The organism is Arenivirga flava, assembly GCF_030161575.1.
GTDB lineage: Bacteria > Actinomycetota > Actinomycetes > Actinomycetales > Microbacteriaceae > Arenivirga > Arenivirga flava.
Map to the genome: position 1 here is coordinate 337,465 of NZ_BSUL01000001.1, position 57,671 is coordinate 395,135.

The window sequence follows — 57,671 nt, forward strand, 5'->3', positions numbered from 1 at the left end:
CCCGCCGGCGCTCGTCGGCGCAGGGCCCAGTCAACGAACAGAGGAGACACGCATCAGCGATCCGCGCACCAATGACCGCATCAGGGTCCCCGAGGTCCGCCTCGTCGGCCCCGGCGGCGAGCAGGTCGGCATCGTCCGCATCGAGGACGCGCTGCGCCTTGCTCAGGAGGCCGACCTGGATCTGGTGGAGGTCGCCCCGAACTCCCGCCCGCCCGTGGTGAAGATCATGGACTACGGCAAGTTCAAGTACGAGGCGGCGCAGAAGGCCAAGGAGGCCCGACGCAACCAGGCGAACACGATCCTCAAGGAGGTCCGTTTCCGCCTCAAGATCGACAAGCACGACTACGAGACGAAGATGAAGCGCGCCGTCGGCTTCCTCAAGGAGGGCGACAAGGTCAAGGCGATGATCCTGTTCCGCGGCCGCGAGCAGTCGCGTCCCGACCAGGGTGTGCGCCTCCTCCAGCGCTTCGCGGAGGACGTCGCCGAGTTCGGCTCGGTCGAGTCCACCCCCACCATCGACGGCCGCAACATGACCATGGTCATCGCGCCGCACAAGAACAAGTCCGAGGCCAAGGCCGAGCAGAACGCGCAGCGCGCGGCGAGCAAGGCCGAGTCGAAGGGCGCAGCGGAGGCTCCGGCCGCCGCAGCCGCCGAACAGTAAGAGAAAGAGAAACTGATGCCCAAGCAGAAGACCCACTCCGGGGCCAAGAAGCGCTTCAAGCTCACCGGCAGCGGCAAGGTCATGAAGCAGCAGGCCGGTATGCGCCACAACCTCGAGGTCAAGGCCTCGAAGCGCAAGGCCCGTCTCAACCAGGACCAGGTCCTCGCCGCCGGCGACGCCAAGGTCGCCAAGAAGCTCCTCGGTCACTGACCGACCCTGAACGGTAAGGAAGTAACGACATGGCACGCGTCAAGCGGGCAGTAAACGCACACAAGAAGCGCCGGACCATCCTCGAGCGGGCCGAGGGCTACCGCGGTCAGCGGTCGCGCCTCTACCGCAAGGCCAAGGAGCAGGTCACCCACTCCCTCGTCTACGCGTACCGCGACCGTCACGCGAAGAAGGGCGAGTTCCGTCGCCTGTGGATCCAGCGCATCAACGCGGCGAGCCGCGCCAACGGCCTGACCTACAACCGCCTCATCCAGGGCCTCGGCCTGGCCGGCGTCGAGGTCGACCGTCGCATCCTCGCCGAGCTGGCCGTCAACGAGCCGGCGACCTTCGCCGCCCTCGTCGAGACCGCCAAGAAGGCCCTGCCGGCCGACACCTCGGCTCCGAAGGCCGACGCCGCGGCCTGACGTCGTCCGTGGCCATCCGGCCACGATGCCCGAACGGGGCGCCCGCAGCAGCGGGCGCCCCGTTCGCCGTTCCGCGCCCGAGCCTCAGGCGGAGACGATGCCGTCACTCCTCCAGCGCGCTCGCTGCGCGGCCGAGGGCAGCAGCGCCTCATCGTCGATGACGAGACCGAGGTAGGCCACCAGCGCCTCGGCCGGCTCGATCGCGTCGGGGTCGTGCAGCCACTGCAGCTGCACGCCGTCCCAGAGCCCGATGAGCAGCGCCGCCGCGGTCGCCGGGTCGACGCCGGGTCGCAGCGCCCCCGCTGCGCCGAGCGCCGCGAACTCCGCCGCGTACTCCTCCCTGAGGCTCGCGAAGCGCTGCGCGAAGTAGTCGCGCGCGGGATGCTCCGCGGTCGCCGACTCCGCGGTGAGCACGCTGTAGAGCTGGATCAGCCGTGGGACGCCCTCGTTCGCGACCGCCTGCCCGACCACGGTCTGCGGGAAGCTCGGCAGGGCTCCGGGAGCGCGCTCGAAACGGTGCTCGTCGCGGTGCGTCATCGTGGCGTGCAGCAGCTCGACCTTACTGGGGAAGTGATGCTGCAGCGTCGAGAGGCTGATACCCGCGGCTTCGGCGATCTGCCGCAGCGACGCCGCCCGCCAGCCGCGCTCGGCGAACACCTCCGTGGCCGCCTCCAGGATCGCGAGACGCCGCTCCGCGGTCTTGGCGTAGGGACCGCGGGCGCGCGCTGCGACCTGGCCGCCTGCATCCGTGGTGGTCATCTCGCTCCGATCCGGGCCGATCCGTCCTGCCCGTGACACCGCTGCGCTGCGGTGGCCGCCAGCGTACCCCGAATGCGGGTCGTTCGACCGGTTTTGCTGCTAGCGTGACCAGACCGCAGCGCCGCGGCCCCCGGACGGGTCACGCAGCGCGCCGCACGACGAAGTGAGGACCGATGAACGCCCTGTCGAGACGACAACTCCTGACCCTCGGGGTCGGCGCCACCGCGGCGACGATCCTGGCTGGGTGCTCAACACCGGGTACGACCTCGGTGAACACGCAGCCGACGCTGCCGCCCGCGGACGGCCCGATCCGGCTCACCTACTGGTCCTGGCTGAAGGATCTGCAGAAGGTCGCCGACGTCTGGAACGCCCAGAACCCGGATGTGCAGGTCGAGGTCTCGTGGATCCAGGGCGGCAACGCCGGCGGCTACCAGAAGCTGTACTCGGCGCTCGCCGCCGGCAGCGGTCCTGACCTCGCCCAGGTGGAGATGCGCAGCCTGCCCGAGTTCATGCTCGTCAACGGCGTCACCGACCTGTCGCGCTACGGCGTGCAGCAGTACCGCGACCGCTACGACGAGACGCTCTGGAACCAGGTCAGCTTCACGGGCGGCGTTTACGCCATCCCGCAGGACTCCGGCCCCGTCGGCATGTACTACCGTCCCGATCTCTTCGAGGCCCGAGGGCTCGACATCCCCGCCACGCGCGAGGAATGGTTCGCCGCGGGGGAGGTGTTCCGCGACGAGGGCTCCGCGCTCATCGATGTCTTCCCGATCTCGGACACCTCCGGCTTCGCGGGCTACGCCGGTCAGGCCGGCGCCACCTGGTTCCGGGCGGATGAGGACGGCTGGGTCATCGACATGGCCGACGAGGCCACGCTCGAGGTCGCGCGCTTCTTCGACCGCGCGATCGACGAGCGCATCGTCGGCACCAGTTACAACCCGTACACCCCCGCCTGGTTCGCCGCGGCGGCGCGCGACGAGGTCGCCTCGCTCGTGAGCGCCAGCTGGGGCGACGCGCTCATGACCGGCATCAGCGGAGCCGAGGGCAAGTGGCGCGTCGCGCCGGCACCCACCTGGAGCACCGGCTTCGGCTCGACCTACCAGGGCGGTTCGACGGCGGCGGTGCTCGCCACCAGCCGGCATCCGAAGGAGGCGATGGAGTTCGCGGTGTGGATGACCACCTCGCAGGAGGGCATCGACGCGATGATCGCGAACTCCGGCATCGGATGGTCGCCCGCCCGCGACATCATCGGCACGGCCCGGGAGGGCGGCAGCGAGTTCTTCGGCGGCCAGTCGTACAACACCGAGGTGTTCCAGCCGGCGACCCAGCAGCAGAACCCGGACTGGTCCTGGTGGCCGGTCACGCAGCAGACCTTCAACATCCTCGCCGACGGCTTCCGCCGCAAGACGAGCGGAGGCACCCTCGTCGACGCCATCGCCACCACCGAGGCGCAGGTCATCGAGGTCTTCCGCAACAAGGGCCTCACCATCCGGAAGGCGGACCGATGACCACCACCGCACCCCGTGCATCCGCTCGTCCCGAGGCCCGCCGCAGACCGCGCTCCACCGCGGTCTCGCGCGCCCCGTGGATCCTGCTGGCGCCGTTCCTCGCGCTCTTCGGACTCACCTTCCTGCTGCCGATCGTGGTGGCCATCGGCCAGAGCTTCACGAGCGTCACGCGCGAGGGTCTGTTCGGCGAGGCGGGCGTGACCAGCCAGTTCGCCTGGTTCGACAACTACCGTCAGGCGCTCGAGGACGGCAACTTCATCGCCTCCATCGGCCGGATGTTCCTGTTCGGCATCGTGCAGGTGCCCATCATGATCGTGCTCTGCACGATCCTGGCGCTGCTGCTCGAGTCCGCCGCAGCCAAGCTGCCCGGGCTCTTCCGTGCGGCGTACTTCCTGCCCTACGGCATCCCCGGCGTGATCGCCACCATCCTGTGGTCGTTCCTCTACGTGCCGGGCCTCAGCCCGATCATCGACATCGCGTCGAGCGCGTTCGGGCTGCAGCTCGACTTCCTCGGCGCCGGCACCGTGCTCTGGTCGATCGCGAACATCGTGACCTGGACCTATACGGGGTACAACATGATGATCATCATCGCCCAGCTCAAGGCGATCCCCACCGAGCTGTACGAGGCGGCGCGCGTCGACGGTGCCGGCCCCTGGCGCATCGCGCGCAGCATCCAGCTGCCGCTCATCCGGCCCGCCCTGGTGCTCACGACGGTCTTCTCGATCATCGGCACCCTGCAGCTCTTCGCCGAGGCGCAGCTGCTGCAGGTCGTCTCGCCCGCGATCGACTCGCAGTACACCCCGAACCTCTCGGCCTACACGACGGCCTTCGCCTACAACGACTACAACGTGGCCGCAGCCCAGTCGGTGCTGATCGCGCTCGTCGCGTTCGTGCTGTCCTTCGTGTTCCTGCGCCTGACGAACAGGAGCTCGAAGTGAGCACGACGACCACCAACCGCGGCGCCGGTCGCAAACCGGCCACGACGATCCTCGTCACCGGCATCCTCACCCTCGTCTCGGTGTACTTCCTGGTGCCCGTCTACTGGGTCATCATCGCCGCGACGAAGAGCACCGACGACCTGTTCGGCACCAACGGCTTCCTGCTCGCCGGCACCAACAACCTGATCGCGAACCTGCAGGCGGTGGTGAGCTACGACGGCGGCATCTTCCTGCGCTGGGCGCTCAACTCGGTGCTCTACGCCGGCGTCGGCGCCCTGCTGGCGACGTACTTCGCCGCGGCCGGCGGCTACGCGCTGGCGAAGTACCGCTTCCGCGGCAACAACACGATCTTCGGGCTGATCCTCGGCGGCGTGCTGGTGCCGGGCACGGCGACGGCGCTGCCGCTGTTCCTGCTGTTCAGCCAGCTGGGGCTCGCGAACACGTACTGGAGCGTGCTGCTGCCGTCGCTGGTGTCCCCGTTCGGCTTCTTCCTGTGCCGCATCTACGCGCAGGCGACCGTCGACGACTCGCTCGTCGAGGCGGGACGCATCGACGGAGCGGGGGAGCTGCGCATCTTCCACACGCTCGGGCTGCGCATCATGACGCCGGCGCTCGTGACGGTGTTCCTGTTCCAGCTCGTCGGCATCTGGAACAACTACTTCCTGCCGTTGGTGATGCTCTCCGACGAGCGGCTCTACCCGATCACGCTGGGCCTCAACAACTGGCGCGCCCAGACCGACCGGCTGCCCGAGTTCTACGAGCTGACCGTGGGCGGCGTGCTGCTGTCGATCATCCCCCTGGCGATCGCCATGATCGTGCTCCAGCGGTTCTGGCGCGGCGGTCTTACCGAGGGCTCCGTCAAGGCCTGACCGGGCGGACGAGCGGATGGGGGAGCGCGGCGCTCGCCGCGCCCCCGTCCGCTCGGCCGGGGACACCTTCCCGGCCCATCGGGCTCGCTATCCTGGCGCCATGCTCGACAACCCGCGCTCGCCCCGCGTCCGTGCCGTCGCCAAGCTCGCCAAGCGGAAGGCGCGCACCGAGACCGGGCTGTTCCTCGTCGAGGGGCCGCAGGCGGTCGTGGAGGCGCTGCGCCACCGGCCCGAGCGCGTGATCGACATCTTCGCCACGCCCGCGGCGATCGAGCGACACCACGACCTGACGGTCGCCGCCCGCGCCGCGCGCATGGACGTCGAGGAGGTCAGCGAGATGGTGCTCGCCGTGATGGCGGACACCGTCACGCCGCAGGGCGTCATCGCCGTCTTCGCGCAGTTCTCGACGCCGCTCGAGGACCTGCTCGCCGCGGGTCCCCGCCTCGTCGCGGTGCTGGAGGAGGTGCAGGACCCCGGTAACGCCGGCACGATCATCCGAGCAGCGGACGCCGCAGGTGCCGACGGCGTCGTGCTCGCCGGGCACAGCGTCGACCCGTACAACCCGAAGGTCGTCCGTTCCACCACGGGCTCGCTCTTCCACCTGCCGGTCGTGGTCGGCGGGGAGCTGCCCGAGGTGCTCGGCGCGCTTCGCGGTGCCGGGCTGCAGGTGCTGGCCGCCGATGTCAAGGGCGGCGATCTGCTCGAGGCCCGTGAATCGGGCGCACTCGCCGCACCCACGGCGTGGTTGTTCGGCAACGAGGCGCGAGGGCTGCGCGACGATCTGCTCGAGCTCGCCGACCGCGCCCTCGTGGTGCCGATCTACGGCCGAGCCGAGTCGATGAACCTCGCCACGGCGGCGAGTGTCTGCCTCTACGAGAGCGCCTTCGCGCAGCGACTCGACTGAGGTCCGCTCGACTCCGAGCACCCCGCCGGTGACGAGCCGTACCCGGCGGATGACGGCTGGGTTACAGTTCGGGCCCCGTGTTGGAGCCAGCGGGTGTCCTCTGCCAGGGTGAGGGAATGCCCGACAGCGCCACCACCTCCGCGGAACCCCTGGTCACGATCACCGGGGTCAACAAGCACTTCGGCCCGCTGCACGTCCTCAAAGACATCAGCACGACCGTCGCCCGCGGCGAGGTCGTGGTCGTCATCGGCCCCTCCGGTTCCGGCAAGTCGACGCTCTGCCGCGCGATCAACCGCCTCGAGACCATCGACGACGGCGAGATCACGATCGACGGCAAGCGCCTGCCCGAGGAGGGCGCCGCGCTCGCGAAGCTGCGCGCCGACGTGGGCATGGTGTTCCAGTCGTTCAACCTCTTCGCGCACAAGACCGTGCTCGAGAACGTGACGCTCGGCCCCATCAAGGTGCGCGGTCTGTCCAAGAAGGACGCCGAGGCGAAGGCGATGGCCCTGCTCGAGCGAGTCGGCGTCGCGAACCAGGCGCAGAAGCTGCCGGCGCAGCTCTCCGGCGGTCAGCAGCAGCGCGTCGCGATCGCTCGCAGCCTCGCGATGGACCCGAAGCTGATCCTGCTCGACGAGCCGACCAGCGCGCTCGACCCCGAGATGATCAACGAGGTGCTCGACGTGATGGTCGAGCTCGCTAAGGAGGGGATGACGATGGTCGTCGTCACCCACGAGATGGGCTTCGCCCGCAAGGCGGCGAACCGTGTCGTCTTCATGGCCGACGGCGAGATCGTCGAGGAGGCCGAGCCGGAGATCTTCTTCACGGCGCCGAAGTCGGATCGGGCGAAGGACTTCCTCGCCAAGATCCTGACCCACTGAACCCGTTCGAATGCACCACCTGACACAGCGATACGGAACCTAGGAGACAGCTCATGCGCAAGCGCACCCTCAGCACGCTGGCCGGCACGGCCGGCCTCATCCTCGCTCTCACAGCCTGTTCCGGCGACGGCGGCGCGGAGCCGCCCGTCGAGGAGGTCGACGCAAGCGACTTCGCCGAGGGCTCGACGATGGCGTCGCTCGCGGAAGCGGGAACCATCCGCATCGGCACGAAGTTCGACCAGCCGCTCTTCGGACTCGATGACGGCACCGGCAACCCGCAGGGCTTCGACGTCGAGATCGGCAAGATCATCGCCGGGGAGCTCGGCATCGAGCCGGGCGACATCGAGTGGGTGCTGACCGAGTCGGTCAACCGCGAGCCGTTCATCGAGAACGGCGAGGTCGACATCGTCATCGCCACCTACACGATCAACGACACGCGCAAGGAGGTCGTCTCCTTCGCCGGTCCGTACTACGAGGCGGGTCAGGCGCTGCTCGTGCCGGAGGGCAACCCCGAAGGCATCACCGGTCCCGAGGACCTCGAGGGCAAGCCTGTCTGCACCGTCGGCGGCTCCACGTCGGAGCAGAACATCCTCGAGTACGGCGCCGACGTCACGGCACTCAACGGCTACGCCGACTGCCTCGATCCGTTGCGCAACGGGCAGGTCGTCGCGCTGACCACCGACAATGTGATCCTCTCGGGATACGTCGACCAGAACCCGGGCGAGTTCCAGCTGGTCGCCGACGAGGACGACAACCCGGTGCTCTTCACCGAGGAGCCCTACGGCATCGGACTGGCTCTCGACGACACGGACTTCCGCGAGTGGATCAACGACGTGCTCGAGGCATCGTACGAGGACGGGCGCTGGGATGCCGCCTGGGAGGCCACGGCCGGCGCCGTCCTGCCGCTGCCCGAGGCCCCGGCGGTCGACCGATACTGACCGATGTCCGGATCGGGGGCGCCGTCACGGCGCCCCCGGTCCCGGGTAGCCCCCGCTACCTGCCACCGCTAGAGACTGGAGCACCGTGGACGTCGTCCTCGCGAACTTCCCCGCATACATCGATGCGTTCCTGACGACACTGCGACTGCTCGTCGTGGCGGGCCTCGCCGCGTTCATCATCGGCACCGTCGTCGCCGCGATGCGGGTCTCACCGGTCGCGGCATTGCGCGCTGTCTCCGCGACATACACCGAGCTGATCAGGAACACCCCGCTCACCTTGGTGCTGTTCTTCTGCGCCGCCGTCGTACCGAACCTGTTCGGCACGTTCGGCATGAGTCTGAACCCCTACTACCTCGCAGCCGCGACCGTCGCGTTGGCGATCTACACCTCGCCGTTCGTCGCCGAAGCGCTCCGGTCGGGCATCAACGGCGTGCCGGTTGGTCAGGCAGAGGCCGCCAGGTCGGTCGGGCTCGGTTTCGGACAGACGCTGACCACGGTCGTGCTGCCGCAGGCATTCCGCATGGTCGTGCCGCCGCTCATCAATGTCGTCATCGCCCTGACCAAGAACACCTCCGTCGCCGCGGGCTTCGGTGTGGGCGAGCTGTTCCTGCTGGGACGACGCCTCGCCAACGCGAACGGCAACGCCGTCATCCCGATTCTCCTCGGCGTCGTGACGTTCTACCTCATCATCACGATCCCGCTCGGCCTGATCGCGAACCGCATCGAGAAGAAGGTGGCGGTGCTCCGATGACCTCCGTGCTGTATGACGCCCCGGGCCCGAAGGCCCGTCGACTCTCCCGCATCATCTCGGTGCTCACCGCCCTCGTCGTAATCGCCGCCCTCGCCGGGCTGATCTGGACGCTCGCCGCACCGCGGACCACCGTGAGCGGAGCGGAGCTGCCCGGGTACTTCGATGCGACCCGATGGAACATCTTCGACCGGGAGGCCGTCTGGATCGCCATCGGCCGAGGCGTCTGGGGGACCCTCTCGGCCGCTGGCGTCGCCGCTGTACTCGCGCTCGCATTCGGCGTGGTGCTCTCGCTCCTGCGTGCATCGGAGTTGCCGGCGGTGCGTATCCCCACCACCATCGTGCTGGAGTTCATCCGCGGAGTGCCGGTCCTGCTGATGATGCTGTTCATCCTGCTCGTAGCGGGCAGCGGGGCCTATTGGGCGGTCGTCGGGGCGCTGGCTCTGTACAATGGCGCGATCATCGGCGAGGCGCTGCGCGCCGGCATCCGCTCGCTGCCTCGCGGCCAGCGCGAAGCCGGGCTTTCGCTCGGATTGAGCGGTTTGCGGACTCGCTTCCTCATCGAATTCCCGCAGGCGTTCCGCCAGATGCTGCCGATCATCATCGCGCAGCTCGTCGTGCTGCTGAAGGACACCTCGCTCGGCTACGTCGTCGCGTACCCGGAGATCCTGTTCATCGTCGGCGGCAACATGCCCGACTCCTACGGCAGCCGTTACCAGTTCACGTTCTTCGTGGTCACGATCGCCATCTACCTCGCCATTAACCTCGCTGTATCCGCCCTTGCGCGATTCATGTCGCGCCGGCGCATTCCACTGGGCTGAGGCTTTCGCTTACAGAATTCACAGGCCGAAAAGAACGCTTGCGCGACCTAAATTCCGGGCGTAACTTGCAACTCCAGTAAGTGTCGACGGGTGAGGGGTGTTCGGTATGACTAACTCAGTTTCTATCTCGGGTTTCACCACCAAGGCGAAAATCGCGTTGCTTGCAATCCTCGTGCTTGGCGGATCAGTTCCGGTGATAACGGGTCCAGCCTCGCCGGCTGCTGCGGCTTCGGAATGCAGGTCGAGTAAGGTTTCGAATCAAGAAAAGGCAGAATCGATCTGTGACGCCAACATGTTCGGAGTTCAGCACAGAGTCGTGATTCAATGCCGCAGCGGTAGCACCGTGAGAACGGTTTATGGGGCGTGGAGGGGGTCAACGTCGGTGTCGGATGCAAAGTGCGTATTCCCCGCAACGCTTGTCTCCCACCGAAGCGTCTGGCAGCAGACGCAGGGTTGACGTAGAGGGCGGGCCGGGCCGAGTCCGGCCCGCTCTGCTCTCCGGACCTAAGCGTTTCGAGCGGAGGAGGTCAGATAGAGTCTCTCCTCGTGTCCGAGCCCAATCCCATCACCGAGGACGCTGTCGGCGCCGCGGTCGAGGAGGCCGTCGCGGCCATCGCCGCGGCCGGCGACTCCACGGCCCTCAAAGCGGTCCGCACGGCCCACCTCGGCGAGTCCTCGCCCCTCGCCCGTCTGAACGGCGCCATGCGCCAGGTCGCCCCGGAGCAGAAGGCCGCCGCCGGCAAGCTCGTCGGCCAGGCCCGCGGCCGCGTGAACCAGGCCTTCGCCGCGCGCGAGGCCGAGATCGTCGCCGCCGAGGAGCAGGCAGCGCTGCTGGCGGAGACCGTGGATGTGACCGCCGTGGCGCGCCGTCGCCGGGTGGGCGCCCGCCATCCGATCTCCCTCGTGCAGGAGCAGATCGCCGACGTCTTCGTCGGCATGGGCTGGGAGGTCGCGGAGGGCCCCGAGCTCGAGAACGAGTGGTTCAACTTCGACGCCCTCAACTTCCCGCCGGACCACCCCGCGCGGGCGATGCAGGACACCTTCTTCGTCGACCCGGTCGACCGCCACCTCGTGATGCGCACCCACACGTCGCCGGTGCAGCTGCGCGCGCTGCTGAGTCGTGAGCTGCCGGTCTACGTCGTCGCTCCCGGGCGCGTCTACCGGTCCGACGAGTTCGACGCCACGCACCTGCCCGCGTTCCACCAGATCGAGGGCATCGCCATCGACAAGGGCCTCACGATGGCGCACCTGCGCGGCACGCTCGACCACTTCGTCAAGGTGCTGTTCGGCGAGGAAGCGAAGGTGCGCCTGCGCCCCAACTACTTCCCGTTCACCGAGCCGAGCGCCGAGCTCGACCTGTGGCACCCGACCTTCAAGGGCGGTGCTCGCTGGATCGAGTGGGGCGGCTGCGGCATGGTCAACCCCAACGTGCTGCGGGCCGCGGGCATTGACCCGGACGAGTACCAGGGCTTCGCCTTCGGCATGGGGGTCGAGCGCGCCCTGATGTTCCGCAACGGGGTGCAGGACATGCGCGACATGGTCGAGGGCGATGTGCGCTTCAGCGAGCAGTTCGGGATGGTGGTCTGATGCGCGTACCGCTCAGCTGGCTCCGCGAGTGGGCCGAGGTGCCCGCCGACACGACCCCCGAGGCGGTGCACGAGGCGTTCGTCTCGGTCGGCTTCGAGGAGGAGGACGTGCACGGCTTCGGCCTGACCGGCCCGATCCTGGTCGGCCGCGTGGTCGACTTCGTCGAGGAGCCGCAGTCGAACGGCAAGACGATCCGCTGGTGCCAGGTGGATGTCGGCGAGGCCGAGCCGCGCGGCATCGTGTGCGGCGCCGGCAACTTCCACCCCGGCGACAAGGTCGTGGTCACCCTGCCCGGCGCGGTGCTGCCCGGCCCGTTCCCGATCGCGGCCCGGAAGACGTACGGCCACGTCTCCGACGGCATGATCGCCTCGGCCAAGGAGCTCGGCCTCGGGCAGGAGCACGCCGGCATCCTACGGCTCGTCGAGCTGGGTCTCGATCCCGAGCCGGGTACCGACGCGATCGCCCTGCTCGGCCTGGACGACGTCGCCGTCGAGGTCAACGTCACGCCGGACCGCGGCTACGCCTTCTCGGTGCGCGGCCTCGCCCGCGAGTACGCCCACGCCACCGGCACGCCGTTCACCGACCCGGCCGCCGAGCCGGGCGAGCGCGGCCGGGCCGCTGCTCCCACCGGCTTCGACGTCGTCCTGCGCGACGACGCCCCGATCCGCGGTCGCGACGGCGCCGTGCGCTTCGTGGCGCGGGCGGTCGAGGGGCTCGATGCGAGCCGGCCGACCCCCGCATCGATCACCGCCCGGCTGAGCCTGGCGGGCATCCGCTCGATCTCGCTGGCCGTCGATGTGACCAACTACGTGATGCTCGAGCTCGGCCAGCCGATCCACGGCTACGACCTCGACGCGCTCACCGGCGGCATCTTGGTGCGTCGCGCGGCGGCGGGGAGACCCTCGAGACCCTCGACGGCCAGGTCCGGACGCTGCACGTCGAGGACCTGCTCATCACGGACGGCTCGGGCCCCATCGGCCTCGCCGGCGTCATGGGCGGCGCGAGCACCGAGATCTCGGCCGGCACCACCCGCGTGCTGGTCGAGGCCGCGGTCTTCGACCCCGTCTCCATCGCTCGCACCGCGCGCCGGCACAAGCTGCCCAGCGAGGCGTCCAAGCGCTTCGAGCGCGGCGTCGACCCGCACGTCGCGGAGGCGGCCGCGCAGCGCGTCGTCGACCTGCTGGTCGAGCACGGCTGCGCGCACGCCGTCGAGCTCGGCGCCGTCGTCGGCGAGGCGGCGCCGCGCGAGGCGATCGCGTTCCCGCACGGTTTCACCGACCGCCTCGTCGGCGTCGTCTACGCGCAGGAGCGCGTGCGGGCGATCCTCGAGGAGATCGGATGCGCGGTCGAGTCGACCGCGGACGCCCTGCTGGTCACGCCGCCGAGCTGGCGCCCCGACCTCGCGGTGCCGGTCGATCTGGCGGAGGAGGTCGCCCGCATCGACGGCTACGACCGGATCCCCTCCATCCTCCCGACTGCGCCGTCAGGCCGCGGTCTCACCCGCGAGCAGCTGCTGCGCCGCCGCAGCGCCGACGCGCTGGCGGCTGCCGGGCTCGTCGAGGTGCTGAGCTTCCCGTTCCAGACGGCCTCCGAGGTCGCGCTGTTCGACGGCGACGCCCCGACGGTCAAGCTGGCGAACCCGCTCGACGGCCAGGCGCCGCTGCTGCGCCGCAGCCTGCTGCCCGGCCTGATGGGCGCCGCGCATCGCAACCTCGCGCGCGGCACCACCGACCTGGCGCTCTTCGAGATCGGCAACGTCTTCCTGCCCGGCGACGGCGACGGCATCGACGCGCTGCCGGTGGGAGCGGCCAAGCCCAGCGCCGAGCAGTTCGCGGCCATCGAGCAGGGGCTGCCCGAGCAGCCGCGGCGCCTCGCGCTGCTGCTGACCGGTGCGATCACGCCGAAGCAGCCCGGACAGGAGGCGCTCGTCGCCGGCCTGGGCGATGCCCTCGCCGCCATCGACGCGCTCTCCGTCGCCGTCGGCGCATCGTTCGAGATCCGCCAGGCGCAGCGCGAGGGCTTCCACCCCGGCCGCACCGCCGAGCTGCTGCTGGGCGGCGAGGTCGTGGGCGTCGCCGGCGAGCTGCTGCCCGCCCTCGCCGAGGCGGCGCACCTGCCCAAGCGCGTCGCGGTGGCCGAGGTCGACCTCGACGCGGTCATCCGCCTCGCTCCCGCCGTCGTGCAGGCGGCGTCGCTGTCCACGCAGACGGCTGCGACGCAGGACCTCTCGCTGGTGGTGCCCGTCGAGCTGCCGGCGGGCGAGCTCATCGCGACGGTCGTGGAGGGCGCGGGCGAACTGCTCGAGCTCGCGCGCCTGGTCGACGACTACCGCGGGCAGGGCGTCGCCGAGGGCGAGAAGTCGCTCACGCTGGCGCTGCGATTCCGCGCCGAGGACCGCACCCTGACGGCGGCCGAGGCCAGCGGGGCCAAGGACGCCGGTGCCGCTCTCGCCGCCGAGCGGCACGGAGCGAGCCAGCGCGAGTGATCGCGGTGCGGACGAAGTTTCGCGAATCTTGAGCCTCCTGCCGGTCCCGCCTTGAGGCGGGACCGGCAGAGTGTTCACCAGCGGAGGGAACCCGAACCCGACGCTGACGGAGGGAACCCGAACCCCTCCACGAGCATCGGACCGGAACCACCCCGACGGGCGCCCTCCCGTCCCGGTCCGCTCGACAGCATGACGAGAGCCCCCTCCCGGCAGGAACCCGAACCCCGCCGGCGAGGGGGCTATGCTGTTCCCCATGGGTATCGAGATCACCGCGCGTCGCGCGCAGCGACGTCGTCGGGCGTCGCCTCGTCCCTGAGCGCTCCCAGCGTTCGCGAGGTGCCGCCGGTGAAGTCTCCCGCCCCTCTCGAACAGTAAGTTGGACCCATGCCCTTCTCCGTCGCCATCGCGGGCGCGAGCGGTTACGCCGGCGGTGAGCTGCTGCGGTTGCTCGCCGGCCACCCCGAGCTCGACGTGCGCACCGTCACCGCCCACAGCAACGCGGGACAGCCGCTCGTCGCCGTGCAGCCCCACCTCCGCTCCTACGGATCGATGATCCTGCAGCCGACCACCCCCGAGGTGCTCGCCGGTCACGACGTGGTCTTCCTGGCACTGCCGCACGGCGCGTCCGGCGAGATCGCCGCCGCCCTGCCCGAGGGCACGCTCGTCGTCGACTGCGGCGCGGACCACCGCCTCGAGGACCCCGCCGACTGGGCGGCCTTCTACCCCGGCGAGCATCACGGGTCGTGGACCTACGGCGTGCCCGAGCTGCCCCGCGCGGGCACGAGCGTCCGCGAGCAGCTCGCCGGCACCAGGCGCATCGCGGCGCCCGGCTGCAACGCGAGCGCGGTCTCCCTGGCTCTCGCGCCGGGCGTGAGCGCGGGCCTCATCGAGACCGACGACCTCGTCGCCGTGCTCGCGGTCGGTCCGTCCGGGGCCGGCAAGAGCACCAGGGTCGACCTCTCCGCGAGCGAGATGCTCGGCAGCGCGCATCCGTACGCCGTCGGCGGCACGCACCGGCACATCCCCGAGATCGCGCAGAACCTGCGGCATGCGGGAGCGGATGCGGTGCGCCTGTCGTTCACGCCGATCCTGGTGCCGATGGCCCGCGGCATCCTCGCCACCTGCACCGCCCGCATCCGCCCCGGGGTCACGGCCGTCGACATCCGCGATGCGTGGGAGCGGGCGTACGACGGCGAGGCCTTCGTGCAGCTGCTGCCCGAAGGCGTCTTCCCGCGCACCGCCGACACGGTCGGGGCCAACACCGCGCTCGTCGGCGTCGGCGTCGACGAGGCCGCGGGCCGCGTCGTCGCCATCGTCGCCATCGACAACCTCGTCAAGGGCACCGCCGGCGCCGCCATCCAATCCACCAACGTCGCCCTCGGCCTGCCCGAGGGCCTCGGCCTCCCGCTGAACGGAGTCGCCCCGTGACCGTCACCGCGCCCCAGGGCTTCCTCGCCGCCGGCGTGACCGCCGGCCTCAAGTCGAGCGGCGCCGCCGATCTCGCCCTCGTGGTCAACGAGGGCCCCTCGACGGCCGCCGCCGCGGTCTTCACCGCGAACCGCGCGAAGGCCAACCCCATCCTCTGGTCGCAGGAGGCCATGAAGGGCGGCGCTGCCAGGGCCATCGTGCTCAACTCGGGCGGCGCGAACTGCTTCACCGGTGCGCAGGGCTTCCAGACGACGCACGCCACGGCCGAGCACGTCGCCGCGCTGCTCGGCATCGGCGCCGGCGAGGTGCAGGTCTGCTCCACCGGGCTCATCGGCGAGCAGCTCGATCTGGCCAAGCTCACCGAGGGCTCGACCGCGGCGCATGCCGCGCTGAGCGCCGATGGGGGAGCGGATGCGGCCCGCGCCATCATGACCACGGACACCGTGCCGAAGACGGCCGTGCACGAGGGCGACGGATGGACGATCGGCGGCATGGCCAAGGGCGCCGGCATGCTCGCCCCCGGCCTCGCCACGATGCTCGTGGTGATCACCACGGATGCGGACCTCCCGTCCGCCGATCTCGACGCCGCGCTGCGCGCCTCCACGCGGGTGACCTTCGACCGGCTCGACTCGGACGGCTGCATGTCGACCAACGACCAGGTGACCCTGCTCGCGAGCGGAGCCTCCGGCATCCGTCCCGACCTCGCCGACTTCACCGACGCGCTCACGGCGGTATGCGCCGACCTGGCGACGCAGCTGCAGGCCGACGCCGAGGGCGCGAGCCACGACATCACCATCGAGGTCGTCGGCGCCGCAACCGAGGACGAGGCCGTCGAGGTGGGCCGCTCGGTCGCCCGCAACAACCTCTTCAAGGCCGCCGTCTTCGGCAACGACCCCAACTGGGGCCGCGTGCTCGCGGCCATCGGCACCACCTCGGCCGCGTTCGACCCGTACGCGGTCGACGTCAGCATGAACGGGGTGCGCGTGTGCCACGCGGGCGAGCCCGACCGGCCGCGCGACGAGGTCGACCTGACTCCGCGCGCCACCCACCTGCTCATCGAGCTGCACGCCGGCGCCGCGCAGGCGACGGTGTGGACCAACGACCTCACGCACGACTACGTGCACGAGAACAGCGCCTACTCGAGCTGAGACGATGACGGAACAGCAGCAGTCCCTGGCCGACTTCGACCCGGCGCTCAAGGCGGCCACGCTCATCGAGTCGCTGCCCTGGCTCAAGGCCTTCCGCGACCGCATCGTGGTGATCAAGTTCGGCGGCAACGCCATGGTGAGCGAGGAGCTGCAGCGCGCCTTCGCCGAGGACATGGTCTACCTGCGCCTCGCCGGGCTCAAGCCGGTCGTCGTGCACGGCGGCGGCCCGCAGATCTCGTCGATGCTCGACCGGCTCGGCATCGAGAGCGAGTTCCGCGGCGGCTACCGGGTGACCACGCCCGAGGCGATGGACGTCGTGCGCATGGTGCTGACCGGCCAGATCAGCCGGCAGCTCGTGACGCTCATCAACGAGCACGGACCGATGGCCGCCGCCATCAGCGGCGAGGACGCCGGGCTCTTCCGCAGCCGCCGCAAGGGCGTCGTCATCGACGGCGAGTCCGTCGACCTCGGCCTGGTCGGCGACGTCGTCGGTGTGGACCCGGAGGCGGTGCTCACGCAGATCGAGGCGGGGCGCATCCCCGTCGTCTCGTCGATCGCGCCGGACGTCGACGCCCCCGGCCAATCGCTGAACGTCAACGCGGACTCCGCCGCCGCGGCGCTCGCGGCCGCGCTCGGCGCCGAGAAGCTCGTGATCCTCACCGATGTCGCCGGTCTCTACTCGGATTGGCCGAATCGCGACTCGCTCGTCTCGCACATCGACGTCGAGCAGCTCACCGCCCTGCTGCCGAGCCTCGAGTCGGGCATGATCCCCAAGATGACCGCGTGCCTGGACGCCGTGAACGCCGGCGTCGCGAAGGCCGCGATCATCGACGGTCGACGACCCCACTCGATCCTGCTGGAGATCTTCACCCGAAGCGGGATCGGCACCGAGGTGGTGCCCCTGGCGACCGTCGACCCCAACGAACCCACGGATGTGACCGCATGACCCGCACGACCGACTCCACGACCAGCATCGACACGACCGCGTGGCGGCAGCGCTACGCCGACGCGATGATGCGCTCCTTCGCGCCCCCGCTCACCATGCTCGAGCGCGGCGAGGGCTGCTGGGTGCAGGACGTCGACGGCAAGCGCTACCTCGACTTCCTCGCCGGCATCGCGGTGAACGCGCTCGGCTACGCGCACCCGGTCTGGGTGGAGGCGATCAGCCGCCAGGCGGCGACGCTCGCCCACGTCTCGAACTACTTCACGACGCCGCAGCAGCTCGGCCTCGCCGAGCGGCTCCTGCAGATCAGCGGCGCCGGCGACGCCGGGCGCGTCATCTTCGGCAACTCCGGGGCCGAGGCCAACGAGGCGGCGCTCAAGCTCGCGCTGCTGCACCGTCACGCCACCGGCAAGGCCCGCATCCTCGCGCTCAACGCCGGCTTCCACGGCCGCACGACGGGCACGATGGCGCTCACCGGCAAGCCGGCGCAGCGCGAGCCCTTCGGCGAGCTCATCCAGGGCATCGACCACCTCGACTCCACGCTCGAGGCGCTCGAGGCGGGCTTCGGCGACGACGTCGCCGCGCTCATCCTCGAGCCCATCAAGGGCGAGGCCGGCGTGCGACCGCTGCCCGAGGGCTACCTGCGCCGGGCGCGCGAGCTGGCCACCGAGCACGGCGCGCTGCTCATCGTCGACGAGATCCAGACCGGCATCGGCCGCACCGGGGCGTGGTTCGGCTTCCAGCACGACGGCATCGTGCCCGACGCCATCACGGTCGCCAAGGGCCTCGGCGGCGGCGTGCCGATCGGCGCGCTGATCGCCTTCGAGTCCGCTGCCGACCTGCTGCAGGCCGGCATGCACGGCAGCACCTTCGGCGGCAACCCGCTCGCGACCGGCACGGCCCTCGCCGTGCTCGCCGAGATCGAGCGCTCCGGCCTCATCGCGAACGCCGCGGCGCGCGGGCAGCAGCTGATCGAGCGCATCGCCGGCATCGGGTCGCCGCTCGTCGAGGAGGTGCGCGGGCGGGGACTGCTGCTCGGCATCGCCCTGACGGCACCCATCGCCACCGAGCTGCGCGCCACGGCCCAGCACCTGGGTCTCATCGTCAACGCGGCCAACGAGTCGACCATCCGCATCGCTCCGCCGCTCATCGTCGGCGACGCCGAGATCGACGAGTTCATCGCCCTCTTCACCGACGCCCTGGAGGCTCACGCATGACCCGGCACTTCCTGCGCGACGACGATCTGAGCCCGGCCGAGCAGGCCGAGGTGCTCGATCTCGCCCTCGCGCTCAAGGCCGACCGCTTCTCCGCCAAGCCGCTCGCCGGCCCGCAGACCGTCGCGGTGGTCTTCGACAAGACCTCCACCCGCACCCGCGTCTCCTTCGCGACCGGCATCGCCGACCTCGGCGGCGTGCCGCTCATCATCGGCGGCGGCGAGAGCCAGCTCGGTGCGAAGGAGTCGATCGCCGACACCGCGCGCGTGCTCGAGCGGATGGTCGCGGCCGTCGTGTGGCGCACCTTCGCCCAGGCAGGCCTCGAGGAGATGGCGGAGGGTACGACGGTGCCCGTCGTCAACGCGCTCAGCGACGACTTCCATCCGTGCCAGCTGCTCGCCGACCTGCTGACCATCCGCGAGCACAAGGGCGCCCTCGCCGGCCTCGCGCTGGCCTACGTCGGCGACGGGGCCAACAACATGGCCCACTCGTACCTGCTCGCCGGGGCCACGGCCGGTCTGCACGTGCGCGTCGGCGCCCCGGAGGGGTACCTGCCCGATCCCGCGATCGTTCGGCGCGCATCGGAGATCGCCGCGGGCACCGGGGGATCGGTGACGGTCACCACCGATCCGGCCGCGGCCGCCGCCGGTGCGGACGTCGTGACGACCGACACCTGGGTCTCCATGGGCCAGGAGGACGAGAAGGCCGTCCGACAGGCCGTCTTCGCCGACTACATCGTCGACGCCGCGCTCATGGCCCGCGCCGCGGATGACGCGATCTTCCTGCACTGCCTGCCCGCGTACCGCGGGTACGAGGTCGCCGCCGAGGTCATCGACGGCCCGAAGAGCGTCATCTGGGACGAGGCGGAGAACCGCCTCCACGCGCAGAAGGCGCTGCTCGTCTGGCTTCTGGAGCGGAGCGCCGCGTGACCGCCGTCGCGCGGGTGCGGGGCTCGGCCTCGCGCCTGCGCGCGTCGCGCATCATCGGCGTCGACGTCGCCCGCGGGCTCGCGGTGCTGGGCATGCTGGCCTCGCACATGCTCATCACGACGCCCTTCGACTGGGCCGAGCCCGGCACCTGGACCGAGGTCGTCGATGGGCGCTCGTCGATCCTCTTCGCGGTCCTCGCCGGCGTCTCGCTCGCGATCCTCTCCGGGGGACGGCGCCCGCACGATCAGCTCGGCCGGGCGCGGATGCGCATCGCCGTGCGCGCCATGGCGATCTTCGCGCTGGGCTCGGTGCTCACCTCGCTGGGCACGCCCATCGCCGTGATCCTCGAGTACTACGCCGTCCTGTTCCTGCTCGCGCTGCCGGTGCTGCGCGCGCGGCCTTCGACCCTGTTCATCGCGGCGGGGGTCTGGATGCTCGTCATGCCGTGGGTGCGGCAGTCGCTCTGGTCCGGCCTGCTCGGCTCGGGCGCCGACCAGCTGCCGTTCCTCGACCTGCTGATCACCGGCTACTACCCGGCGCTCGTGTGGTTCGGCTACACGCTGCTCGGTCTCGGGATCGGCCGCCTCGCGCTGGGCGAGCGGCGCGTGCAGCTCCTGCTGCTCGCCGTCGGCGCGGCGCTCGCCGCGGTCGGCTACACCGCCGGCGCGCTGGCCGGCTCGCTGCTCGAGCGGGACCCCGCGATCGCCGGCAGCCTGCAGTCGCTGTTCGCCGAGCCGTTCGAGCTGCTCAGCGCCGGCCCGCACAGCGACTCGACCTTCGAGGCGATCGGGTCGAGCGGGTTCGCGCTCGCCGTCCTCGCCCTGTGCCTGCTCGCGACCGGGCCGCTGCGCGTGATGCTCGCGCCCGTCGCCGCCACCGGGGCGCTCGCCCTCACGGCGTACACCGCGCACATCGTCGTGCTCTGGGTCCTCGGCGTGGAGTTCTGGCTCGTCCACCGCGGGCCCGGCCAGTACCTCGCCTACGCCGTGCCGATCGTCGCCTTCTGCACGCTGTGGTGGCTGCTGCTCGGCAAGGGGCCGCTCGAGCGACCCCTGACGTGGATCAGCAACCGCGTCGCCGACCTCGGGCGCGTGCCGACGCAGCGCCCCGCCGAACCCCGAAGCTAGGATCGTCCACCGATGACTACCAACCGCGCGTCCGAGGCCGGAGCCCTCTGGGGAGGCCGTTTCAGCGACGGCCCCGCCCCCGAGCTCGCCCGGCTCAGCAAGTCCACCCACTTCGACTGGCAGCTCGCCCCCTACGACCTCGCCGGGTCGAAGGCGCACGCCACGGCGCTCGCCGCAGCCGGGTACCTGACGACCGACGAGCTCGCGGACATGCACGCCGCCCTCGACGAGCTCGGCCGCCGCGTCGCCGCGGGCGGCTTCACGGCGGCGGAGTCGGATGAGGACGTGCACTCCGCCCTCGAGCGTGGCCTCATCGAGATCGCCGGCGCCGGGCTCGGCGGCAAGCTGCGCGCCGGCCGCAGCCGCAACGATCAGATCGCCACGCTCATCCGCCTCTACCTGCTCGACCACGCGCGCGTGATCGGCGCCGATGTCGCCGAGCTCGTGCGGGTGCTGGCCGCGCGCGCCGCGGAGCACCCCGAGGCGCCGATGCCGGGCCGCACCCACCTGCAGCACGCCCAGCCGGTGCTGCTCGCGCATCACCTCCTCGCGCACGCCTGGCCCCTCGTCCGCGACCTCGAGCGCCTCGCCGACTGGTCCACGCGCGCCCAGGTCTCGCCCTACGGCTCCGGAGCCCTCGCCGGCAGCACGCTCGGCCTCGACGCCGAGCTCGTCGCCCGCGAGCTCGGCCTGGCCGGCGCGGTCGAGAACTCGATCGACGGCACAGCCAGCCGCGACGTCACGGCCGAGTTCGCGTTCATCGCGAGCATGATCGCCGTCAACGTCTCGCGCCTGGCGGAGGAGGTCATCCTCTGGTCGACGGCCGAGTTCGGCTTCGTCACGCTGCACGACGCCTGGTCGACGGGCTCGTCGATCATGCCGCAGAAGAAGAACCCCGACATCGCCGAGCTGGCCCGCGGCAAGTCCGGGCGCGTCATCGGCAACCTCGCCGGTCTGCTCGCCACCCTCAAGGGCCTCCCGCTCGCGTACAACCGCGACCTGCAGGAGGACAAGGAGCCGGTGTTCGACTCGGTGGAGACGCTCGAGGTGCTGCTGCCGGCCTTCACCGGCATGATCGCCACGCTGACCTTCGAGACCGAGCGGATGGCCGAGCTCGCCCCCGCGGGCTTCTCGCTGGCCACCGACGTGGCCGAGTGGCTCGTCAAGGAGCACGTGGCCTTCCGTGACGCCCACGAGATCACCGGCGAGCTGGTCGGCTACTGCGAGCAGCGCGGCATCACGCTCGAGCAGCTCTCGGACGAGCAGCTCGCCGAGGTCTCGCCGCACCTCACGCCCGCGGTCAAGGCCGTGCTCAGCGTGCCCGGCTCCATCGCCGCGCGCGACGGCCGCGGCGGCACCTCGCCCGCCAGCGTGCAGCGCCAGCTGGCCGGCATCGCGCCTCGTCTCGAGGCGGTGCTCGCGCGGCTGGCGTGACGACCGCATCGGCGGCGGGGCTGTTCGACGGGCGCGATGCGCTGTCGGCCGCCCCGCTGCTGCTCGGTGCCGTGCTGCGGCGCACCGACGCCGACGGCGCGGTGGCCGTGCGGCTGACCGAGGTCGAGGCCTACCTGGGCTCGCAGGACCCGGGTTCGCACGCCTTCCGGGGCCGCACGCCGCGCAACGCCCCCATGTTCGGCCCGCCCGGGGCGCTCTACGTGTACCTCTCGTACGGCATCCACCGCTGCGGGAACATCGTGTTCTCGCCGGAGGGCGAGCCGTCGGCGGTGCTCCTCCGGGCCGGCGAGGTGGTCGAGGGCGTCGAGATCGCACGCCGTCGGCGCCCCGGCGTGCGAGCGGATGCGCACCTGGCGCGCGGACCCGGCAACCTCGGCACGGTCATGGGCTGGTCCCTCGACGACTCGGGGCGCATGCTCGGCGGCGAGCTGCAGCTGCTCCCGTCGGTACCGGCGCTCCGGGTGCTGCAGGGCCCGAGGACCGGCGTGGCGCTGCCGGGCGGGGAGCGGAGCATCCGTGGCGTTTCCACCTGCCGGGGGAGCCGTCCGTGTCTCCGTACCGGGCGAGCGCGTCGCGCGCATCCGCCCGCTGACCGCGGCGCGCCTCAGTGCAGCGAGATCACGGTCTTGCCGCGAGCCCGCCCCGCGCCCACGTGCTCGACCGCCGCGGCGGTCTCGGCGAGCGGTCGCACCGATTCGATCGGTACGAGCAGGCGACCGGCGCGCACGAGCGAGCCGAGGTGCTCGAGGTCCGCGGCGCGCCCGCGCGAGACCAGCGAGCGGAGCCGCTGCCTCGAGCCGATGCCGGCCAGCGACGCTCGCAGATTCCGGTCGATGCCGCCGAGCAGCGCTCCGCCGCCCTCGCCGCCGACGATTACGAGCGTCCCGCGCTCGGCGAGGATGCCGCGCAGGGCGGCGAGCGGACGGTTGCCCGCGGTGTCGATGATCGCGTCCCAGCGCTCGTCGAGCGTCGTGGGCTCCTCGGAGGCGTAGTCGATCGTCCGCTCGGCGCCCATACCGCGGGCGAAGCCCGTTTTCGGGCCGCTGCAGACGGCGGTGACCCGGGCTCCGGCGCCGGCGGCGAGCTGCACCGCGTACGCGCCGACACCGCCGGCCGCGCCGAGCACCAGCACGCGCTGTTCGGAGCGGACGCGCGCCGCATCGCGCACCGCCTCGAGCGCGGCGACGGCGGAGACGGGCAGCGCGGCGGCACGCTCGAGGTCGAGGCCGTCGGGGACGCGGGCGAGCTTGCGAGGATCCGCCAGCACCAGCTCGGCGAGCGCACCCGGAGCGGTGCCGAACACCCGGTCGCCGGTGGCGAGGCCGCTCGAGCCCGCATCCTCGACGACGCCTGCGAAGGCCAGGCCCGGGGTGCGCCGGCGCGGCGCCCTGCGTCCGGCGGCGAGTCGCACGAGCCTCGGCGTGCCGGTGACGAGGTGGTGCGTGCCGGCGTCGATGCCCGCGGCCCGCACCCGAACGAGCACGCGCCCCGGGCGGGGCTGGGGCCGCGGCACCCTCGAGAGCGCCAGGGCGTCCACGCCGTAGCGGTCCTGCACGATGGCGAGCATGCCGGTCATGGCCGGTCCTCCTGACGATCGGGTGGGTGATCGGATGCGCAGCGGACGGGGTCAGGCGATGGCGGCCCGTACGATCGCGCCGAGCGCGACGCCCCAGATGAGGCTCGCGAAGGTCCCGATGATGAAGTGCTCGCGCGCCTCCGATTCGTCCAGCTCGGAGAACCGCCCGACGCCCTTGACCGCCACCACGATCGCGATGCCCTCGGGGTAGCCGAAGACGATGACCGCCGCGATCGCGAAGCGCTCGAGGTAGCCGATGGCGATACCGCCGCGCAGCACCTCACGCGATTCGGCCTCGGCGGCAGCCTTCGCCCGCACGAGGATGCCGCCGTGGTCGCCCTCCCGGGTCGTCTTGGTCGCGAGTCGGAAGACCATCCGCACGAACGGCGCGCCGCCGATCGTGGCGGTCGCGAGCCCGATCGCGATGAGCGCCACGGCTCCCCACGTCGAGACCGGGCCGACGGGCAGCGCCAGCAGCAGCGCCGCCAGCAGGACCGCCCCTATGGAGCCGACGGTCAGGGCGAGCGAGCTCCGGCGCTGCGCCTGCACGCCGAGGATCAGCGCGGCGATCAGGCAGGCGGCGAAGAGCAGCCACACGATGGTGGCGATCACGTCGAGCGGGAAGGTGGGGGAGATCTCCGTCATCGTTCCTCCGGCGGATCGAGCTGGCGGTCGAGCATCCCGAGCAGTGTACTGAGCGCCGGTCGCGCGGCGTCGTCCCATCGCCATCCGGCGGCGCGCGCCCGCAGGCTCACGGCCTGCGGCGTCACCGCGAGCCGCTCGGCGACCTGCGCCTGGGTCGACCCGCCGTCGAGCAGGTCGGAGACCTCCCAACCGGCATCGCTGCGCCGGTCGCGCACGGCGAGCAGCAGATCGATCAGGGCTTCGACGTGCTCCGCCGTGGGCGCATCGTGGTCGGGCACGGCGCGGACGGCGAGACCGAGCGGCGAGGATTTGGCGGCGTCCACCGCGCGCCGGGCTGCGACGAATGCGTCCCCCGCGCCGCTGCGGATGCTGGAGAGCAGCGGGCGGCGCACCGAGCCGATGCCGAGGCCGACGTGCCAGCCTCCGTCGCGGAGCACCGCGAGCAGCAGCGCGAGCGCGCATTCCGGCTCCTCCGTCGCGGTCTGCACCTCGTCGCCGGCCGTGCGCTCGGGGGCGGCGGCGAGCTCGTCGCCGCCGAGCGCGCGCAGCCGCTCGATCAGGTGGTCGACGCGATCGGTGCCGTCGCGGCTGCGCCGCTGATCGATGGTGAGCACGAACATGCATCAAGCCTAAAAGCTTGATCTCGCCCGATCAAGCCCAGGAGCTTGTCCCGCGCGCGGCGGTCGCTGGATACGATGGGGCGCGTGACCAGCCCCACCCTCGCCGAGCAGCAGAACGACGCCTCCTTCGACGACATCTGGGAGGAGCTGCGCTACCGCGGGCTCGTGCACGTGTCGACCGACGAGGCCGCGCTCAAGCAGCTGCTCGCCGGGCCGCCCATCACCTACTACTGCGGCTTCGACCCGACCGCGCCCAGCCTGCACCTCGGCAACCTGGTGCAGATCCTGCTGCTGCGCCGGCTGCAGCTCGCCGGCCACAAGCCGCTGGGGCTGGTCGGCGGTTCCACCGGCCTCATCGGAGACCCGCGCCCCACGGCGGAGCGCACCCTCAACAGCACCGACACCGTCGCCGAGTGGGTCGGCCGCCTCCGCGGCCAGATCGAGCGCTTCCTGAGCTTCGAGGGCGGCAACGCCGCGCGCATGGTCAACAACCTCGACTGGACCGCGCCGCTCAGCGCCATCGACTTCCTGCGCGAGATCGGCAAGCACTTCCGTGTCGGCACGATGATCAAGAAGGACGCGGTCAGCGCGCGCCTCAACTCCGATGCCGGCATCAGCTACACCGAGTTCAGCTACCAGATCCTGCAGGGCATGGACTTCCTGGAGCTCCACCGCCGCTACGACTGCGTGCTGCAGACGGGCGGCAGCGACCAGTGGGGCAACCTCACGAGCGGCACCGACCTGGTCCGCCGCGTCGAGGGCGTGAGCGTGCACGCCATCGGCACCCCGCTCATCACGAACTCCGACGGCACGAAGTTCGGCAAGAGCGAGGGCAATGCCGTCTGGCTCGACCCCGAGATGTGCAGCCCCTACGCGATGTACCAGTTCTGGCTCAACACCGACGACGCCGACGTCGTCGCGCGCCTCAAGGTGTTCACGTTCCTCCCGCGCACGGAGATCGAGGACTACGAGCGACAGGTGGCCGAGGAGCCCTTCAAACGCGCGGCCCAGCGCCGGCTCGCGCACGAGGTCACCGGCCTGGTGCACGGAGCGGATGCGGTCCAGGCCGCCATCGACGCGTCGGCGGCGCTCTTCGGTCAGGGCGAGCTCGCGGCGCTCGACGAGCGCACGCTCGAGGCGGCTCTCGCGGAGCTGCCCCGCGCATCCGCTGCCGGCGGCGCGCCCATCGCCCAGCTGCTGGTCGACGCCGGCCTCACGAAGAGCCTCGGCGAGTCTCGCCGCGCGATCGCGCAGGGCGGCGTCTACCTCGACAACGTCAAGGTCGACGACGAGTCGGCCGTGCTCCCGACCGAGCTGCTGCACGGCCGCTTCGCCGTGCTGCGGCGCGGCAAGCGCACCCTCGCGGGCGTCGTCGTCGCCTGAGCCCGTCCGGCGCGAGCCGTTCCGACCCCTCGGGCCGGTCCGGGCGAGCTCAGGCCTCGATGAGCCGCCGCGCGGCCGTCTCGTCGATCACCAGATCGGTCACGAGGCCGGCTGCCAGCGCTCCGCGCAGGGCGGGGATCTTCGAGACGCCGGCGACGACGCAGAGCCTGCGGGGAGCCCGCCGCAGCGTCGCCACGTTGGGCCCGCTCGCGCGCTCGTTCAGACGGATGCCGGCCGAGCTGCCGTCGGCGCGGTAGAACACGGTCGCGACGTCGCCGGCCACGCCGTCCTCGGCCAGCGAGGCGTAGTCCGCGGCGTCCAGGTAGCCGCCGAGGTACACGTGACTCGGCACCTCGGCAGTAGGCGAGCCGACGCTGAAGAGCACCAGGTCGAGCGACGCCTGCATCTCGAGCATGCGTCCCACGCTGCGCTCCCGCCACATGGCGTCGCGGGTGGACGGGTCGTCGAAGAACGCGGGCACCGGGAATTGGTGCACCTGGGCACCGAAGGCCGCACCGAAGCGGCGGAGGATCTCGCTGGTGTAGTCGATGCCCGACGTGAGGTTGTTGGCGGCCCCGTTGAGCTGCACGATCGCCGTCGCGTGCATCGACTTGGGCACGAGGTGACGGCTCAGCGCGCTCATCGTGGAGCCCCAGCCGATGCCGATGCGCATGTTCGAGTCGACGTAGCGGCCGAGCAGGCGGCCCGCGGCGAGCGCGACCCGGTCCAGCCGGTCGACGTCGCTCGTGGCGTCGGGCACCGGGATCACATGCGGATGCACGTGGTACCGGCGCTGGATCTCCCGTTCCACGCGCTCCCTGCCCTCGTGCGGCGAATGGATCTGGATCTGCACGAGCCCGGTCTCGCGCGCGTAGGCGAGCAGCCGCGAGACCGAGGAGCGGGAGGACCGCAGCTCCCGAGCGATGGCCTCCATCGTGAGCTCCTGCACGTAGTAGAGGTGCGCTGCGCGGAGCGCTGTCCTGGTGCGCTCGTCGAGGTCGGTGTCCGGGGTCACGCGCTCAGCCTTGCACGTTTTCCCACTCAGCTTGCAACGATGGCCGGGAGCGGAGCACGCTGATCCGGTCGAGCCCGGCGCCCCGAGGCGGCGCGGCGCGGCGGCACGCGAATCAGCAGCACCGGAATGGACCGACGATGAGCCAGCAGAACTCCGTGAACACCCGAACCCGACCCGTCGTGAGCGCCCTCCGCGAGCGCCCCGAGGCGGACGTCCTCATCATCGGTGCCGGCATCAACGGCATCGCCACGTTCTGGGACCTCGCGCTGCAGGGCATCGACGCCGTCATCGTCGACAAGGACGACTTCGTCTCCGGAGCCAGCGCGGCGAGCTCGCACATGATCCACGGCGGCATCCGCTACCTCGAGAACGGCGAGTTCCGGCTCGTCCGCGAATCGGTCGAGGAGCGCAACGGCCTCATCCGCACCGCCCCGCACTACGTCAAGCCGCTGCACACGACCGTGCCGATCTTCTCCACCTTCTCCGGCGTGCTCAACGCGCCGTTCAAGTTCATCGGCCTCGGCTCCGGCAAGCCCAGTGAGCGCGGTGCGGCGATCATCAAGATCGGCCTCAGCTTCTACGACGCCTTCTCCGGCGGTGGCGGCGGCACCGTGCCGCGTCACGAGTTCCGCGGCCGCAAGGCGTCACTGCACCGCTTGCCCCGACTCAACCCGGGCATCAAGTACACGGCCACCTACTACGACGCCTCCATGCACGACCCCGAGCGCCTGGCGCTCGACGTCCTGCGCGACGGACTCGAAGCGCAGGAGTCCGGCCGGGCGGCGAACTACGTCGAGGCGGTCGGCTCGCAGGACGGCGCGGTCGTGCTGCGCGATGTGCTGACGGGGGAGGAGTTCCCCTTCACGGCCAAGGCGGTCGTCAACACCTCCGGCCCCTGGACCGACCTCACCAACGAGGCGCTCGGCACCCCGAGCCGCTACATGGGCGGCACCAAGGGCTCGCACATCGTGCTCGACAACCCGGAGCTGCTCGCGGCGACCGGCGGCGGCGAGATCTTCTTCGAGCACAGCGACGGGCGCATCGTGCTCATCTACCCGCTCAAGGGCAAGGTCATGGTCGGCACCACCGACCTCGAGCACGACATGCGCGAGCCGATCCGCTGCACCGACGACGAGGTGGACTACTTCTTCGAGCTCGTCTCGCATGTCTTCCCCGACATCCGGGTCGACCGCTCGCAGATCGTCTTCCGCTTCTCCGGCGTCCGGCCGCTGCCCCGCCACGACGAGGCGAGCCCCGGCTCGGTCTCGCGCGACTACGCCATCGAGCGAGGCACGCTGCAGGGTACGGACGTTCCGGCGCTCAGCCTGGTCGGCGGCAAGTGGACGACCTTCCGAGCGCTCGCCGAGCACCTCTCGGGCGAGGTGCTCGCGCTGCTCGGCCGCCGTCGCACCACCAGCACCGAGGGTCGCGAGATCGGCGGGGGCCGCGACTACCCGGTCACCGGCTCCGCCCTCACGGTCTGGCTCGGCGAGCACGCCGGCCCGGTCGGGCGCGAGCGCGCCGAGCAGCTCCTCGAGCGCTACGGCACCCGTGCCGAGCAGCTCATCGCCGAACTCGGCGACGACGCTCCTCTCGCCAACGCCGCCGACTACTCGGCGCAGGAGATCGCCTGGCTCGTCGAGCACGAGCGGGTCGGACGCCTCGACGACATCGTCCTGCGCCGTACGAGCCTCGCGTTCACCGGCAAGGTGACCACCGCGCTGCTGCGCGAGCTCGCCGAGATCAGCGCGCCCATCCTGGGCTGGGATGACGCACGAGCGGATGCGGAGCTCGCCCGAGCGGTCGACCTGATGCGCGAACGCCACGGCCTCGAGCTCGACGCACCGGTGTCGAGCCCGGCCAACTAGACCCGGCGCCGAGGGAGGCGCCGAACCGAACGCCGACGACGGCGGGCGGTGAACGATGAAAGGAGTCAACGTGGACAATCTCGGGAGTATCTTCCTGTCGGAGACGGTCGGCACGGCCATGCTGCTGCTGCTCGGTGGCGGTGTGGTGGCCAACGTCCTGCTCACGAAGTCCAAGGGCTTCAACGGCGGATGGCTGTTGATCAACTTCGGCTGGGGCCTCGCGGTCTACGCCGGTGTCATCGTCTCCTACAACTCGGGCGCGCACCTCAACCCGGCGGTCACCGTCGGCCTGTGGGCATCCGGTGCCGACGAGTTCATGCCGGGGGTGGCCGTCAACGCGCTGTCGATCCTCACCTACTTCGCGGCGCAGATGCTCGGTGCCGTCATCGGCGCCGCGCTCGTCTTCCTGGCCTACAAGAAGCACTTCGACGAGACCGAGGACGCCGGTCTGAAGCTGGCCGTGTTCTCGACCGGTCCGGGCATCAAGGCGTACGGATGGAACCTGGTCACCGAGATCATCGCCACCTTCGTCCTGGTCTTCGTCGTCATCGGCTTCGGCCGCAACGGCGAGGCCGGCGGCCTCGCCGCCCTCGGCGCCCTCCCGGTCGCCCTGCTGGTGCTCGCGATCGGCGCCTCGCTCGGCGGTCCGACCGGGTACGCCATCAACCCCGCCCGCGACCTCGGCCCGCGCATCGCGCACGCCCTGCTGCCCATCAAGGGCAAGGGCTCGAGCGACTGGTCCTACGCCTGGGTGCCCGTGGTCGGCCCCCTCGTCGGCGGCGCGCTCGCCGGCGTCGCCTCCACGGCGCTGCTGCCCCTCTGATCCCACCAGCACGACAACCTCGAAGCAAAGGAGCCTCATCCCATGGCTGACTACGTCCTCGCGATCGACCAGGGCACGACCTCGTCCCGCGCCATCATCTTCGACAAGCAGGGGTCGATCGTCTCGACCGGGCAGCTCGAGCACGAGCAGATCTTCCCCAAGGCGGGCTGGGTCGAGCACGACCCGGCGGAGATCTGGCGCAACGTGCGCGAGGTCATCGGCCAGGCGCTCTCGAAGGCCGACCTCACCCGGCACGACATCGCCTCGATCGGCATCACGAACCAGCGTGAGACCGCGGTGGTCTGGGACAGGAACACCGGCGAGCCCGTCTACAACGCGATCGTCTGGCAGGACACCCGCACCCAGGACATCGTCGACCGCATGGCCGCGGACGGGGGTGTCGAGCGCTTCAAGCCCGTGGTCGGGCTGCCGCTGGCGACCTACTTCTCGGGCACCAAGATCGTCTGGATCCTCGAGAACGTCGAGGGTGCCCGCGAGCGTGCGGAGGCCGGCGACCTGCTCTTCGGCACCACCGACACCTGGGTGCTGTGGAACCTGACGGGCGGTACCGACGGCGGTGTGCACGCCACGGACGTGACCAACGCGAGCCGCACGCTCTTCATGGACCTCGAGACGCTCGAGTGGCGCGACGACATCCTCGAGGCGTTCGGGGTGCCCCGTTCGATGCTGCCGGAGATCCGCAGCTCGTCCGAGGTCTACGGCCACGCCGAGTCGAGCAGCCTCCTGCGCGAGACGCCGATCGCCGGCATCCTCGGCGACCAGCAGGCGGCGACCTTCGGACAGGCGGCATTCGACCAGGGCGAGGCCAAGAACACCTACGGCACCGGCAACTTCCTGATCTTCAACACCGACACCGAGATCGTGCACTCGAAGAACGGGCTGCTCACGACGCTGGGCTACAAGCTCGGCGACGAGCCCGCCCACTACGCGCTCGAGGGCTCGATCGCCGTGACCGGCTCGCTCATCCAGTGGCTGCGCGACAACCTCGGCATCATCTCGTCGGCACCGGAGATCGAGAAGCTCGCGGCCACGGTCGAGGACAACGGCGGGGCCTACTTCGTGCCGGCCTTCTCGGGTCTGTTCGCCCCGTACTGGCGAGCGGATGCGCGCGGCGCGCTCGTGGGCCTGACCCGCTACGTCAACAGGGGGCACATCGCACGCGCTGCGCTGGAGGCCACCGCCTACCAGACCCGCGAGGTGCTGGATGCGGTGAACGCCGACTCCGGAGTGCCGCTCACGGAGCTCAAGGTGGACGGCGGCATGATCGCGAACGACCTCCTCATGCAGTTCCAGGCCGACATCCTCGGCGTCCCCGTCGTACGTCCGGTCGTCGCCGAGACCACCGCGCTCGGCGCCGCCTACGCCGCGGGTCTCGCCGTGGGCGTGTGGAGCGGGCTCGATGACCTGCGCGGCAACTGGCAGGAGGATCGCCGCTGGGAGCCGAAGCTCGACGAGGAGGAGCGCGAGCGCCTCCTGCGCAACTGGAAGAAGGCCGTCACGAAGACCTTCGACTGGGTCGACGAGGACGTGCGCTGATCAGACGCGGATCAGGCAGTCCAGCAGGGCCGCGCCGGGTTCACCCGGCGCGGCCCTGCTGCGTCTCCGGGCCCGACCACGCAGGGCGAGGAGACGCGACACGCCCGGGATGCGCGGTGGTTTGCGCCCCCTGAAACATCGACGTAATGTAATCCCCTGTCGCCGCAAAGGAGCCGGGGAAGCGGGAAAGCTTCTCCTCCTCAACTGGCGAATATCTCACCTCGCAGACGATGACGAACTCTTCGGAGAAACCATCAGCGAGGTGGAACACAACACAGACATCTTCGCGGCGATGGACCAGTCCATCGCCGGAACAGGTCGGGACGCGGATTCGCGGATCGGTCCGGAAGATGTAAGGTAGTGAAGTTGCCTCCGGGCGAAGGTCGTGAGACCGGAACCGGGGTGCGTCCGATCCTTGAGAACTCAACAGCGTGCACATGTCAAATGCCAAATTATCCTCGTGCCGGTCTATTTCTGGACTGGTGGAGAGATTCCTTTGGATTGATTGATTGTCAGTAGACGATCTTTTGGTCAGATCAACTCGCTTGTGACTTCGGTTGCAGGTTTTTGAATTGCCTTGGTTTTCGGATCAGGGTGTTTGAACCTTTACGGAGAGTTTGATCCTGGCTCAGGATGAACGCTGGCGGCGTGCTTAACACATGCAAGTCGAACGATGAAGCTGGAGCTTGCTCTGGTGGATTAGTGGCGAACGGGTGAGTAACACGTGAGTAACCTGCCCTTGACTCTGGGATAAGCGCTGGAAACGGCGTCTAATACCGGATACGAGCTTCCACCGCATGGTGAGTTGCTGGAAAGAATTTCGGTCAAGGATGGACTCGCGGCCTATCAGCTTGTTGGTGAGGTAACGGCTCACCAAGGCGACGACGGGTAGCCGGCCTGAGAGGGTGACCGGCCACACTGGGACTGAGACACGGCCCAGACTCCTACGGGAGGCAGCAGTGGGGAATATTGCACAATGGGCGCAAGCCTGATGCAGCAACGCCGCGTGAGGGACGAAGGCCTTCGGGTCGTAAACCTCTTTTAGCAGGGAAGAAGCGAAAGTGACGGTACCTGCAGAAAAAGCACCGGCTAACTACGTGCCAGCAGCCGCGGTAATACGTAGGGTGCGAGCGTTATCCGGAATTATTGGGCGTAAAGAGCTCGTAGGCGGTTTGTCACGTCTGCTGTGAAAACTGGAGGCTCAACCTTCAGCCTGCAGTGGGTACGGGCAGACTAGAGTGCGGTAGGGGAGATTGGAATTCCTGGTGTAGCGGTGGAATGCGCAGATATCAGGAGGAACACCGATGGCGAAGGCAGATCTCTGGGCCGTTACTGACGCTGAGGAGCGAAAGCGTGGGGAGCGAACAGGATTAGATACCCTGGTAGTCCACGCCGTAAACGGTGGGCGCTAGATGTGGGGACCATTCCACGGTTTCCGTGTCGCAGCTAACGCATTAAGCGCCCCGCCTGGGGAGTACGGCCGCAAGGCTAAAACTCAAAGGAATTGACGGGGGCCCGCACAAGCGGCGGAGCATGCGGATTAATTCGATGCAACGCGAAGAACCTTACCAAGGCTTGACATACACGAGAACGGGCCAGAAATGGTCAACTCTTTGGACACTCGTGAACAGGTGGTGCATGGTTGTCGTCAGCTCGTGTCGTGAGATGTTGGGTTAAGTCCCGCAACGAGCGCAACCCTCGTCCTATGTTGCCAGCACGTTATGGTGGGAACTCATGGGAGACTGCCGGGGTCAACTCGGAGGAAGGTGGGGATGACGTCAAATCATCATGCCCCTTATGTCTTGGGCTTCACGCATGCTACAATGGCCGGTACAAAGGGCTGCAATACCGTAAGGTGGAGCGAATCCCAAAAAGCCGGTCTCAGTTCGGATTGAGGTCTGCAACTCGACCTCATGAAGTTGGAGTCGCTAGTAATCGCAGATCAGCAACGCTGCGGTGAATACGTTCCCGGGCCTTGTACACACCGCCCGTCAAGTCATGAAAGTCGGTAACACCCGAAGCCGGTGGCCCAACCTTTTTGGAGGGAGCCGTCGAAGGTGGGATCGGTAATTAGGACTAAGTCGTAACAAGGTAGCCGTACCGGAAGGTGCGGCTGGATCACCTCCTTTCTAAGGAGCTTCTGCCAGGTCGCCTCAGGGTGGGCCTGGCCAGAGCCACGCTCGGGCCGAATGCGCTCGGGGTGGTTGCTCATGGGTGGAACGTTTGACATGGCCGGTCGCGAGATCAGTGCTGCTCAGTACATCCCTTCGGGGGTCGGAACGGTGTCGCTGGGGGAGTGGTCGGCATGCACGCTGTTGGGTCCTGAGGGACCGGACACCGGTTGATGTCGGAGGAGCCTTACGGGGTTGCTTCGGGTCGATGGTGACTGTTCCTTCGGACCCTTTGCTGGTTCGCCGTTTTGACGGTGTGCTGGTGGGGGTACCGACCGTATGTTGAGAACTACACAGTGGACGCGAGCATCTTAGATTCTTGTCGTTTGAATCACCTTGTCGAGGCTTTTGGGTCTTGCGGGTGGGAGTCGCGGCAATGAATTCTTAGATCTAATTTTTTAGATCATTGGTCTACCGTGTCGGCTTCGGCTGATGCGGTACGACGATTCTGAATACTCATGTAGTCAAGTTTCTAAGAGCAAACGGTGGATGCCTTGGCATCTGGAGCCGATGAAGGACGTAGTAATCTGCGATAAGCCTCGGGGAGCTGATAAACGAGCTGTGATCCGAGGATTTCCGAATGGGGAAACCCCGCCAGGCGTTGCTACGACCTGGTGACTCCCGCCTGAATATATAGGGCGGGTAGAGGGAACGTGGGGAAGTGAAACATCTCAGTACCCACAGGAAGAGAAAACAACCGTGATTCCGTAAGTAGTGGCGAGCGAACGCGGAAGAGGCCAAACCGATCATGTGTGATAGCCGGCAGGCGTTGCATGGTCGGGGTTGTGGGACTCCAACGTACTTCTGCCGAAGTGCACGTTGACATGCGCGATATAGACGAACGACATTGAAAGGTCGACCACAGGGGGTGCCAGTCCCGTAGTCGAAATGTTGCGCAGCGGCGTGGAGGATCCCAAGTAGCACGGGGCCCGAGAAATCCCGTGTGAATCTGTCAGGACCACCTGATAAGCCTAAATACTCCCAGATGACCGATAGCGGACAAGTACCGTGAGGGAAAGGTGAAAAGTACCCCGGGAGGGGAGTGAAATAGTACCTGAAACCGTTTGCTTACAAACCGTTGGAGCCTCCTTGTAGGGGTGACAGCGTGCCTTTTGAAGAATGAGCCTGCGAGTTAGCGATATGTGGCGAGGTTAACCCGTGTGGGGTAGCCGTAGCGAAAGCGAGTCTGAATAGGGCGATTCAGTCGCATGTCCTAGACCCGAAGCGAAGTGATCTATCCATGGCCAGGTTGAAGCGACGGTAAGACGTCGTGGAGGACCGAACCCACTTAGGTTGAAAACTGAGGGGATGAGCTGTGGATAGGGGTGAAAGGCCAATCAAACTTCGTGATAGCTGGTTCTCTCCGAAATGCATTTAGGTGCAGCGTTGCGTGTTTCTTGCCGGAGGTAGAGCTACTGGATGGCCGATGGGCCTCACCAGGTTACTGACGTCAGCCAAACTCCGAATGCCGGTAAGTGAGAGCGCAGCAGTGAGACAGTGGGGGATAAGCTTCATTGTCGAGAGGGAAACAACCCAGACTACCGACTAAGGTCCCTAAGCGTGTGCTAAGTGGGAAAGGATGTGGAGTTGCTGAGACAACCAGGAGGTTGGCTTAGAAGCAGCCACCCTTGAAAGAGTGCGTAATAGCTCACTGGTCAAGTGATTCCGCGCCGACAATGTAACGGGGCTCAAGCACACCACCGAAGTCGTAGGATTCGTATGTTAGGTAGGCCTTCGTGGTCCAGCCGTACGGATCGGTAGGAGAGCGTCGTGTGGCCAGCGAAGCGGCGGGGTAACCCAGCCGTGGAGGCCACACGAGTGAGAATGCAGGCATGAGTAGCGAAAGACGGGTGAGAAACCCGTCCTCCGAAAGACCAAGGGTTCCAGGGCCAGGTTAATCCGCCCTGGGTAAGTCGGGACCTAAGGCGAGGCCGACAGGCGTAGTCGATGGACAACGGGTTGATATTCCCGTACCGGCGAAGAACCGCCCAAGCTAATCCAGTGGTGCTAAGAGTCCTAGCTCCAGTTGTCGGAAGCCCTTCGGGGTGGATGCGCTGGTGTGAACGCTCGACCCCATGCTGGTGCGGCTAGCGTATTAACAGGTGTGACGCAGGAAGGTAGTCGGTCCAGTGCGATGGTTGTCACTGGCCAAGGCCGTAGGGCGAGAGATAGGCAAATCCGTCTCTCATATGCCTGAGAACTGAAGGGTAGTCCGCAAGGGCAAGATCCGATGATCCTATGCTGCCGAGAAAAGCATCGACGCGAGGTTCCAGCCGCCCGTACCCCAAACCGACTCAGGTGGTCAGGTAGAGAATACCAAGGAGATCGAGAGAATCGTGGTTAAGGAACTCGGCAAAATGCCCCCGTAACTTCGGGAGAAGGGGGCCTGAGGCGTGAAGGGATTTACTCCTGGAGCGTTTGATGGCCGCAGAGACCAGTGGGAAGCGACTGTTTACTAAAAACACAGGTCCGTGCGAAGACGCAAGTCGATGTATACGGACTGACGCCTGCCCGGTGCTGGAAGGTTAAGAGGAAGGGTTAGCGCAAGCGAAGCTCTGAATTTAAGCCCCAGTAAACGGCGGTGGTAACTATAACCATCCTAAGGTAGCGAAATTCCTTGTCGGGTAAGTTCCGACCTGCACGAATGGCGTAACGACTTCCCAGCTGTCTCAACCGCGAACTCGGCGAAATTGCACTACGAGTAAAGATGCTCGTTACGCGCAGCAGGACGGAAAGACCCCGTGACCTTTACTACAGCTTGGTATTGGTGTTCGGTGTGGCTTGTGTAGGATAGGTGGGAGACTTTGAAGCGGTGACGCCAGTTACCGTGGAGTCATTGTTGAAATACCACTCTGGTCACTCTGGATATCTAACTTCGAACCGTGATCCGGTTCAGGGACAGTGCCTGGTGGGTAGTTTAACTGGGGCGGTTGCCTCCCAAAAAGTAACGGAGGCGCCCAAAGGTTCCCTCAACCTGGTTGGCAATCAGGTGGCGAGTGTAAGTGCACAAGGGAGCTTGACTGTGAGACTGACAGGTCGAGCAGGGACGAAAGTCGGGACTAGTGATCCGGCAGTGGCTTGTGGAAGCGCTGTCGCTCAACGGATAAAAGGTACCTCGGGGATAACAGGCTGATCTTGCCCAAGAGTCCATATCGACGGCATGGTTTGGCACCTCGATGTCGGCTCGTCGCATCCTGGGGCTGGAGTAGGTCCCAAGGGTTGGGCTGTTCGCCCATTAAAGCGGTACGCGAGCTGGGTTTAGAACGTCGTGAGACAGTTCGGTCCCTATCCGCTGCGTGCGTTGGAATATTGAGAAGATCTATCCCTAGTACGAGAGGACCGGGATGGACGAACCTCTGGTGTGTCAGTTGTTCTGCCAAGGGCACCGCTGATTAGCTACGTTCGGAACGGATAACCGCTGAAAGCATCTAAGCGGGAAGCCGGCTTCAAGATGAGTGTTCCATGGTCCTCGAGACCGAGAGGCCCCCAGCCAGACGACTGGGTTGATAGGCCAGATGTGGAAGCACAGTAATGTGTGGAGCTGACTGGTACTAATACGCCGATGACTTGACAACATATACATCAGTATTCTGCTGAGTGTTCGCGTCCACTTTGTGGTTCTCGATAGACGGTCGAGAACTGCGACCCAGCCACCACAGGCTCGATCTGTGGGAGGTTGGCCGTATAGACTGAAATATCAATAGTGTTTCGGCGGCCATAGCGCGAGGGAAACGCCCGGTTACATTCCGAACCCGGAAGCTAAGACTCGCAGCGCCGATGGTACTGCAGGGGGACCCTGTGGGAGAGTAGGACACCGCCGGACTTCTTTTGTGAAATGGCCACCCAGCAATGGGTGGCCATTTTGCGTTTAACCGTCCGTGACAGGACGCAGAGAGGAAGCCACCGTGAGCGACGCCAACGGTTCCAACGACGCGCGCGAGGGTCGCCCCGCGCGCAAGCCCGACACCCGGCGCGACGACCAGAGCGGTCCGCGCCGCGGCGGGCCCCGTGACGGCGAGCGCCGTCCGTTCAACGGCGGCGATCGCCGCGACGGCGAGCGTCGTGAGGGTGGCTCCGGCCAGCGGCGCGACGGGGGATTCCGTCCACAGAGTGACGGCGAGCGTCGCCCCTACAACGGCGATCGCCGCGAGGGCGGGTACGGACAGCGGCGTGATGGCGATCGCGGTCCGCGCCGCGATGCCGGCTTCCGCCCTCAGCGCGACGGTGAGCGTCGCCCGTTCGACGGCGACCGTCGCGAGAGTGGGTTCCGTTCCCAGCGCGACGGTGAGCGGCGTCCATTCAACGGGAACCGTCGTGAGGGCGGTTACGGCCAGCGTCGCGACGGCGACGACCGTGGGCCCCGCCGTGATGGCGGTTTCCGCGGGCAGCACGATGGCGAGCGACGCTCGTACAACGGCGGTGAGCGTCGCGAGGGCGGCTTCCGTCCCCAGCGCGACGGCGACCGCCGACCTTATCAGGGTGGCCCTCGGGACGGCGGCTACGGTCAGCGTCGTGATGGCGACGAGCGGGGTCCCCGCCGCGACGGCGAGCGTCGCCCCTACAACGGCGACCGCCGCGAGGGCGGTTACGATCAGCGCCGCAACGATGACCGCGGACCTCGCCGCGAGGGCGGTTTCCGCCCGCAGGGCGATGGTGAGCGTCGTTCGTTCAATGGCGGGGACCGTCGCGAGGGCGGTTTCCGTCCCCAGCGCGACGGCGAGCGTCGTCCGTACAACGGGGGCGACCGTCGTGAGGGTGGCTACGGTCAGCGTCGCGAGGGCGGCTCACGTCCGCAGCGCGACGGTGAGCGTCGCCCGTTCGACGGTGGCGAGCGTCGCGAGGGTGGCTCACGCCCGCAGCGCGAAGGCGAGCGCCGGCCGTACAACGGGGGCGACCGTCGTGAGGGCGGCTACGGCCAGCGACGTGACGGCGACGAGCGCGGCGGCTACCGCCGCGACGGCGAGCGCAACGGCGCCGGGGGCCGCGGGGGAGACCCGCGACCGTACCGCGGCGGTGCCGAGCGGGAGGTCGAGGACCGCGATCCGTTCAACACCCGGTCGGTGCGCGAGCGCCACGAGGACCCCTTCGTGCCGTCGGACGTCGAGGCGCGTCACCTCGACAAGGCCGCGCGCATCGAGCTGAAGACGCTGAGCAAGGACAACGCGGACGATGTCGCGAAGCACCTGGTGCTCGCAGGTCGGCACATCGAGGAGGACCCGGAGCTGGCGCACCGCCACGCGCTCTCGGCCGCGCGTCGCGCAGGCCGCATCGCGGTCGTGCGCGAGACGCTCGCGATCACCGCGTACGCCACGGGCGACTACGCGCTGGCGCTGCGCGAGCTGCGCACCTACCGGCGCATCTCGGGCAGCAACGAGCAGCTGCCCCTGATGGTCGACAGCGAGCGGGGACTCGAGCGCCCGGACCGTGCGCTCGAGCTCGGTCGCTCCGTCGACCGCGAGACGCTGACCGTGCCCACGCGCGTCGAGCTCGCGATCGCGATGTCCGGCGCTCGCCTCGACCAGGGGCAGCCCGATCTCGCGCTGGCCGAGCTCGAGATCCCGCAGCTCGATCCCGAGCGCGCCTACAGCTGGAGCCCGGCCCTCTTCGGCGCCTACGCGACGGTGCTCGAGGAGCTCGGACGCGACGCCGACGCCGAACGCTGGGTGGCCCTCGCCGAGCGCGCCGCCCGCGCGCTGCAGGACGAGGTCGGCGACGAGACCATCGAGATCATCGATGTGCAGATCGACGACGACGAGGCCGCGCTGCTCGACGACGAGACCGGCGTGCGCATCCAGGTCCCGCAGGAGCCCGAGGTCGGGACCGACGTCGACGAGGACGAGGAGGACGATCGCGTCGAGGACGCGGACGCTCCGGTCGAGATCGTCGAGGACATCGACGGCTCGGCGGCGCCCGAGCCGGCCGACGGTTCGTCGGATGTCGTCGCGGGCGCCGTCGCGCACGCCGACCCGAGCCCGTTGAGCTTCGAGGACGACGTCCGCGCGGAGGTCGAGCAGCTGCTCGCCGAGGACAAGCAGCCCGATGCGCTGGACGCGCTCGTCGCTGCGGCGATCGCCGGGTCCGCATCCGCTGCGAACCCCGATGCGGTCGAGACGCCGGTCGAGGGGGACGCGTCGGACGCGGACGCAGAGCCCGCGCCGATCGGGAAGAAGCGCGCGGCGAAGAAGGCTGCGCCGAAGCGGACCGAGGAGGGCGAGTCGGATGGCGTGGTGGAGTCGGAGCCGCAGGGTGACTGAGCCCACGGCGACACCGCTCGACGGCGTCTCCCTGGTGCTGGCCGACCTTGACGGTGTCGTCTACAAGGGACCGGGGGCGATCCCGCACGCCGTGGACGCCCTCATCCGCTCGGGTGAGACGCACCGCGTCGCGTACATCACCAACAACGCGGCCCGTACCGCGGCGTCGGTGGCCGAGCACCTGGCGGGCTTCGGTCTGCCGGTCACCGCCGACGACGTGGTGACCTCGCCGCAGGCGGCCGTGAAGCTGCTGCTCGACATCGTGCCCGTCGGCTCGCTGATCCTGGTGGTCGGTGGGGAGGGGCTCGTGCACGAGCTCGAGCTCGCCGGCTACCGCGTGACGCGATCCGCCGAGGACCAACCGGACGCGGTGGTGCAGGGCTTCCATCCGACCGTGGGCTGGGAGCAGCTGGCCGAGGCGTCCTACGCGCTGCACACGGGCATCCCGTGGGTGGCGACGAACACCGACTGGTCGATCCCGCAGGCACGCGGCATCGCACCGGGCAACGGCACGCTCGTCGCCGCGGTGCACAGCGCGGTCGCCCGGCTGCCCGTGTTCGCCGGCAAGCCCGAGGTGCCGATCTTCGAGGCGGCCTTCGAGCGCTTCGGCACGCGGGAGGCGCTGTTCATCGGCGACCGCCTCGACACCGACATCCTGGGCGCGCGGCGGGCGGGCATCCCATCCGCTCTCGTGCTCACGGGCGTCGACCAGGCGAAGCAGGTGCTCGCCGCGCGCGAGGAGGAGCGGCCGACGTTCATCCTCGGCGACCTGCGCGAGCTGCACGAGCCGTACCCGGCGGTGCAGCGCACCATCGGCAAGGACGGCGCCCACACGGTGACCGTGCGCGGTGCGACCGTGCGCCTGGCCGGGCACGTGCTGAGCATCGTCGAGGCGGGGGAGCACCGCATCGACCTGCTGCGCGCCGGCGCCGCGGCCATCTGGGACTCGGGGCTGCAGATCTACGGCCTCGACGTGGCCGAGGGGCTCTACGCCTGAGTACGGTGACGGCATGAGCGACGAGCGAGCGGATGCGGACCGTCCGGTTCCCGAGCGGAGCGGAGCGGATGAGGGCGACGCCCTCGTCTCGCGCGTGCGGCTGATCGAGGAGCGGCCGATCGAGGAGCGCGCCGAGGCGTTCGCGCAGCTGCACGACGAGCTGCAGCGGGAGCTCGAGGGGCGGTGAGCGGGCCGGCGGCCTACTCCGCGTCCCAGAGCTCCCGGTAGAAGCGCATCCGCTCGTCGTCGAAGGGCACGCCGTAGCCGGCGACGAGCGCGCGCTCCCAGCCGGGCCCGTAGTTCCACTCCGTGCTGCGCGCCGCGACGGCGATGTCGGCCCAGCGGTCGGCGATGCCGAGGGCGCCGAGGTCGACGTGGCCGGCACCGGTGCCGTCCTCCGCGAGCAGCGTGTTGGGCGCGCAGGCGTCGCCGTGGCAGACGACGAGGCGGTCGACGGGCGGTGCCTCCGCGAAGCGCGGCGCGACATCCGGCGGTGCGAGCCGCAGCCGCTGCTCGACGGACCAGTCGTAGGGGCAGCGCTCGACGTCGAAGCTCTCGTGCAGCCGGCGCAGCTCCCGGCCGATCGCCGGGACGGCCACCTCCGGCCTGGCGAGCCAGACCGGGTCGACGGCGCTGCGTCCCGGCAGGGCCGCGGTGACCAGCCACTCGCCGCGGCCGTCGGCTCCGTGCTCGAGCACGCGGGGGACGGTGGTCGGGTGATCGTCGTCATCCGGCCCCTCCGCGCCGATGCCGTCGAGCCGGGCCGCGACGATGCGAGCGGCGACCTCGTCGGGCTCCGCGGGATGCTCGGCGGCGGCGGCGCCGCGGCGCAGCGCGAGTTCCCGGGAGGCCCAGCGCAGACGCTCCTCCTCGAGCGCGAGGGCGGGCAGCCGTGTGCCCGGGGGCTGCCACTTGAGGTAGGCGTCCTCGTCGGGCAGGCGCACGGTGACGCCGTCGAGCGCGTTGACCCAGACCGCCTCGGCCGGGCGGCCGGCCAGCAGCGCCGCGAGCGGCTCCGGGAACTCGTAGGAGGGCTCGGGCGCTCGGGCGGTGAACATGCGCTCATCCTGCCGCGCCCGTCCCCGCGGCGCCGCAGGCTCGCCCCTATCGTGGACGGATGCACTCCTCCCGACTCGACGCCGCCCTCGTCGAACGCGGCCTCGCCCGGTCGCGCAGCCACGCCGCGCAGCTGCTCGAGCGCGGCCTCGTGACCCTCGACGGGCGCCCGGTCGTCAAGGCCTCGACGAAGGTGACCCTGCTGCAGCAGGTGGGCGTGCGCGAGCTCGACGGCTACGTCGGCCGTGCGGCCTACAAGCTGCTCGCCGCCCTCGACGCGTGGAGCGATCTGCGCGTCGACGGGCGCGAGGCGCTCGACCTGGGCGCCTCGACCGGCGGCTTCACCCAGGTGCTGCTGGAGCGCGGCGCGAGCCGCGTGGTCGCGCTCGACGTGGGCCACGGGCAGCTGGCGCCGAGCATCCGCTCCGACCACCGCGTCGACGTCGTGGAGGGCTTCAACGCCCGCGACCTCAGCCGCGAGTCGCTCGGCGCAGCGGCAGGCCGCACCGTGCGGCCGCAGGTCGTCGTGGCCGACCTCTCCTTCATCTCGTTGAGCCACGTGCTGCCGCCGGCGGCCGCGACGGTCGGCGAGGGCGCCGACTGGGTGGTGCTCGTCAAGCCGCAGTTCGAGGTGGGCAGGGGCGGCGTGCGCGAGGGCATCGTGCGCGACCCCGCGCTGCGCGAGGACGCGCTGACCGCGGTGCTCTGGGCGGCCTGGGACGTCGGGCTGCGAGCGGCCGGTCTGCTGCCCTCCCCGATCCTGGGAGGGGCTGGGAACCACGAGTACCTGCTGCGTCTGCGCTCCGGAGAGGGCGCCGATCCGACAGAATGGAGGGACCGCGTGCACGAGCTGTGCGCGGCCCCGTGACGACCTCCCGCATCCGATCCTCGACCGCCGCGCGTCGCCGTGCTGCGTGATCGACGGCGACCGGACGGGCGGATGACCGACGAGAGGACGGCGCCCGTGGCGACCATCGCGCAACCCGAGCAGCCGCGTCGGATCCTGCTCGTCTCGCACACCGGCCGCCAGGATGCGATCTCGGCCGCGCTGCAGGCCATCGAGGAGCTGCGCGCAGCAGGTGTCGAGGCGGTGCTGCCGCGATCGGAGTACGAGGACCTGCGCGCTGCCGCCGGCGACATCGGACCGGTCGAGGTGCTCGACGAGCAGGTGTCGGCGCACGGGCTGGAGCTCGCCATGGTGCTCGGCGGCGACGGCACGATCCTGCGCGCGGCCGAGCTGGTCCGCGAGGCGCAGGTGCCCCTGCTGGGCGTGAACCTCGGCCACGTCGGCTTCCTCGCCGAGGCCGAGCGCGACAGCCTCGCCGAGACCATCGCCCGAGCCCTCGCCCGCGACTACCGGGTGGAGGAGCGGATGGCGGTCGACGTGCGCGTCGTCGACGGCGAGCGGGAGGTCTTCCGCACCTGGGCGCTCAACGAGGCGACCGTCGAGAAGGCGAGCCGCGAACGGATGCTCGAGCTGGTGCTGGAGGTCGACGGGCACCCGCTCTCCAACTTCGGCGCCGACGGCGTCGTCATGGCCACGCCGACGGGTTCGACGGCCTACTCCTTCTCCGCGGGCGGGCCGGTCGTCTGGCCGACCGTCGAGGCGCTGCTGTTCGTGCCGCTGAGCCCGCACGCGCTCTTCGCGCGGCCGCTCGTGGTCGGCCGCGACTCGGTGCTCGCCGTCGAGGTGCAGCGCCGCACCGACGGGCACGGCGTGCTCTGGTGCGACGGCCGCCGCACGCACGAGCTGCGCCCCGGCGCGCGCGTCGAGGTGCGCCGCTCGCCGGTGCCCGTCCGCCTCGCGCGCCTGGCGGTGGGGGAGTTCACCGACCGCCTCGTGCGCAAGTTCGACCTGCCCGTGACCGGCTGGCGCGGACCCGCGACCGAGACGGAGGAACCGCACGCATGATCGAGGAGATCTCCATCCGCGACCTGGGCGTCATCGGCGAGGCGACGTTGCCGCTCGGTCCGGGGTTCACCGCGCTGACCGGCGAGACGGGCGCCGGCAAGACCATGGTCGTCACCGCGCTGGGGCTGCTGCTCGGCGAGCGCGCCGACAGCGCCGCCATCCGGCTCGGCAGCGGGCAGGCCGTCGTCGAGGGGCAGTGGGAGGTGCCCGCGCAGGGCGCCGTCGCCGAGCGCGTGCGCGACGCCGGCGGCGACCTGGACGTCTTTGCCGACGACCGCGCCTCGCTGCTGCTCAGCCGCACCCTCTCGGCCGAGGGCGCAGCCGCGCCCACGTCGGCGGCCGCACGAGCCCGGTGAGCGTGCTCGGCGAGATCGGGCACCAGCTGGTCGTGGTGCACGGCCAGTCCGAGCAGATCCGCCTGCGCTCCGCGACCGCGCAGCGCGAGGCGCTCGACCGCTTCGCCGGAGCCGAGCTGGCCGAGCTGCTCGCGGAGTACCGCGCGGCGCACGCCCGCTGGCTGGCCGCGAGCACCGAGCTGGACGAGCTCGTCGCCGACCAGGACCGCCGCGCCCGCGAAGCCGAGGAGCTGCGCCTGGCGATCGCCGAGATCGAGGAGGCCGCCCCCAGCCCGGCGAGGACGCGGAGCTCGCCGAGCGTACCGAGCGGCTCGGCAACCTCGAGGAGCTGCGTCAGGCCGCGAACCAGGCGCACGAGCTCGTCTCCTCGCAGGGCGTCGACGAGGTGCAGGACGCGCTCAGCGCCATCGAGGGCGCCCGCCGGCAGCTCGACCGGGTCGTCGCCCACGACGCGACGCTGCAGCCGATCGCCGAGTCGCTCGGCGAGGCGAGCTACCTCGTCTCGGACATCTCCGCGCAGCTCTCCACCTACCTCGACGGCCTCGACGACGACAGCGGCCGCGAGCTCGAGACGCTGCAGGAGCGGCGTGCGCTGCTCGCGGGGCTCATCCGCAAGCACGGTCCGACCCTCGACGACGTGATCGACCGCCTGAGCACGGGCAGCGGACGCCTGCTCGAGCTGGACAACGACGGCGAGCGGATCGAGGCGCTCACCGCATCCGTCGCCGCCGACCTCGCCGAGACCGAACGGCTCGCGGGCGGCCTCACGGCGCTGCGGACCGCGGCCGCCGAGCAGCTCGCCGAGCGGGTCACCGCCGAGCTCGCGGCGCTGGCGATGCCGCAGGCGCGCCTCAGCGTCGCCGTGACCGAGCGCGAGGAGCTCGGCCGCAGCGGCCGCGACCTCGTCTCGATCCTGCTGCAGCCGCATCCTGGCAGCGAGCCCCGACCGCTCGGCAAGGGCGCCTCCGGCGGCGAGCTCTCGCGCGTGATGCTGGCGATCGAGGTCGTCATCGCCGGCAGCGACCCGGTGCCGACCTTCGTCTTCGACGAGGTCGACTCGGGCGTCGGCGGCGCCAGCGCCATCGAGATCGGCCGGCGCCTGGCGCGCCTCGCCGAGAGCGCCCAGGTCATCGTCGTGACGCACCTCGCCCAGGTCGCGGCCTTCGCGACCAATCATCTGCGCGTGGCGAAGGACAGCGACGGCGCCGTCACGGCGAGCAGCGTCGAGCAGCTGACCGGCCACGCCAGGCTCGCGGAGATGGCGCGCCTGCTCTCCGGCCTCAGCGACTCCGACAGCGCGCTCGCGCACGCGCAGGAGCTCATCGACACCGCCCGCGCCTCGGTCTGAGGCCCGCGCGCGCCGGGGACGCGCCCGTCCCGTTCGGGGAGGCACCGCATCCGCTCGCCGTGAGGGTACGATGGAGGCCCGTGGCGGATATGCAGAGCACGGACAAGATCACCAAGCACATCTTCGTGACCGGGGGCGTGGTCTCGTCGCTCGGCAAGGGCCTCACGGCGGCCAGTCTGGGCAACCTGCTCACGGCCCGCGGCCTGAAGGTCGTCATGCAGAAGCTCGATCCGTACCTCAACGTCGACCCGGGCACGATGAACCCGTTCCAGCACGGCGAGGTCTTCGTGACCGACGACGGCGCCGAGACGGACCTCGACATCGGCCACTACGAGCGCTTCCTCGGCATCAACCTTAGCCAGGCTGCCAACGTGACCACCGGTCAGATCTACTCGCAGGTGATCGCCAAGGAGCGCCGCGGCGAGTACCTCGGCGACACCGTGCAGGTGATCCCGCACATCACCGACGAGATCAAGCGGCGGATGCGCCTGCAGTCGATCCCCGAGGACGGCGAGAGCGCCCCCGACGTGATCATCACGGAGATCGGCGGCACGGTCGGCGACATCGAGAGCCAGCCCTTCATCGAATCCGCCCGCCAGGTGCGCCACGAGCTCGGCCGCAAGAACGTCTTCTTCACGCACGTCTCGCTCGTGCCGTTCATGAACGCCTCGGGCGAGCAGAAGACGAAGCCCACGCAGCACTCCGTCGCCCAGCTGCGCTCGATCGGCATCCAGCCGGACGCGCTCGTCCTGCGCAGCGACCGCCCGGTGAGCGAGTCGAACAAGCGCAAGATCGCGCTCATGTGCGACGTCGACGAGGACGGCGTGGTCAACGCCACCGACGCGGCGAGCATCTACGACATCCCGGAGATGCTGCACCGCCAGGGCCTGGACCAGTACATCATCGACGCCCTCGAGCTCGAGGCCGGCGAGGTCGACTGGACCGCCTGGAACCCGGTGCTCAAGGCGGTGCACGAGCCCGAGCAGGAGGTGACCATCGGCCTCGTCGGCAAGTACATCGACCTGCCCGACGCCTACCTGTCGGTGACCGAGGCGCTGCGCGCGGGCGGCTTCGCGCAGGCCACCAAGGTCAACATCCGCTGGATCGCCTCCGACACGGCCGAGTCCGAGGAGGGTGCGGCCAAGCACCTCGCCGACCTCGACGGCATCTGCGTGCCGGGCGGCTTCGGCGTGCGCGGCATCGAGGGCAAGCTGGGCGCCCTGAACTACGCGCGCAAGAACGGCATCCCCGTGCTCGGCCTCTGCCTGGGCCTGCAGTGCATGGTGATCGAGTTCGCCCGCAACGAGGTGGGCCTCGAGGGGGCGAGCAGCACCGAGTTCGACCCCGAGACCGAGTTCCCGGTGATCGCGACGATCGCCGAGCAGGTCGACATCATCGCGGAGGGCGACCTCGGCGGCACCATGCGGCTCGGCCTCTTCGAGGCGAAGCTCGCGAGCGGCTCGATCGTGGAGGAGCTCTACGGCTCGCCGACGATCAGCGAGCGCCACCGCCACCGCTACGAGGTCAACAACCACTACCGGCAGCAGATCGAGGCGGCGGGCATGATCGTCAGCGGCACCAACGCCGAGCACGGGCTCGTCGAGTTCGTCGAGCTGCCCCGCGAGGTGCACCCGTTCTACGTGGCGACCCAGGCGCACCCGGAGCTGCGCTCGCGGCCGAACGCCCCGCATCCGCTCTTCCGCGGCCTCGTCGCGGCCGCGATCGAGCGCCAGCGCGCCGAGCGGCTCTTCGAGGTGGAGCGTGGCTGAGCCGATCCGCGACGAGCCCTCGCCCGTCGCGGTCGGCAACTCGGACGTCGTCTTCGGCGGCAAGGTGTGGGACATCCGCCGAGACGAGTTCGTCTACGGCGACCACCTCATCATCCGCGAGTACGTCGACCACACCGGCGCCGTCGCGGTGCTCGCGATGGACGACGAGGACCGCGTGCTGCTGATCCAGCAGTACCGGCACCCGATCGGCGCCCGCGACTGGGAGATCCCGGCCGGGCTGCTCGACGTGGAGGGGGAGGACCCCCTGGCGGGCGCGCGGCGCGAGCTGGCAGAGGAGGCGGACCTGGCGGCGACCGACTGGTCGCTGCTGTCGGACTTCCAGACGACTCCGGGCGGCAGCAACGAGGCGATCCGCGTCTACCTGGCCCGCGGGCTCAGCGCGACGCCGCCCTTCGCGCGCAGCGAGGAGGAGGCCGACATCGTCACGGCCTGGGTGAGCCTCGACGAGGCCGTGGAGGGCGTGCTGGCGCACCGGCTCGCCAACGGCATCCTCGGCCACGCCGTGCTCTCGGCCTTCGCCGCGCGCGCCAAGGGCTGGGACTCGCTCGGCCCGGCGGACGCGCCCTGGACCCGGCACCCGCGCCTGCGGGGCTGATCGCGGTGCGCCGGGCCGAGCGGATGCGCGCAGCGGCATGAGCGCGCCCGCGGACGACCCGGCACCGGCCGCGCCGGCACCGGTCGCGCTCGATCCGGACGCTGAGCGCTTCCTGCGCCACCTCGCGATCGAGCGCGGGCGCAGCGCCAACACGCTCGCGGCCTACCGCCGCGACCTGCTCGCCTACGCCGCGCACCTGGACGGGCTGCCGGCCGCACGCGCGACGCCCGAGCACGTGCAGGGCTTCGTGCGCGGACTGCGGGACCGCGGGCTCGGCGCGACGAGCGCCGCCCGCATGCTCTCGGCGGTGCGCGGCCTGCACCGCTTCCTCGTGGAGGAGGGGGTCGCCGCGACCGATCCGGCGCACGACGCGAGGCCGCCGAAGCCGCCGAGCCGGCTGCCGCATCCGATCGCCCTCGAGCAGATCGAGGCGCTGATCGCGGCCTGCTCCGGCGACGACCCGGTGCGCCTGCGCGATCGCGCCGTGATCGAGCTGCTCTACGCCACGGGCGCGCGCGTCTCGGAGGCGACCGGGCTGGGCGTCGACGACCTGCTGGGGGAGGACGGCCGCGAGGCGGACGTGCTGCGGCTGCTCGGCAAGGGCGCCAAGCAGCGGTTGGTGCCGCTCGGCCGCTACGCCCGTGAGGCGGTGGGTGCGTACCTCGTGCGCGGTCGTCCGGCGCTGTCGTCGAGGGGTCGGGCGACCCCGGCGCTGTTCCTGGGTGCCCGCGGCGGCCGACTCGGCCGGCAGGGGGTCTGGGATCTGCTGCGCGGCGCCGCGGGGCGGGCGGGCCTCGACGTCGAGCTCTCGCCGCACACCCTGCGGCACAGCTTCGCGACGCACCTGCTCGAGGGAGGCGCCGACGTGCGCGTCGTGCAGGAGCTGCTCGGGCACGCCTCGGTGGCGACGACGCAGATCTACACGCTCGTCACGGCCGACGCGCTCCGCGACATGTACACGACGGCCCATCCCCGCGCCCGGTGACGTTCCCCCAGTTCGGGGGCTCAGTGCCGTGTTACGCGCTTCACGGCGACAGATGTCGGCTAACTGAGGTTCGCCCGACCGAATTGTTGCGCTCCGAGTGGGGCGGTCGACCCAGTTGTGGCGTTATATAGAGGGGTGCGGTCGTCCACGGCCGTTCGCATGGAAGCGCAGGAGACGAATCAGAGGCGTCGCGCGACCTACCGGGGAGGACGTCCCGGGGCGGCGAATCTGGAAGGGACCCAGCCAGCGCCGCCCCAGGGACTGCCACCGTCCTGCTCCTCAGCGCACCGCATCCGCTCGCGCAGCGTGGCAGTCGATCGACGGAGCACGGCGCGGGGGCTCGAGTCCAGAGCGATCCATCCGCCGACCCGATGGGCGAAGGCGGCGGCGAAACCGCCGAGCCGGGTCGATGGCGGGTGCTGCCGCCTCGGTAGACTGACGGGATGACGGAGTTCCCTGCGCCTGCGCCCCTGCGTTCCCACGGCCCGGCCAGGATCATCGCCCTGTGCAATCAGAAGGGCGGCGTGGGCAAGACCACGACCAGCATCAACCTCGGCGCCGCGCTGGCCGAGTACGGCCGCAAGGTGCTCGCGATCGATTTCGACCCGCAGGGCGCGCTCTCCGCCGGCCTCGGGGTGCAGACGCACGACGTGCCGACCATCTACGACCTGCTCTCCGGCGGCAGCAAAGACGTGCTCGGCGCGATCCAGACGACGGGCGTGCCGAACCTCGACGTCATCCCGGCCAACATCGACCTCTCCGCCGCGGAGGTGCACCTCGTCAACGAGGTCGCCCGCGAGCAGATCCTCGCGCGGGTGCTGCGCGACGTGCGCGACCGCTACGACCTCATCCTCATCGACTGCCAGCCCTCGCTGGGCCTGCTGACGGTGAACGCGCTCACCGCGGCGCACGGCGTGCTCATCCCGCTCGAGGCGGAGTACTTCGCGCTGCGCGGCGTCGCGCTGCTCGTCGAGACCATCGAGAAGGTGCAGGACCGCCTGAACCCGGCGATCACCCTCGACGGCATCCTCGTCACCATGTACGACCCCCGCACGCTGCACTCGCGCGAGGTCTACGACCGCGTGCGCGAGGCCTTCGGCGAGCGGGTGCTCGAGAGCGTGATCTCCCGCACGGTCAAGTTCCCCGACGCCACCGTGGCCGCCGCCCCCATCACGAGCTTCGCCCCGAACCACCCCGCGGCCGAGGCCTACCGCAGCATGGCGAGGGAGCTGATCGCGCGTGGCGCGGTCGCCTGAGCCCGCGGGGCTTGACACGGAGGGCGCGGTCGCCGCGCCCGGGTTCTCGGTGACGCTGGAAGGCTTCGAAGGGCCCTTCGACCTGCTGCTCACCCTCATCACCAAGCACGAGCTCGACATCACTGAGGTGTCGCTGTCGCGCGTCACGGACGAGTTCATCGGCTACCTCAAGGGGCTCGACACCGCGCAGGAGATGGATCGCGCCAGCGAGTTCCTGGTCGTGGCCGCCACGCTGCTCGACCTCAAGATCGTGGGACTGCTGCCGCAGGGCGAGCTCGTCGACGCCGAGGACGTGGCGCTGCTCGAGGCCCGCGACCTGCTCTTCGCCCGGCTGCTGCAGTACCGGGCCTTCAAGCTGGCGTCGCAGTGGTTCCGGAGCCGCTTCGAGGCGGAGACGACGCGGCACGCGCGCACCGTGCGGATGGAGGAGCGCTTCCGCGCCCGCACCCCGGAGCTCGTCTGGACCCTGAGCGCCGAGGATTTCGGTGCGCTCGCGGCGCTGGCCATGGCGCCGCGGGAGCTGCCGACGGTCGGGCTCGACCACCTGCACGCGCCGCTCGTCAGCATCCGCGAGCAGGCCGGGCACGTCGTGGCGCTGCTGCGCCGTGGCGAGCCGATGACCTTCCGCGAGCTCATCGTCGGCGCCGAGCTGCGCGGCGTGATCGTGGCCCGCTTCATCGCCGTGCTCGAGCTGTACCGGCACGCGGCGCTCGACTTCGAGCAGCTCGAGCCGCTCGGCGAGCTGACCCTGACCTGGACCGCCGAGCACTGGTCCGACGAGAACCTCGCCAGCCTGGGAGCCGACTATGACCGCTGAAGCCCCGCTCGACGACCTCGTCGAGGTGCACGGGCCGAGCCTCGCGCTGGACCGCGCCGTCGAGGCGATCCTCTTCGTCGCCGACGAGCCGCAGAGCCTCACCTCGGTCGCGACGGCGCTCTCGAAGCCGGTGGCCTCCATCCGCTCGGCCGTGCATCGCCTCGTGGCCGACTACGACGGCGTCGCCGAGGGCTCGGTGCGCCGCGGCTTCGAGCTGCGCGAGGTGGGCGGTGGATGGCGCTTCTACGCCCGCGCCGAGTACGACGAGGTCGTCGGCGACTTCGTGCTCACGCAGAACCCCACCAGGCTGTCGCAGGCTGCGCTCGAGACCCTCGCGGTGATCGCGTACCGTCAACCCATCAGCCGCGCCAGCGTGGCGCAGATCCGTGCGGTGAACGTCGACTCCGTCGTGCGCACGCTGCTCGGCCGCGGCCTCATCACCGAGGACTCCACCGACCCCGAGACCGGGGCGATCAACTACAGGACCACCGAGCAGCTGCTCGTGCACCTCGGCATCAACTCGCTCGACGAGCTGCCGCCAGTGTCGCCGCTGCTCGACGACGGAACGGCAGGATTCGATGACCAGCGCTGAGCACGACGACCGCGACGGGGAGATCGAGTTCCTCGACTCGATCGAGGAGCGCGATCGCGCCGAGGAGCCGGAGCACGACGACGACGTCGAGGGACTCGAGATCGTCGACGAGGAGGACCTGACCGACGAGGAGCGCGCCGAGTACGAGGCCTGGGAGGCCTCGCAGGGGGCTTCGTCCGACGCCGCGGCGCTGCCGACCGGCGAGCGCCTGCAGAAGGTGATGGCGGCCGCCGGCGTCGCCAGCCGGCGCGTCTGCGAGGACCTCATCGCCGCGGGTCGCGTGACCGTGAACGGGCAGCGCGTCGACGAGCCGGGTCGTCGCGTCGATCCGCTCGTCGACCGCGTCGCCGTCGACGGCGTGGCGGTGCAGCTCGACACGAGCCGCCGCTACCTCATGCTCAACAAGCCGCGCGGCGTCGTGAGCAGCCTCAAGGACGAGCACGGGCGCCCCGACCTCAGCGAGTGGACCGAGCGCTACGAGGAGCGGCTCTTCAACGTCGGCCGCCTCGACTACGAGACGAGCGGACTGCTGCTGCTGACCAACGACGGCGAGCTCGCGCAGGTGCTCTCGCACCCCTCCTTCGGCGTGCAGAAGACCTACGTGGCGAAGGTGCGCGGCGAGATGACCGCGGCCACGGTCGGCCGGTTGCTGCGCGGCGTCGAGTTGGAGGACGGCCGCATCGCCGCCGACGACGCCAGGGTGGTGGGCGTGCAGGGCGGGTCGACGATGGTGGAGATCGTGCTGCACTCCGGCCGCAACCGCATCGTGCGCCGCATGCTCGAGGAGGTCGGCCACCCGGTCATCGAGCTCGTGCGCCGGCAGTTCGGGCCGCTGAACCTCGGCACCCTCAAGCTCGGCCGCACGCGCGAGCTGACCAGCCACGAGATGAACCAGCTGCTGACCCTCGCCCGTACGCCCGAGAACGCGCGCAAGCGCCCGGCGAAGGTGCGCGGCGGCGCCGCGCAGCGCGGGGCGCCGCGTCGTGATGATCGCGGCTCCGGCGGAGGCCGTCGGGACGAGCGGCCGCGGCGCGACGGCGGGTCGCGCGGCGGCGGGCGGCAGCGATGAGCGACGCGCTGCTCGGCGCCGACCGGCGGCTCGAGGGGCCCGTGCGCATCGTGGGCACCGGGCTGCTCGGCACGAGCATCGGACTGGCGCTCTCCGAGCGCGGCGTCGACGTGAGCCTCGCGGACGCGTCGCCCGCGTCGCTCGCCCTCGCCGTCGACTACGGCGCGGGACGCCCCGCGGGGGAGCACGACGAGCCGAGGCTCGTCGTCGTCTGCGTACCGCCGGACGTGACCGCGGCGGTGGTCGCGGCGGAGCTGGCGGCGCATCCCTCCGCTCTGGTCACCGACGTGGCCAGCGTGAAGCTCGCGCCGCTCGAGCAGCTGCGTGCGCTGGGCGCCGACCTGACGCGCTACCTCGGATCGCACCCGATGGCGGGTCGCGAGCGCGGCGGCGCCATCGCGGCGCGCGCCGACCTCTTCATCGGCCGCCCCTGGGTGATCGCGGGCCACGACGGCATCGGCTACCGCGACGGCGGGCCCGTCGAGGACCTGATCCTCGACCTCGGGGCGACGCCGATCGAGATGACCGCCGAGGAGCACGACCGCTCGGTCGCGCTCGTCAGCCACGTGCCCCAGGTGGTCTCGAGCCTCATGGCTGCGCGACTGGCCGAGGCGAGCGATGCCGCGGCGGGTCTCGCCGGTCAGGGCGTGCGCGACGTGACCCGCGTCGCGGCGAGCGACCCGGCGCTGTGGGTGCAGATCCTCGGCGCCAACGCCGCACCGGTGCACGAGGCGCTCGTGGCGCTGCGCACCGACCTCGACGGCGTGATCGGCGCCCTCGAGCAGCCGACCGCACCGGGCGCGCGGCGCGCGGTGGCCGAGGCGCTGGCCGCCGGCAACGCGGGTGTGGCCCGGCTGCCCGGCAAGCACGGCACCCGTACGCAGTTCGCTGCCCTCGTCGTGATGATCGACGACCGGCCGGGCGAGCTCGGGCGCCTGCTCGTCGAGATCGGCGAGATCGGCGTGAACATGGAGGACCTGCGCCTGGAGCACTCTCCGGGCGCCCAGATCGGGCTCGCGGAGATCGCCGTGCTGCCCGAGGCGGAGCAGCGCCTGAGCGAGGAGCTCGCACGGCGCGGATGGAGGATCGCGGGAGCGTGGCAGTGAACTACGAGACGGCGGACCACGGCGTGAGCGTCGTGGCCGTGGACGGACCGGCCGGCAGCGGCAAGTCGAGCGTGAGCAAGGCGGCTGCGCGCCGCCTCGGCTTCGCCTACCTCGACACGGGCGCGGCGTACCGCGCCCTCGCCTGGCACGCGCTCGACACCGCGATCGACCTGGACAGCGCGGATGCGGTCGTGGCCTCCTTGCACGGCTTCGCCTACGCCATCAGCCTCGACCCCGCCGACTACGGCGTACGGGTCGGTGCGACGGACGTGACCGAGGCCATCCGCGAGCCCCGGATCAGCGAGGTCGTCTCGAAGATCGCCCGCGTTCCCGAGGTGCGCGGGCACCTCAACACCCTCTTCGGCGGTCTCATCGCCGGATGCGGCCGGCCGGGCATCGTGGTCGAGGGCCGGGACATCACGACGGTGGTCGCGCCGGAGGCCCCGGTGCGCATCCTGCTGACCGCCGACGAAGCGGTTAGACTGTCACGGCGTTCGGCCGAGCTCGGCGGTGCCAGTGCGGAAGCACTCGCCCAGCAGCTCAGCGCCCGCGACCGGCAGGACTCCAAGGTGGTCGACTTCATGACCGCCGCCGACGGGGTCACCACGCTCGACTCCACGCACCTCGACTTCGACCAGACCGTCGACGCCGTGGTGGAGCTCGTTCACCGCGTCGTGCCCCTCGAGCGCCCGCAGAGCTGAAGGACGATATGAGCAACCACGACGACATCAACGACGTCGACGCGCACCCCGAGCTGGACCCGCAGCTCGTCGAGCGACTCGACGGCATCGACGAGGACGAGGCCGCGCAGCGCGCCGAGTCCCTGCGTCGTGGGCTCGAGGACTACGACCTCGACGACGAGGACCTCGCGCTGCTCGACGCCGCGGGCGACGACCCCGACGCGATCACCTACCTGCCGGCCCTGCCGGTGCTGGCGATCGTGGGCCGACCGAACGTGGGCAAGAGCGCGCTCGTGAACCGCATCCTCGGCCGCCGCGAGGCCGTCGTCGAGGACAAGCCGGGCGTCACCCGCGACCGCGTCTCGTACAAGGCCGAGTGGAGCGACCGCCGCTTCACCCTCGTCGACACCGGCGGCTGGGAGCCCGACGCCAAGGGCATCAACGCCTCCGTCGCCGCCCAGGCCGAGGTGGCCGTCGACCTCGCCGACGCCGTGCTCTTCGTCGTCGACGTCAACGTGGGCGCCACCGCCACCGACGAGCACGTCGTGCGGATGCTGCGTGGCTCCAAGAAGCCCGTCATCCTCGTCGCCAACAAGGTCGACGACGTGCGCCAGGAGGCCGAGGCGGCGTCGCTCTGGAACCTGGGTCTGGGGGAGCCGCACCCCGCATCCGCTCTGCACGGACGCGGCGTGGCCGACCTGCTCGACCACGTGCTCACCGTGCTGCCGAAGGTCTCGGCCGTGGCGAAGGAGGAGGTCGGCGGGCCCCGCCGCGTCGCGATCCTCGGCCGCCCGAACGTGGGCAAGAGCTCGCTGCTCAACAAGGCCGCGGGCGAGGAACGCGTGGTCGTCAACGAGCTCGCGGGCACCACCCGCGACCCCGTGGACGAGCAGGTGGAGATCCTGGGCAAGGTGTGGCGCTTCGTCGACACCGCCGGCATCCGTAAGCGCGTGCATCTGCAGCAGGGAGCGGACTTCTACGCCTCGCTGCGCACGCAGGCCGCGTTGGAGAAGGCCGAGGTCGCGATCGTGATGATCGACGTGACCGAGGAGATCTCCACGCAGGAGCTGCGCATCATCGACCTGGTGCTCGAGAGCGGCCGCGCCCTCGTACTGGCCTTCAACAAGTGGGACCTGCTCGACGACGACCGCCGCCGCTACCTCGAACGCGAGATCGAGCAGGACCTCGCGCACGTCGCGTGGGCGCCGCGCGTGAACATCTCGGCGCGCACCGGCCGCCACCTCGAGAAGCTCGTGCCCGCGCTGGAGCTCGCACTCGAGAGCTGGGACACCCGCATCCCGACCGGCAAGCTCAACGCGCTCATCGCCGAGCTCACCGCGGAGCACCCGCACCCGGTGCGCGGCGGCAAGCAGCCCCGCATCCTGTTCGGCACGCAGGTCTCGACCCGCCCGCCGACGTTCGTGCTCTTCACGACCGGCTTCCTCGACCCGCAGTACCGCCGCTTCATCCAGCGCCGCCTGCGCGAGATCTACGGCTTCGAGGGCACGCCGATCGTGGTCAACATGCGTGTGAGGGAGAAGCGCAAGCGCTAGCGCAGTGCTTCCAGGAAGCCCCTTTCGGGGCTTCCTGCTCATACGCCGGGCGCGTCTCGCGCCCGGTAGGAGAACGGGCGCGCGCAGCGCGCTCCTCTTCCGCGAAAAGAGGAAGCGCGGTGCTCGCAGGGCGGGTCGGAGTTCTTCCGGCCCGCCTTCGGCATTCGAGGGGACGGAAGGTGCTCGTCCCGGGCGTTCTGGGAGCAGGTGCTGTCCCCTCGGGGTACGGGCCTCGGCGTGCGCGGCTGCGAGGGGACGGGAGGTGCTCGTGCCGGGGCTTTGGGGAGCAAGTGCTGTCCCCTCGAAGCCCCGGGAGGTGATCCTGCACGCCCGGGACGTCACCCGGCGGGAACGTTGCCACTCGGCGTGCTCTGGCGCTCGCAGCAGGGCGACACGTGGCAACGATGCGCCTCGCGGGGCGAGCGCGCACGGAGGCGGAGCGCTGCGAACTGCAGCGGAGGAGCTCAGCCCTCGACGTGGTCGGGGCGGTTCCAGGCCATTCGGATGAGCTCGTCGAGCACGAGCGCGTCCACGCCGACGAGGCGGGTGACGGAGAGGCAGCTGGCGCCGAGCTTGACGGTGCCGAGGCATTCGACGAGCGCGCGCGATTCGGGGTGATCCTGCAGGCCGTAGAGCACGAGCGACGTCTTGCGCCCGGACAACGCGACCGTCGCGGTCTCGCTCGAGTGGCCGCTCGCCTACCGGTAGGTGTAGCGGCCGACGCCGACGATCGTGAGGCCCCAGAGCTGCGGGTCCGCGCGCGTGACGGCGCGCATCCGCTCGATCAGGGCCCGGGAGTCGTGCTGGCGGCGCACAGGCTCGACCGCAGCCAGATCCTGCTCGGCGGCGTCCGGGTTCGGGAAGGTCTTCTGCTCGGTGGCCATGAGGTCGGTGGCCATGAGGTCAGTGGCCTGCGCCGAGGCGCGCCGGGCAGGACGGCGAGCGGATGCGACGCGGGCGCGGCCCCTCAGCGCGCGAGCAGCGGGGCGAGGAACGCGCGCACGTCGTCGAGCTCCTCGCGGCTGATGCCGTGGGCGATGCCCGGGTAGAGCTCGCGGGTGACCAGCGCATGACGCGGCAGCCACGCGTTCGTGCGCTCGATGGCGACCGGAGCGATGACCGGGTCGGCCTCATCGCGGCCCCAGAACACCGGCACGGTGCGCTCGGCGAGCACGGCGTCGCCTTCGAGCGAGCCCCCTGCCGCGAAGCCCGACAGGTTGACCGCGCCGGCGAAGCGCCGCGGGGCGAGGCGCAGCAGCTGCAGCGCCATGGCGCCGCCCTGCGAGAAGCCGAGGGGCACGACGGGCCCGGTGGCGTCGAGCGTGTCCAGCCAGTCGAGCACGCCCAGAGCGGATTCGGTCACAGCGTCCGCGTCGGGCACACCCGGCTCGGCGAGCGGGAACCACGCGAAGCCGGGGCCGGCGGGCAACGGGGCGCGCGGCGCCGCCGTGACGACGCCCTCGGGCAGGTACGGGGTGAGGCCGGCCAGGTCGCGCTCGTGGCTGCCGTAGCCGTGCAGCAGCAGGACGAGCGGGGCACCGGCGGCAAGGGCCGCCTCGTGGTCGGGGGTTGACCAGATGACGCATTCGGGGTCGACCGGGAGCGCGCGGGGGAGCGGGGCGGCGGACCGGGGCTGCGCGGATGACGCCGCGGCGGTGCGTGCGGGATTGGACGT

The 57,671-nt window shown here is 70.2% G+C and carries 46 protein-coding genes, 3 rRNA genes and 4 pseudogenes (1 of these 53 running past the window's edge); 44 read left to right on the forward strand and 9 right to left on the reverse strand.

Annotated elements, in window-relative coordinates:
• The first annotated feature begins 52 nt into the window (after positions 1-52).
• From infC to rplT, 3 genes are read left to right on the forward strand one after another with little or no spacing between them, the layout of a single operon-like run.
• Positions 53-661 (forward strand): translation initiation factor IF-3, encoded by a 609-nt coding sequence (infC, locus tag QQK26_RS01705; protein ID WP_348520040.1) that lies wholly within the window; start codon positions 53-55, stop codon positions 659-661.
• A gap of 15 nt (positions 662-676) precedes the next feature.
• The gene (gene rpmI, locus QQK26_RS01710) at positions 677-871 is read left to right on the forward strand and encodes a 50S ribosomal protein L35 (protein ID WP_284229400.1); all 195 of its coding nucleotides are present in this window, start codon (positions 677-679) and stop codon (positions 869-871) included.
• Positions 872-900: 29 nt separating this feature from the next.
• Entirely contained in the window at positions 901-1,293 is a 393-nt protein-coding gene (gene rplT, locus QQK26_RS01715; RefSeq protein WP_284229402.1) for a 50S ribosomal protein L20, read from the forward strand.
• A gap of 84 nt (positions 1,294-1,377) precedes the next feature.
• Here the strand turns inward: rplT and QQK26_RS01720 are convergent, their stop codons facing one another.
• Positions 1,378-2,052 carry a TetR/AcrR family transcriptional regulator gene (locus QQK26_RS01720; protein ID WP_284229404.1) on the reverse strand — a complete coding sequence of 225 codons (675 nt, stop codon included), beginning with the start codon at positions 2,050-2,052 and terminating at the stop codon, positions 1,378-1,380.
• Positions 2,053-2,225: 173 nt separating this feature from the next.
• On the opposite strand from QQK26_RS01720, the gene QQK26_RS01725 reads away from it, so the two are divergent.
• From QQK26_RS01725 to QQK26_RS16365, 18 genes and pseudogenes are all read left to right on the forward strand, one after another.
• Positions 2,226-3,560: an ABC transporter substrate-binding protein gene (locus QQK26_RS01725; RefSeq protein WP_284229406.1), complete on the forward strand. Its 1,335-nt coding sequence runs from the start codon at positions 2,226-2,228 to the stop codon at positions 3,558-3,560.
• Positions 3,557-4,498, forward strand: coding sequence for a carbohydrate ABC transporter permease (locus tag QQK26_RS01730; protein WP_284229408.1), 942 nt, complete (start codon positions 3,557-3,559; stop codon positions 4,496-4,498). Before QQK26_RS01725 ends, QQK26_RS01730 begins: the two co-directional genes overlap by 4 nt.
• The gene (locus QQK26_RS01735) at positions 4,495-5,367 is read left to right on the forward strand and encodes a carbohydrate ABC transporter permease (RefSeq protein WP_284229410.1); all 873 of its coding nucleotides are present in this window, start codon (positions 4,495-4,497) and stop codon (positions 5,365-5,367) included. Before QQK26_RS01730 ends, QQK26_RS01735 begins: the two co-directional genes overlap by 4 nt.
• Before the next feature lie 100 nt (positions 5,368-5,467).
• On the forward strand, positions 5,468-6,271 hold the full coding sequence (locus tag QQK26_RS01740; protein WP_284229412.1) for a TrmH family RNA methyltransferase: 804 nt from the start codon (positions 5,468-5,470) through the stop codon (positions 6,269-6,271).
• A 149-nt stretch (positions 6,272-6,420) separates the two neighbouring features.
• The gene (locus QQK26_RS01745; RefSeq protein ID WP_284234400.1) at positions 6,421-7,149 is read left to right on the forward strand and encodes an amino acid ABC transporter ATP-binding protein; all 729 of its coding nucleotides are present in this window, start codon (positions 6,421-6,423) and stop codon (positions 7,147-7,149) included.
• 53 nt (positions 7,150-7,202) lie between these two features.
• Complete coding sequence (locus QQK26_RS01750; protein WP_284229415.1) at positions 7,203-8,087, forward strand: glutamate ABC transporter substrate-binding protein; 885 nt, start codon at positions 7,203-7,205, stop codon at positions 8,085-8,087.
• 85 nt (positions 8,088-8,172) lie between these two features.
• Positions 8,173-8,838 carry an amino acid ABC transporter permease gene (locus QQK26_RS01755; protein WP_284229417.1) on the forward strand — a complete coding sequence of 222 codons (666 nt, stop codon included), beginning with the start codon at positions 8,173-8,175 and terminating at the stop codon, positions 8,836-8,838.
• Positions 8,835-9,656, forward strand: coding sequence for an amino acid ABC transporter permease (locus QQK26_RS01760; RefSeq protein WP_284229419.1), 822 nt, complete (start codon positions 8,835-8,837; stop codon positions 9,654-9,656). Before QQK26_RS01755 ends, QQK26_RS01760 begins: the two co-directional genes overlap by 4 nt.
• Before the next feature lie 546 nt (positions 9,657-10,202).
• On the forward strand, positions 10,203-11,243 hold the full coding sequence (gene pheS, locus QQK26_RS01765) for a phenylalanine--tRNA ligase subunit alpha (RefSeq protein ID WP_284229422.1): 1,041 nt from the start codon (positions 10,203-10,205) through the stop codon (positions 11,241-11,243).
• Positions 11,243-13,728: pseudogene (gene pheT, locus QQK26_RS01770) on the forward strand (phenylalanine--tRNA ligase subunit beta). The gene pheS and the pseudogene pheT overlap by 1 nt, the downstream one beginning before the upstream one ends.
• A gap of 384 nt (positions 13,729-14,112) precedes the next feature.
• Entirely contained in the window at positions 14,113-15,156 is a 1,044-nt protein-coding gene (argC, locus tag QQK26_RS01775) for an N-acetyl-gamma-glutamyl-phosphate reductase (protein WP_284229429.1), read from the forward strand.
• Positions 15,153-16,304: a bifunctional glutamate N-acetyltransferase/amino-acid acetyltransferase ArgJ gene (gene argJ, locus QQK26_RS01780; RefSeq protein ID WP_284229431.1), complete on the forward strand. Its 1,152-nt coding sequence runs from the start codon at positions 15,153-15,155 to the stop codon at positions 16,302-16,304. The genes argC and argJ overlap by 4 nt, the downstream gene beginning before the upstream one ends.
• Before the next feature lie 4 nt (positions 16,305-16,308).
• Positions 16,309-17,250: an acetylglutamate kinase gene (gene argB / locus QQK26_RS01785; protein ID WP_284229433.1), complete on the forward strand. Its 942-nt coding sequence runs from the start codon at positions 16,309-16,311 to the stop codon at positions 17,248-17,250.
• Complete coding sequence (locus QQK26_RS01790) at positions 17,247-18,464, forward strand: acetylornithine transaminase (RefSeq protein ID WP_284229435.1); 1,218 nt, start codon at positions 17,247-17,249, stop codon at positions 18,462-18,464. The genes argB and QQK26_RS01790 overlap by 4 nt, the downstream gene beginning before the upstream one ends.
• Positions 18,461-19,390, forward strand: a complete 930-nt coding sequence (gene argF, locus QQK26_RS01795; RefSeq protein ID WP_284229437.1) for an ornithine carbamoyltransferase — start codon at positions 18,461-18,463, stop codon at positions 19,388-19,390. Before QQK26_RS01790 ends, argF begins: the two co-directional genes overlap by 4 nt.
• A complete protein-coding gene (locus QQK26_RS01800) occupies positions 19,387-20,517 on the forward strand; it encodes a heparan-alpha-glucosaminide N-acetyltransferase domain-containing protein (protein ID WP_284229439.1) in 1,131 nt (376 codons plus the stop codon). Before argF ends, QQK26_RS01800 begins: the two co-directional genes overlap by 4 nt.
• 12 nt (positions 20,518-20,529) lie before the next feature.
• The gene (gene argH / locus QQK26_RS01805) at positions 20,530-21,951 is read left to right on the forward strand and encodes an argininosuccinate lyase (protein WP_284229441.1); all 1,422 of its coding nucleotides are present in this window, start codon (positions 20,530-20,532) and stop codon (positions 21,949-21,951) included.
• Between the two features lie 20 nt (positions 21,952-21,971).
• Positions 21,972-22,564 (forward strand): annotated as a pseudogene (locus QQK26_RS16365) (DNA-3-methyladenine glycosylase).
• A 12-nt stretch (positions 22,565-22,576) separates the two neighbouring features.
• Here the strand turns inward: QQK26_RS16365 and QQK26_RS01815 are convergent.
• The 3 genes from QQK26_RS01815 to QQK26_RS01825 are packed head-to-tail and all read right to left on the reverse strand — an operon-like array spanning position 22,577 to position 24,813.
• Complete coding sequence (locus QQK26_RS01815; protein WP_284229443.1) at positions 22,577-23,548, reverse strand: NAD(P)-dependent alcohol dehydrogenase; 972 nt, start codon at positions 23,546-23,548, stop codon at positions 22,577-22,579.
• Positions 23,549-23,599: 51 nt separating this feature from the next.
• On the reverse strand, positions 23,600-24,193 hold the full coding sequence (locus QQK26_RS01820) for a hypothetical protein (RefSeq protein ID WP_284229445.1): 594 nt from the start codon (positions 24,191-24,193) through the stop codon (positions 23,600-23,602).
• On the reverse strand, positions 24,190-24,813 hold the full coding sequence (locus QQK26_RS01825) for a DNA-binding protein (RefSeq protein ID WP_284229447.1): 624 nt from the start codon (positions 24,811-24,813) through the stop codon (positions 24,190-24,192). Before QQK26_RS01825 ends, QQK26_RS01820 begins: the two co-directional genes overlap by 4 nt.
• Before the next feature lie 84 nt (positions 24,814-24,897).
• Between QQK26_RS01825 and tyrS the strand changes: the two genes are divergently transcribed.
• Positions 24,898-26,196 (forward strand): tyrosine--tRNA ligase, encoded by a 1,299-nt coding sequence (gene tyrS / locus QQK26_RS01830; protein ID WP_284229450.1) that lies wholly within the window; start codon positions 24,898-24,900, stop codon positions 26,194-26,196.
• A gap of 49 nt (positions 26,197-26,245) precedes the next feature.
• On the opposite strand, the gene QQK26_RS01835 is transcribed toward tyrS, so the two are convergent.
• Positions 26,246-27,211: a sugar-binding transcriptional regulator gene (locus QQK26_RS01835; protein WP_431307974.1), complete on the reverse strand. Its 966-nt coding sequence runs from the start codon at positions 27,209-27,211 to the stop codon at positions 26,246-26,248.
• Between the two features lie 137 nt (positions 27,212-27,348).
• Between QQK26_RS01835 and QQK26_RS01840 the strand changes: the two genes are divergently transcribed.
• The 9 genes from QQK26_RS01840 (at position 27,349) to QQK26_RS01880 (ending at position 41,068) form a co-directional block, all read left to right on the forward strand.
• Positions 27,349-29,079: a glycerol-3-phosphate dehydrogenase/oxidase gene (locus QQK26_RS01840; protein ID WP_284229453.1), complete on the forward strand. Its 1,731-nt coding sequence runs from the start codon at positions 27,349-27,351 to the stop codon at positions 29,077-29,079.
• A gap of 70 nt (positions 29,080-29,149) precedes the next feature.
• The gene (locus tag QQK26_RS01845) at positions 29,150-29,902 is read left to right on the forward strand and encodes an MIP/aquaporin family protein (RefSeq protein ID WP_284229455.1); all 753 of its coding nucleotides are present in this window, start codon (positions 29,150-29,152) and stop codon (positions 29,900-29,902) included.
• 42 nt (positions 29,903-29,944) lie between these two features.
• Complete coding sequence (gene glpK / locus QQK26_RS01850; RefSeq protein WP_284229457.1) at positions 29,945-31,459, forward strand: glycerol kinase GlpK; 1,515 nt, start codon at positions 29,945-29,947, stop codon at positions 31,457-31,459.
• Positions 31,460-32,064: 605 nt separating this feature from the next.
• A 16S ribosomal RNA gene (locus tag QQK26_RS01855) occupies positions 32,065-33,588 on the forward strand.
• 504 nt (positions 33,589-34,092) lie between these two features.
• A 23S ribosomal RNA gene (locus tag QQK26_RS01860) occupies positions 34,093-37,205 on the forward strand.
• Positions 37,206-37,337: 132 nt separating this feature from the next.
• Positions 37,338-37,453, forward strand: a 5S ribosomal RNA gene (rrf, locus tag QQK26_RS01865).
• Together the 16S, 23S and 5S rRNA genes form the textbook arrangement of a ribosomal RNA operon.
• Positions 37,454-37,535: 82 nt before the next feature.
• On the forward strand, positions 37,536-39,884 hold the full coding sequence (locus tag QQK26_RS01870; RefSeq protein ID WP_284229459.1) for a primosomal protein: 2,349 nt from the start codon (positions 37,536-37,538) through the stop codon (positions 39,882-39,884).
• Entirely contained in the window at positions 39,850-40,881 is a 1,032-nt protein-coding gene (locus QQK26_RS01875) for an HAD-IIA family hydrolase (protein WP_284229461.1), read from the forward strand. The genes QQK26_RS01870 and QQK26_RS01875 overlap by 35 nt, the downstream gene beginning before the upstream one ends.
• Positions 40,882-40,894: 13 nt before the next feature.
• A complete protein-coding gene (locus QQK26_RS01880) occupies positions 40,895-41,068 on the forward strand; it encodes a hypothetical protein (RefSeq protein ID WP_284229463.1) in 174 nt (57 codons plus the stop codon).
• 13 nt (positions 41,069-41,081) lie between these two features.
• Here the strand turns inward: QQK26_RS01880 and QQK26_RS01885 are convergent, their stop codons facing one another.
• Positions 41,082-41,939 (reverse strand): phosphotransferase, encoded by an 858-nt coding sequence (locus QQK26_RS01885; RefSeq protein WP_284229465.1) that lies wholly within the window; start codon positions 41,937-41,939, stop codon positions 41,082-41,084.
• A gap of 59 nt (positions 41,940-41,998) precedes the next feature.
• On the opposite strand from QQK26_RS01885, the gene QQK26_RS01890 reads away from it, so the two are divergent.
• The 13 genes and pseudogenes from QQK26_RS01890 to der all read left to right on the forward strand — a co-directional run bounded on the left by QQK26_RS01890 (position 41,999) and on the right by der (position 55,996).
• Complete coding sequence (locus QQK26_RS01890; protein WP_284229468.1) at positions 41,999-42,805, forward strand: TlyA family RNA methyltransferase; 807 nt, start codon at positions 41,999-42,001, stop codon at positions 42,803-42,805.
• 72 nt (positions 42,806-42,877) lie between these two features.
• Positions 42,878-43,849 (forward strand): NAD kinase, encoded by a 972-nt coding sequence (locus QQK26_RS01895; RefSeq protein ID WP_284229470.1) that lies wholly within the window; start codon positions 42,878-42,880, stop codon positions 43,847-43,849.
• A pseudogene (gene recN, locus QQK26_RS01900) lies at positions 43,846-45,553 on the forward strand (DNA repair protein RecN). The gene QQK26_RS01895 and the pseudogene recN overlap by 4 nt, the downstream one beginning before the upstream one ends.
• A gap of 89 nt (positions 45,554-45,642) precedes the next feature.
• A complete protein-coding gene (pyrG, locus tag QQK26_RS01905) occupies positions 45,643-47,322 on the forward strand; it encodes a CTP synthase (protein WP_284234404.1) in 1,680 nt (559 codons plus the stop codon).
• A complete protein-coding gene (locus QQK26_RS01910) occupies positions 47,315-47,938 on the forward strand; it encodes an NUDIX domain-containing protein (RefSeq protein ID WP_284229472.1) in 624 nt (207 codons plus the stop codon). Before pyrG ends, QQK26_RS01910 begins: the two co-directional genes overlap by 8 nt.
• A gap of 37 nt (positions 47,939-47,975) precedes the next feature.
• Complete coding sequence (locus QQK26_RS01915) at positions 47,976-48,923, forward strand: site-specific tyrosine recombinase XerD (protein WP_284229474.1); 948 nt, start codon at positions 47,976-47,978, stop codon at positions 48,921-48,923.
• 443 nt (positions 48,924-49,366) lie between these two features.
• Positions 49,367-50,179 (forward strand): ParA family protein, encoded by an 813-nt coding sequence (locus tag QQK26_RS01920; protein ID WP_284229477.1) that lies wholly within the window; start codon positions 49,367-49,369, stop codon positions 50,177-50,179.
• On the forward strand, positions 50,163-50,996 hold the full coding sequence (locus QQK26_RS01925; protein ID WP_284229478.1) for a segregation and condensation protein A: 834 nt from the start codon (positions 50,163-50,165) through the stop codon (positions 50,994-50,996). Before QQK26_RS01920 ends, QQK26_RS01925 begins: the two co-directional genes overlap by 17 nt.
• Entirely contained in the window at positions 50,986-51,588 is a 603-nt protein-coding gene (gene scpB, locus QQK26_RS01930) for an SMC-Scp complex subunit ScpB (protein ID WP_284229483.1), read from the forward strand. Before QQK26_RS01925 ends, scpB begins: the two co-directional genes overlap by 11 nt.
• 190 nt (positions 51,589-51,778) lie before the next feature.
• Positions 51,779-52,501, forward strand: a pseudogene (locus QQK26_RS01935) (pseudouridine synthase); the annotation flags it as partial.
• A gap of 152 nt (positions 52,502-52,653) precedes the next feature.
• Positions 52,654-53,763, forward strand: coding sequence for a prephenate dehydrogenase (locus tag QQK26_RS01940; RefSeq protein WP_284229485.1), 1,110 nt, complete (start codon positions 52,654-52,656; stop codon positions 53,761-53,763).
• Positions 53,736-54,464: a (d)CMP kinase gene (cmk, locus tag QQK26_RS01945; protein ID WP_431307975.1), complete on the forward strand. Its 729-nt coding sequence runs from the start codon at positions 53,736-53,738 to the stop codon at positions 54,462-54,464. Before QQK26_RS01940 ends, cmk begins: the two co-directional genes overlap by 28 nt.
• 8 nt (positions 54,465-54,472) lie before the next feature.
• Positions 54,473-55,996, forward strand: a complete 1,524-nt coding sequence (gene der, locus QQK26_RS01950) for a ribosome biogenesis GTPase Der (protein ID WP_284229490.1) — start codon at positions 54,473-54,475, stop codon at positions 55,994-55,996.
• Positions 55,997-56,460: 464 nt separating this feature from the next.
• Here the strand turns inward: der and QQK26_RS01955 are convergent, their stop codons facing one another.
• The 3 genes from QQK26_RS01955 to QQK26_RS01965 all read right to left on the reverse strand — a co-directional run.
• Entirely contained in the window at positions 56,461-56,658 is a 198-nt protein-coding gene (locus QQK26_RS01955) for a hypothetical protein (RefSeq protein ID WP_284229492.1), read from the reverse strand.
• Between the two features lie 36 nt (positions 56,659-56,694).
• Positions 56,695-56,895, reverse strand: coding sequence for a hypothetical protein (locus tag QQK26_RS01960; RefSeq protein WP_284229494.1), 201 nt, complete (start codon positions 56,893-56,895; stop codon positions 56,695-56,697).
• 68 nt (positions 56,896-56,963) lie between these two features.
• Positions 56,964-57,671: the 3' portion of an NUDIX domain-containing protein gene (locus QQK26_RS01965; RefSeq protein ID WP_284229496.1), read on the reverse strand. The gene runs 468 nt beyond the window's last position; only the last 708 of its 1,176 coding nucleotides appear in the window; the start codon falls outside the window, past its right edge — the gene reads right to left on this strand; its stop codon occupies positions 56,964-56,966.

What these genes read in the sequence shown, in the direction of transcription:
- QQK26_RS01920 (WP_284229477.1), top strand. Translation starts at nt 49,367, where the DNA reads ATGACGGAGTTCCCTGCGCCTGCGCCCCTGCGTTCCCACGGCCCGGCC.
- QQK26_RS01720 (WP_284229404.1), bottom strand. Translation starts at nt 2,052, where the DNA reads ATGACCACCACGGATGCAGGCGGCCAGGTCGCAGCGCGCGCCCGCGGT.
- QQK26_RS01940 (WP_284229485.1), top strand. Translation starts at nt 52,654, where the DNA reads ATGAGCGACGCGCTGCTCGGCGCCGACCGGCGGCTCGAGGGGCCCGTG.
- der (WP_284229490.1), top strand. Translation starts at nt 54,473, where the DNA reads ATGAGCAACCACGACGACATCAACGACGTCGACGCGCACCCCGAGCTG.
- QQK26_RS01740 (WP_284229412.1), top strand. Translation starts at nt 5,468, where the DNA reads ATGCTCGACAACCCGCGCTCGCCCCGCGTCCGTGCCGTCGCCAAGCTC.
- QQK26_RS01915 (WP_284229474.1), top strand. Translation starts at nt 47,976, where the DNA reads ATGAGCGCGCCCGCGGACGACCCGGCACCGGCCGCGCCGGCACCGGTC.
- argC (WP_284229429.1), top strand. Translation starts at nt 14,113, where the DNA reads ATGCCCTTCTCCGTCGCCATCGCGGGCGCGAGCGGTTACGCCGGCGGT.
- QQK26_RS01725 (WP_284229406.1), top strand. Translation starts at nt 2,226, where the DNA reads ATGAACGCCCTGTCGAGACGACAACTCCTGACCCTCGGGGTCGGCGCC.
- argH (WP_284229441.1), top strand. Translation starts at nt 20,530, where the DNA reads ATGACTACCAACCGCGCGTCCGAGGCCGGAGCCCTCTGGGGAGGCCGT.
- QQK26_RS01815 (WP_284229443.1), bottom strand. Translation starts at nt 23,548, where the DNA reads ATGACCGGCATGCTCGCCATCGTGCAGGACCGCTACGGCGTGGACGCC.
- QQK26_RS01895 (WP_284229470.1), top strand. Translation starts at nt 42,878, where the DNA reads ATGACCGACGAGAGGACGGCGCCCGTGGCGACCATCGCGCAACCCGAG.
- QQK26_RS01825 (WP_284229447.1), bottom strand. Translation starts at nt 24,813, where the DNA reads ATGTTCGTGCTCACCATCGATCAGCGGCGCAGCCGCGACGGCACCGAT.
- QQK26_RS01730 (WP_284229408.1), top strand. Translation starts at nt 3,557, where the DNA reads ATGACCACCACCGCACCCCGTGCATCCGCTCGTCCCGAGGCCCGCCGC.
- QQK26_RS01820 (WP_284229445.1), bottom strand. Translation starts at nt 24,193, where the DNA reads ATGACGGAGATCTCCCCCACCTTCCCGCTCGACGTGATCGCCACCATC.
- argF (WP_284229437.1), top strand. Translation starts at nt 18,461, where the DNA reads ATGACCCGGCACTTCCTGCGCGACGACGATCTGAGCCCGGCCGAGCAG.
- rpmI (WP_284229400.1), top strand. Translation starts at nt 677, where the DNA reads ATGCCCAAGCAGAAGACCCACTCCGGGGCCAAGAAGCGCTTCAAGCTC.
- glpK (WP_284229457.1), top strand. Translation starts at nt 29,945, where the DNA reads ATGGCTGACTACGTCCTCGCGATCGACCAGGGCACGACCTCGTCCCGC.
- QQK26_RS01880 (WP_284229463.1), top strand. Translation starts at nt 40,895, where the DNA reads ATGAGCGACGAGCGAGCGGATGCGGACCGTCCGGTTCCCGAGCGGAGC.
- rplT (WP_284229402.1), top strand. Translation starts at nt 901, where the DNA reads ATGGCACGCGTCAAGCGGGCAGTAAACGCACACAAGAAGCGCCGGACC.
- QQK26_RS01840 (WP_284229453.1), top strand. Translation starts at nt 27,349, where the DNA reads ATGAGCCAGCAGAACTCCGTGAACACCCGAACCCGACCCGTCGTGAGC.
- QQK26_RS01885 (WP_284229465.1), bottom strand. Translation starts at nt 41,939, where the DNA reads ATGTTCACCGCCCGAGCGCCCGAGCCCTCCTACGAGTTCCCGGAGCCG.
- cmk (WP_431307975.1), top strand. Translation starts at nt 53,736, where the DNA reads ATGGAGGATCGCGGGAGCGTGGCAGTGAACTACGAGACGGCGGACCAC.
- pyrG (WP_284234404.1), top strand. Translation starts at nt 45,643, where the DNA reads ATGCAGAGCACGGACAAGATCACCAAGCACATCTTCGTGACCGGGGGC.
- QQK26_RS01790 (WP_284229435.1), top strand. Translation starts at nt 17,247, where the DNA reads ATGACCCGCACGACCGACTCCACGACCAGCATCGACACGACCGCGTGG.
- QQK26_RS01960 (WP_284229494.1), bottom strand. Translation starts at nt 56,895, where the DNA reads ATGGCCACCGACCTCATGGCCACCGAGCAGAAGACCTTCCCGAACCCG.
- QQK26_RS01750 (WP_284229415.1), top strand. Translation starts at nt 7,203, where the DNA reads ATGCGCAAGCGCACCCTCAGCACGCTGGCCGGCACGGCCGGCCTCATC.
- QQK26_RS01875 (WP_284229461.1), top strand. Translation starts at nt 39,850, where the DNA reads ATGGCGTGGTGGAGTCGGAGCCGCAGGGTGACTGAGCCCACGGCGACA.
- scpB (WP_284229483.1), top strand. Translation starts at nt 50,986, where the DNA reads ATGACCGCTGAAGCCCCGCTCGACGACCTCGTCGAGGTGCACGGGCCG.
- QQK26_RS01760 (WP_284229419.1), top strand. Translation starts at nt 8,835, where the DNA reads ATGACCTCCGTGCTGTATGACGCCCCGGGCCCGAAGGCCCGTCGACTC.
- argB (WP_284229433.1), top strand. Translation starts at nt 16,309, where the DNA reads ATGACGGAACAGCAGCAGTCCCTGGCCGACTTCGACCCGGCGCTCAAG.
- QQK26_RS01890 (WP_284229468.1), top strand. Translation starts at nt 41,999, where the DNA reads ATGCACTCCTCCCGACTCGACGCCGCCCTCGTCGAACGCGGCCTCGCC.